The sequence below is a fragment of the Agrobacterium larrymoorei genome, from assembly GCF_013322225.1.
In the GTDB taxonomy this organism is placed as follows: domain Bacteria; phylum Pseudomonadota; class Alphaproteobacteria; order Rhizobiales; family Rhizobiaceae; genus Agrobacterium; species Agrobacterium larrymoorei_A.
In genome coordinates this window covers 1-57,671 of the sequence record NZ_JAAMFB010000016.1, presented here as the reverse complement: position 1 = coordinate 57,671, position 57,671 = coordinate 1, and the positions used below count along the sequence as shown (strand labels likewise).

Here is a 57,671-nt window from a genome sequence, read left to right as displayed (position 1 = left end):
TTACCGGAACAAATCGGCCAGCTGCATGTTTCTGCGACATGAAAAAAACAACACGCAAACCACTCAACCGCATGACCCTTTTCGTCATAACGATCTTTACCCTCGCAGTTATCGTTGCGCTGATTTACTTGGTCGGCTTCACGCCAGGCGAAACAAATCCCTGACGTGACCGCTTAAACGCGTTCCACAAACCCATCAAGCACGCGCTTTTGTCCGGCGCGGTCGAAGTCGATGGTGAGCTTGTTGCCTTCGACCGCCGAGACGTTGCCGTTGCCGAACTTGATGTGGAACACCCTGTCGCCGACGAAGAATTTCGAGGGCGTCTCAGTGGTGGATTTTGCCACCAGCTCGCCATCGATGGTGCGGCCTTTTGGTCCGCTTTCGCCGTAGCCGATACGTTCTACCGCGTGACCGGAGCGGGTGCCCCAGTTGTCGCGGGTAGCGTCCGATTTATTGGCCTGCGCACGTTTCCAGCCCGGTGTGGAGTAATTGTTGGCGAAGGGTTCGGCCTTGTCGAAACGGGATTGGCCGTAGCCGCCGCGCCCGCCATAGCCGCCATAATTGCTTTCGGATGCCGAGACTTCGACGTGGGATGGCGGTAGCTCATCAAGAAACCGTGAGGGCAGGGTGGATTGCCAAAGGCCGTGTATGCGGCGGTTCGAGACGAACCAGATGTGGCAACGGCGCTTTGCTCGAGTAATGCCGACATAGGCAAGCCGACGTTCTTCTTCGAGGCCGGAGCGACCACCCTCATCCAGCGAACGCTGGTGCGGGAATAGGCCTTCTTCCCACCCGGGGAGGAATACGGTTTCGAATTCCAGACCCTTGGCTGAGTGCAGCGTCATGATGGAAACGGCGTCGAGTTCAGCATTCTGTTCGGCGTCCATAACCAGCGCAACATGCTCCAGAAAGGCACGCATGCTCTCATAGACTTCCATGGAGCGAATGAGTTCCTTCAGGTTTTCAAGTCTGCCAGGACCTTCGGCGGATTTATCCGCCTGCCACATGGCTGTATAACCGCTTTCGTCCAAAATCTGCTCGGCCAGAACGGTATGTTCGGTGGTTTCCAGCAGACCCTGCCAGCGACGAAAATCCTGCACAACATCGAACAGCGCCTTGCGCGCCTTCGGCTTCAGCTCATCGGTCTCGATCATATCGGCAGCCGCCGCGAGCATCGGAATATCGCGCGCGCGGGCATAATCATGGAGGTTGCGAACCGTTGTATCACCCAGCCCGCGCTTGGGCGTGTTTATGATGCGCTCAAACGCCAGATCGTCGGCCGGTTGGCAGACGAGACGGAGATAGGCCATGGCATCGCGGATTTCGAGACGCTCATAGAAGCGCGGGCCGCCGATAACGCGGTAGTTCAGGCCGAGTGTGACGAAGCGATCTTCAAACTCACGCATTTGAAAGGACGCACGGACGAGGATAGCGATATTGTTGAGTGGATGATCTTTTCGCTGTAACTGCTCGATCTCTTCTCCAACCGCGCGGGCTTCCTCTTCCGAATCCCAGGCCGCGTGAACAACGACCTTCTCGTCGTTCGGATCGACGCGATCCGTGAAGAGCGTCTTTCCAAGGCGGCCTTCATTATGAGCGATCAGATGACCGGCGGCCCCGAGGATATGTTCGGTGGAGCGATAATTGCGCTCAAGCTTGATGACTTTCGCTCCGGGAAAATCCTTGTCGAAACGCAGGATATTATCCACCTCAGCGCCGCGCCATCCATAGATGGACTGGTCGTCGTCCCCCACACAACAAACGTTCTGAGGCTCGCCTTTGCCGCGCTGTGCGAGAAGTCGAAGCCACATATATTGTGCAGTGTTGGTGTCCTGATACTCGTCGACCAGGATGTAGCGAAACTTCTGATGATACTCTTTCAAGACATCCGGGTTCTTGCGAAAAATGGTGATTGGGTGCAGCAGCAGATCGCCGAAATCGCAAGCGTTCAGCGTTCTCAAACGGGCCTGATAGGCGGCGTAAAGTTCGCGGCCTTTGCCATTGGCAAATGCGCGGCTGTCGCCCTCCGGAATATCGGGCGGCGTCAGACCCTTGTTCTTCCAGTTGTCGATCATGCCCGCAAACTGCTTGGCGGGCCAGCGCTTGTCATCCAGACCCTCGGCCTGAATGAGCTGCTTGATGAGGCGCACTACGTCATCGGTATCGAGGATGGTAAAGTTGGATTTGAGGCCTGCGAGCTCCGCGTGTTTACGCAGGAGCTTCACACCGATGGAGTGAAACGTACCGAGCCATGGCATGCCTTCGACTGCGCCACCGACCAGAACGCCGATGCGTTCTTTCATTTCGCGCGCCGCCTTGTTGGTAAAGGTCACGGCCAGAATCTGGCTGGGGTATGTCCGGCCTGATGCGAGAATGTGGGCGATGCGAGTTGTCAGCACACGCGTTTTGCCGGTTCCTGCGCCCGCAAGAACTAGGACCGGTCCGTCAAGCGTCTCAACGGCTTCGCGCTGCTCGGGGTTAAGGCCGGTAAGATAATCTGGCGCTGCACGGTTTTGATCACGTGCCGCCATGGCGCGCGCGGCAATGCCTAAACCGCCCGCTGCCGGTGCTACAGGCGCCGCACGGCGTGGCTCATTTGGCTCTTCATCGAAGAACGGCATATCATCGAAACTGTTGCTCATGTGGCCCAATGTAGTGATTCGGGATATAAACGCTAGAAGTTCGTTCTTCTTTTATTCCCATATCAATTGGCAAAGCGCCTATTCCAAGGCATTTTTCCTTTCAGGCTCCACGATCCGTATCGAAAGCGGCATCGACCGGAAGCTGGAGTGCTGTTGCGAGCTGGTTGGTCTTTGCCGCAAGCGAAATGACCCGCATCAGATCGGCATGCTGTTCGCTCGTCATCCCTTTTGCCTTTGCGGCGGCTGTGTGAGAATGGGCGCAGTATGAACACCCGTTGGTGACCGACACCGCGATGTAGAGCATTTCTTTCACGAGCGGATCGAGCGCGGATGGCGTGGCCATCACGGCTTTCACTTCTCCCCACGTCTTTTCCAGTAGATCGGGGTCAAATGCGAGATAAAGCCACATGTTGTTGATGGAATCGGATTTCCGCGTACTGCGGATATCGTCGAACACTGCTTTGACGCGTGGATCGGCTTCCGGATTCTGGTGCTTGGAGACGGTGGTCATCGATTTTCCCTCCGATGGACTGTATCATGCTTGAAGACCGTACCGGCCGTAGGCTCACGTCTTTCTTGGCAAGAGGGTCGTTTATCATGATAACGCAACCGGAAATACTTTAAACCGGTCCGATTTCCGTTCACTGCGATACAAAGCAGCCTGAATTACAATTCGTTAAGAAACGGAATCTTGCGTTGCGTTGTTAAGCACGAGCAAAGATACTGCCGCAAATCATCCGGCTGCCTGTGCGAAAGCCGTGGCGTAGGTACGGAAAGATCATACGGAGAATTGCATGCGGGTTTGGAAGCAGGTTGGTGTCAGTCTTGCTGTTGTCGGCGCTGGTTTCTGTCTTTGGGCGTATAACTCGTCCACGGCTAAGGACATGTTGGCCAAAGCAGGTCTCGTCAACGCTGAAAAGCCTGCTCCGCAATCTGCATCTGGCTCTCCAGCGCGTGCTGGTGGACAGGGTGGTGGCCGAAATAATGCGACGCTGGTGATAACTGCACCTGTGAAGACTGGCACCGTGAACGACCGCGTGAGCGCCATCGGCAACGGGGAAGCGATCCAGTCCGTTGTCGTCACCCCACAGGCTTCAGGTCTTATCTCCGAAATTCTCATTTCCTCCGGCCAGAGGGTCAAGAAAGGCGATGTTCTGGCGCGGCTCGATGATGACGAACAGGTTATCGAGCGGGAAAAGGCGCAGGTTGCGCTGAAGAGCGCAATCGACAAATCCAGCTCCTACAAGAACCTGCAATCCGTTGCGCGACTGGATGTTCTGGACGCGCAGATCGCGGAAGAGGCGGCAAAACTGGCGCTCAGAACTTCCGAACTCAATCTTACGCGTCGCAACATCGTTGCTCCCATCAACGGGATCGCGGGTATCGTGGCGGTCAATATCGGGGACAACGCAACAACGCAGTCCAGTATCGTAAGCCTCGATGATCGCTCGAAAATATTGGTCAACTTCTGGGCGCCTGAACGGTTCACCACTGCCATCAAGGTTGGAATGCCGGTGGAAGCGACGTCCATTTCGCGTCCCGGGGAGACTTTCAAGGGTGAGGTTGAAGCGGTCGATAATCGCGTCGATGAGGCAAGCCGGACGATCAGGGTTCGCGCCGTATTCGACAATGCGCAGGATACGCTGCGCGCCGGCATGTCATTTGGCGTCACCATGCGCTTCGAGGGCGAAAATTATCCTTCGGTCGACCCGCTCGCCGTGCAGTGGGATGCCGAGGGCTCCTACGTGTGGCGCGTCACGGATAATAAATCATCTAAAGTCCGCGTACAGGTGGTGCAGCGCAACCCGGATTCCGTGCTTGTAAAGGCCGGGCTGGGTGAGGGGGATCTGCTTGTGACGGAAGGCTTGCAACGCGTACGCGAGGGCGGCACGGTGCGGATTGGTAATGAACCGAAAGCACCGGAGGTCGCACGCCAGTGAGTGGTTCCATCAACGGACAGACGCCTCAAACGGGCCAGGATTCGAAGCTGGCCTTTACCGCGCTTTTCGTGCGCCGTCCCATCCTTGCTGCGGTTTTGAATACGCTGCTCGTCGTTGCCGGTCTTGCCGCACTTGCCGGTGTGGAGGTACGCGAACTGCCGGATGTGGACCGACCTGTCATTTCCGTGCGCACCACCTATGACGGCGCTTCGCCCGAAACCATCGATCAGGAAGTCACCCAAACCATCGAAGGCGCCGTTGCCCGTGTCAGCGGTGTTAAATCCATATCATCCGAATCACAATTCGGTACCAGCCGTGTGACGATGGAATTCGGCGACGATATCGATCTGGCTGTTGCGGCGAACGATGTGCGCGATGCTATCGGTCGCATTACCAACCAGATGCCGGACGATGCCGACGAGCCGCAGATCATCAAGGCGGATTCCGATAGCCAGCCGATCATGCGGCTTGCGGTCACCTCTTCCACGCTCAGCATGGAAGACCTGACGAACCTTGTGGACGACGAAATCATCGACCGTCTCGCCGCCGTGGATGGTGTGGCCGACGTCGAAATGTACGGTGATCAGGAAAAGGTCTTCCGCATCGATCTCGATCAGGCGGCACTGGCCAGTCGGGGCTTGACGGTCACGGATGTTTCGAATGCCTTGTCGACTGCCGCGCTCGATGTGCCAGCGGGTTCACTCAAAAGCTCTACACAGGATATCGTCGTGCGCGCCACGGCAAACCTCACGACGCCTGCGGAATTTGAAAACCTGCTGATCAAGGACCGGGTACGTCTGCGCGATGTGGCTAGTGTTCAATTGGGTGCGGATGACGAAAATACCTCTCTTCGTTCCAATGGCGTACAGGGCGTCGGTCTGGGCGTCATTCGTCAGGCACAGTCCAACACGCTCAACATTTCCAACGGCGTGAAAGCGGCGGTGGAGTCGATGACGCCAAACCTGCCGGAAGGCACGCGGGTCGTCGTGACAAGCGACGATGCGGTGTTTATCGAGGGTGCGTTGCACGAGGTGGAACTGGCGCTTGGCCTTTCCGCTGTGATCGTTCTCGTCGTGCTTTATCTCTTCCTGCGGGATTGGCGCGCCACCCTCATTCCAGCGATCACCATGCCCGTTGCGCTGATCGGTACGCTGGTCGCGATCTATATGGTGGGCTTTTCCATCAACATCCTCACCTTGCTCGCCATCGTTCTGGCAACGGGTCTGGTTGTCGATGACGCCATCGTGGTTTTGGAAAACATATTTCGACGCCGCGCCGAAGGCATGGGGCCGCGTGCGGCTGCCGTACTCGGCACTCAGGAGGTTTTCTTCGCAGTCATCGCCACCACCGCCACTCTTGCCGCCGTTTTCATTCCGCTATCGTTCCTTCCTGGTCAGTTGGGCGGGCTGTTTCGCGAATTTGGCTTCGTGCTGGCATTCGCGGTGGGTCTTTCGTCAATCGTCGCGCTGACGCTTTGCCCCATGCTCGCTTCCCGAATGCTCAAGAACAATGTGGAGGATCAGACCGGGCCGCTCGCATGGTTTGGCAATGTCTTTGCAACGACTTACAAGAACACGCTGTCAGGATGCCTCAACAATCCACTCATCGTTATCGTTGTCTCGCTTGCTTTTGCAGGTGTGTCCTGGGTCGCCTTCGGCATGGTGCAGAACGAACTGACGCCGCGCGAAGACCGCTCCTCACTTTTCATGCGTGTGACGGCACCGCAGGGCGTGAGCCTTGAATATACGCGCGATCAATTGCAGCGGATCGAAGAGAACCTCAAGCCGTTGCGCGATAGTGGCGAAATCCGCAACATCTATTCGATCACCGGCATGAATGGCTCGTCCAACTCCGGCTTCATGGTGCTGACACTTGCGCCCTGGGGAGAACGCGAGCGCACGCAGAACCAGATTGCACAGGACGTCAACGCGGCCGCGCAGAAGGTTCCGGCCCTTCGCGGAACGGCTTCGCAGCCGAACAGCCTGCGTATTCGCGGTGCGGGCAATGGCCTTAGCATGGCGATGGTCGGCAGCAATTATGGAGCACTGAACGAAGCCACTCAGAAGTTGCTTCGCGCAATGGAAGAAAGCGGCCTGTTCGACACACCGCAACTGGATAATGAACCCAACCAGGCACAGCTCTCCGTTTCGATCAATCGTGAACGGGCATCGGACCTGGGCATCGATATCACCGGCCTGTCTCACGCAATGCAGTCGTTGCTGGAAGGGCGCTCGATTGTGGATGTGTTCGTAAATGGCGACGCCGTTCCAGTTCGGCTTTTGTCGTCAACGCGCCCGATCAACGATCCGACCGACCTCGAAAACGTCTTCCTCAAGACAGAAGACGGCAGGATGGTGCCGATGTCCACCATCGCCACGCTGAAGGAGACAGCCGTCGCGCCGGAACTGAACCGTGAGCAGCAGCTTCCATCGGTCGGTTTTTCCGCAAATCTGCGCGATGGCGTCTCGCTGGGCGAGGCGGTCGCGAAGGTCAATGAGATGGCGCAGTCGATATTGCCATCCGGCGCGCGTCTTCTGCCACTCGGTGAGGCGGCAACGCTTGAGGAGAATTCCAGCGGTATGTTGCTGACCTTCGGCTTTGCCATTGCCATCATCTTCCTTGTATTGGCGGCACAGTTTGAAAGTGTATTGAGCTCGATCATCATCATGACGACCGTCCCGCTGGGTCTGGCCTGCGCCGTTATCGCGCTGCTCGTCACCGGTTCCAGCCTCAATGTCTATAGCCAGATCGGCCTTGTGCTTCTGGTCGGTGTGATGGCGAAGAACGGCATTCTGATCGTGGAATTTGCCAACCAGCTGCGGGATCGCGGAGCGAGCGTGCGCGAAGCCATCGAGAAGGCGTGCACCATTCGCCTGCGGCCTGTCATGATGACGATGATCGCAACGATCCTCGGCGGTGTGCCTCTTGTGCTGGCGCAGGGCGCGGGCGCGGAAGCGCGCATCGCGCTCGGCTGGGTCATCGTCGGCGGTCTTGGCCTCGCGACGCTGGTGACGCTCTACATCACGCCGGTGTCCTATCTGTTGCTGGCCCGTTTTGCCAAGCCGCACGCGGACGAGGAAATCCGCCTGCACCGCGAGCTGGAAACGGCCATCCGCCGCCGGGCCATCGAAGAGGACAAGCCGCTTCTCGCTGCCGAGTGAGGTGGCGGCATAGCATCTGGACAAAGCCAGATCAGTGTCTCATACCAAGCCGGACTTGCGGAAAGCGAGTCCGACTTTTGTATTGCAGTGGAGACCCTCATGGCCCTCAAGGATGTCGTATCGGGATTTAGAAACGAAGCGGCTGTTTCTGCCGTTCTCGGTGTTCTGAAACAGCAGCTTGGGGACAAGCTCCAGACCGGGCTGTCCTTTCGTGAACAGCACTCCCATACAACAACCTATCTGACGACACAGTTGCCGGACGGCGTGGTGTTTGCCGAGAGTGCGGACGACGTGAAGGCGGTGGTAAAGGCCTGCGCGGAGCACAAAGTTCCCGTCATTCCCTTTGGGATAGGCTCTTCGCTGGAAGGGCAGGTCAACGCGCCTTCAGGCGGCATTTCTGTAGATTTCAGCCGCATGAACCGTATCATCGAGGTGAACGCCGAAGACCTGGATGTGACGGTGGAGCCGGGCGTCACCCGCGAGCAGCTCAACACCTATCTGCGCGATACGGGCTTGTTTTTTCCAATCGACCCAGGCGCAAACGCTTCCATCGGCGGAATGGCATCCACACGCGCATCCGGCACCAATGCCGTACGCTATGGCACCATGAAGGATAATGTTCTGGCCGTTACCGCCGTGACCGCGAATGGCGAGGAAATCCGCACCGGCAGACGCGCGCGCAAGTCTTCCGCAGGTTACGATCTGACGAGGTTGTTCGTTGGTGCGGAAGGCACGCTCGGCGTGTTGACCTCCGTTACATTGCGCCTACAGGGAATTCCTGAAAAAATTGCTGGTGGGGTTTGTTCGTTCGAAAGCATCAAGGCTGCTTGCGATGCGGTTATCATGACGATCCAGATCGGCATTCCTGTTGCCCGTATCGAGCTTCTGGATGAAGTGCAGATTCGTGCATGCAACGCTTATTCCGGCCTCGGTTACGACGAGAAGCCGACGCTGTTTGTGGAGTTTCACGGCACGGATGAAACAACGGCGCTGCAATCTCAACAATTCGCGGAAATTGCCGCCGAATACGGCAGCACGGATTTCAAGTGGACAGGCGATGCTCAGGAGCGAAACAAGCTCTGGAAGGCGCGCCATGATGCCTATTGGGCATCGCGTGCGCTTGCGCCGCATCTGGACGGCCTTTCGACCGATGTTTGCGTACCGATTTCGCGCCTTGCCGACTGCGTGGTCGAAACGCAGGGGGACATTGCTGAGAACGGGATGTTAGCGCCGATCGTCGGCCACGCGGGTGACGGTAATTTCCATGTTCTGGTGCTGTTCGATGGCAAAGACCCCGAAAGTGTAGCAAAGACGGAAGCCTTCGTCGCCCGCCTCAACCGTCGCGCAATTGCTTTCGACGGCACTTGCACGGGTGAGCACGGCATAGGGCAGGGAAAGATGAGTTTTCTGGAAGAAGAAGCCGGAAATGCGCTCGATATGATGCGTGCCATCAAGCGGTCACTTGATCCCGATAATATTTTCAATCCGGGCAAGCTTTTCCGTCTTTAACGCGGTTAGGCAGGTTCTAATTGACACTTGCCCTCAAGCGAAAAAACGCTAATTTCATCAAGGATTAAAGGAGACGTCGGGTCGTGCTCGGACGCATATTGGTTTTTCTGGGCGGGCTCTTGGTCGTGACGCTGTTTGCGGCGCTCCTGATACCTTACTTTATCGACTGGACCGATTTCCGCCGCAATTTCGAAGATCAGGCAAGTCGTATTCTCGGCAAGAAGGTCGTCGTTCACGGCCCTGTGGAGGCGCGTCTCTTACCTTTTCCTTCAGTCACGCTGCACGACGTGCGCGCCGGAACGGATGCCGATGGCTCGCCGCTTATTCAGGTGGCCCGCTTCTCGATGGATGCTGAACTGGCGCCGTTTCTTTCTGGTGAAGCGCGTATCTTCGATATGCGCATCGAAGAACCAAAGGCAAAAATCCGGTTGTTGAAAGACGGTACGCTGGACTGGATGCGCGGCGGTCGCGCTGAAATCCCAGCCCGCACCGTCGTTCTGGAAAGTGTCAATATCGAAGGCGGACAGATCGAGTTCATCGATGAGCAATCGGGTCGTAATCGCACGATCAGCGGGCTGAATGCGGCAATGTCGGCAAAATCGCTTGCCGGTCCATGGCGTGCCGATGGCAGGGCTGCGATTGATGGTCATGCCGGATCTTTCTCGCTGAGCAGCGGGGAGCCGGACCCGACTGTTGGTCGAATGGGCCTGCGTCTGCGGATGCAGCCGGATGAGTATCCGGTCGAGATCGATCTGGACGGCGGCATTGGTGCTGCTGCCGGTCGCCCGGTTTACAGCGGTTCCTTCGCCTTCAATTTTCGGCAGGACGACAAGCAGAAGCAGCAGAACGACCAGTCCATGTTTTCCGCGCCGCGTACGCGAGGCAGCTTCGAGCTGACGAACGGGCGCGTTCGTATACCAAGCTACCGCATGGAACTCGGCGGCACGGAAAACCCCTACATTGTAACCGGTGAAGCAACACTGGACACGGGTACCGAGCCGGAGTTCCTGCTGACGGCGGATGGCCAGCAGATCGACTTCAATCGCTTTGCGCCAGCCCCCGTACAGGCGGGGAAGACCTCTCGTGTACCGACAGCTTCCGTGCGGCAGCGCATCGAAGCCTTCGCGGGGCTGATCGCGCGTATTCCCGTTCCACAGGTTCCCGGCAAGGCGAGTATCAGCCTTCCGGCGCTGGTTTCCGACGACACGACCATTCGCGATATCCGTCTCGAGGTGCAGCCCGATGGCGCGGGCTGGCAAGTGGTGAATGCAGTGGCTGTCTTGCCCGGCAGAACGCAGCTGGAAGGCAAGGGTTCGCTGACCCTGACGGGTGGTCCCGCTTTCAACGGCGATATGCTGGTGGCGTCCAACCAGCCGTCCGGTCTGGCAAACTGGCTGTCCGGCACGGTCGATCCCGCCATCCGGCAGCTCAACGCAGCGGGTTTTTCCTCTAAGGTTTCACTGACGACACAGGCACAACGCTTCGACGATCTCGAGCTCGCCATCGGTCAGGCTTCTCTCCACGGCAGCCTGGTGCGTCAGTCGATGGAGAAGGGAGCAAGTATCGATGTCGATCTTTCCGGTGACGAGATAGATCTGGACGCCCTAAAGGCATTGGGAGGTCTGGCGCTCGGCGATCAGGTCGGGGGCACGGTTCTCGACCACCGCATCACCGCGAAGTTCAAGGCAGACCGATTCAACATGTCGGGCGTGACTGCCAATAAGGTGGAAACCGCTTTCACGCTGGCCGACGGTGTATTGTCGCTCGACACGATGAATGCAGGCGATATTGCCGGCGCCGAAGTGCGTGCCAAGGGACAGCTACAGGGTTCCTTGCTGGAATATGCAGGCAAGGGAACAGTCAATGTTCACGCTGTCGATATGCAGCCGGTTTTCGATCTCCTTCGGCAAAAACTGCCAAACCATCCTTTGCTGGATCGTCTCGTCAAAAGCGCACCCTGGTATGCAAATTCCGATGTCGCGGTGGATCTTTCGGTCGACAGCAACAATGGCGGCGCGAACGCTGCCGTGTCCGGCACGATCAATGGCAGCCGCGTATCGGCCGTCGCCAAGCTGCCGGACTTTTTGTCCATCACCGACGACACGGCGTTGACGCTAGAGGCGGTTCTCAAAAACCAGTCGACGGCCATTCTGTTCGGGCAGGTGGGACTGGATCCGCTTCCTTTCGATGCGGATGGTGAAGGTCTTCTGTCTGTGAAGCTGAATGGAACATTGGGTTCCTCGGCACAGACGGACGTCCGTTTCTCCACCGAGCGTACGCATTTTTCCGCCAATGGTAGCTTTTCGCTGGCTGCGTCCAATTTCGGTGAAGGTAGCGCCGATTTGGCGCTCGAAAGCGTCGATATCGAGCCTTACCTTATCATGAATGCCATCGGTCTGCCGCAGCTTGGCGGTGGCATGGCAATGAAAGGCAATGCGAAGCTCGCCATCGATAGTTTGAAGGCAACGTTCTCTAATCTCTTGGGGCAAGCGGGCGGTAACAAATTTTCCGGCAACCTGACTGTTGCGAAAGCCTCGCCACACAAGGTTACCGGTGATCTTACGCTGGATAACGTCGATCTCGCCTGGCTGGGCGATACGATGTACGGGCCGGTAATAGATCCTGAATCTGGCGCACTCAACGCCAAACCAGTCGCGCTTCCGGCGTTTCCATGGCTCGATGCGTCACTGTCGGTAAAGGCAGCGAATTTCCAGGCTGGCTCGTTCGGCACTGTAAGCGCGCTTTCCTTCGCCTTGAACCACGCCAACGGCACATTGTCTCTCAACGACGTGACAGGTGACTGGATGGGGGGCAAGGTTTCAGGCCGCGTGGCGATGGCAACTGGCGAAAGCGCCGGTATCTTCCGCACGAAAATCGCAATTTCCGGTGCCAACCCCGACAGCGTGATGTGGAAGAGCGGCAACGCTCCTGTCGCGAGCGGTCGTTTCGCCGTCGATATGACTGTGGAAGCAACCGGCAAAAGCGTCGCCGAGCTTTTGTCTTCGGCTGGTGGTTCCGGCGAAATCCGCACGGGTGGTCTTGTCGCGCGCGGCCTCAACCAAAATGCGTTTCAGCCATGGCTGCAGGAAGCGAACGCGTTGCAGAGCAATATCGATGCTGCCAAGGTGCGCCCGCTGGTGGATGCACAGTTGTGGCAGGGCGAAATTCCGCTCGGTGAAGTCTCAATGCCGTTCACGATCAGCGATGGCAGTCTGCATATGCAGAATGTGTCGGCTGCAACGCAGCAGGTCTCGTTTAATGGGCAACTTGCCCTGAACCTTGCTACCGAGACGCTGAACGGCGGTATCGAAATGAAATTCAATCCCGGGATTGAGGAACTTGCCGGTGCAGAGCCATCGATCCGGCTGAACTATACCGGTCCGCTCGCGCAACCGGCACTGACTACGGATGTCTCCGGCCTCACAGGTTATCTTTCGCTGCGCGCCTTCGAGCGCGAGCGCCGCCGCGTCGAGGCGCTTCAGGCCAGCGTCATGGAAAAGCAGCGGCTTCGGCGTGAGGTTGCGCTATACCGCTTTCAGGCTGCCGAACGTCAGGCCGCGAAAGAACGCGCGGAAGCCGCCGAAAAAGTAAGGCAGGCGGAAGAAGAGCGACTACGCACAATTGCACAGGAACGTCTTCAGGCCAAAAAGGAACAGCAGGAGCGCCTGCAACGCGAACAAAGCCAACCTCAGTCCGGTCCAGCTCTTAGCGTACCGCCGACGGAGGAGGTTATCCGCCAATTCTCCAACCCGCCGAATACGGCAACGCCTTAACGTTTCTCCGCAAAGATTATTTAGCTGATATGGCTACTTATGTGACTTGAGCCAGTTGAGCACGTACACTCGCAGAGATGAAGACAGGTTGCTGTCTTCTGGGCGATTGTCATCTATTTCTGCCAGAAGTGCCGCAAAACTCATTTTGCGCTTTTCAGCAATTGATCGAAGCTCGTCCCAAAACGCATCCTCCAGCGAGATGCTGGTGCGGTGGCCGTGAAGGGTTGTGGAGTGCTTTCGGATCAAAATTGCGGCTTCCCAAACTGGCTCAGGGTTTTGTCAGTCTGATTCATGTTGTGCCTGCAAGTATATGAAATTTATGATTGCTGGCTCTCGATAACGCAGATCGGCGGTGGGAGTTCCGCACTTATCCGGTGCCGGAAAAATTTAAACTCACCAATGGAGCTAAGGCCGGATTTGTTGCCAGCAATCATTCGACCCGCCTGTCCGAAACCGTCGTCACGTTCCGGCCGGCTGGTGATCCAAAACCTACCTAATCCGGCAGGCTGTCTTTCTTCTCCAGCTTGCTTTGATCGAGCTTTTGGCTGGCCTTCTTGTTGATGGTAGATGTCAGGGTCTTTTCGGCTTTGGTTCTGCCGAATGACAGGCGGTTTTGCTCCGCCTGTTTTTCCTTTTCGGTACGAGTTTTCTGCTTGCGGAACTGGCGCAGATTCACGACATCGCCCGTCATGCGGCTCTCTCCGTCTGGTGCAAGGTCAGATGAGCAGGCCAAAGCCCGCAGAGGCATTATTTGTTCTTGCGGAACGCATCCAGCGAAACGACCGATCCAGCCTTCTTTTCGTCGTCTGACTTCTTCTCTTCGGAAGAAACAGGCTTGCCTTCGGCTGGGGCAGGGTAGGCCGTGATTTCAGCCTCAACGACTTCTTCCTCTTCGGAAAGCGGCACGTCGAATTCAAGCTCGAAGTTCACGGATGGATCGTAGAACCCACGGATTGCATTGAACGGAATCACCAGCTTTTCAGGGGTATCCGAGAAAGACAGACCAATTTCGAACTGGGTTTCGGTGACCTTCAAATCCCAGAACTGGTGCTGGATCACGATCGTCATCTGCTCGGCATATTTCGCCTTGAGATGCTGGGAAATACGGACACCGGGAGCGCCGGTGAGAAACGTGATGAAGAAATGGTGTTCGCCGGGCAGGCGGCTGGTCGCCGCAACTTCGCTCAGTACCTTGCGAATAACGCCGCGAAGGGCATCCTGTGCGAGAATGTCGTAACGGATATGATCCTGCCCCATACGGTCCTGTCTTTCCTTATTCGAACGTCTTTTACCTAAGTATACGCAATGTCTTAGAGCGCGGCAACGGAAAAGCCAGCCAACGCACGTGACTCGCATCATATAGCCAATTTTGGCGGAATGGAGAAGGTGGAGGTTTCTGTTGCCAGGTACCTCCGAACCCCGCCTTACGGGGCTAACCGTAAGGACTTAGAGCGGAATTCCCGCACCGCCATTAGGCAGCGAGAGCGTATTCCTTAGCGTTGTTGTCATTTGCAACTACACTTGTGACCCGATAACGGCGGTATCATGCCGAGCGAAAGACCGATCTTTACACCCTTGTCGATCCTATTTCGCCCCCATCAAAAGCCGGCCTTCACGAGAGGCCGCCGGTTTTTGGTGGAGGCGCCGGGTACCGCCCCCGGGTCCAATAGGCTTATTACACCGACAGTTTATCGCCATAGCCGGATTTGCATCCGGCAAGGGTCATATAGGCATTTCTGCTGCCTTAGAAAAGAGGTCTCGTGACATTTCGATGAAAGGTTGCGCGCAATTCTTGACGTCGCAATGAGGTTGGAACATCTTCTTGTTCAACCGGTCGCTAAAATGCGCCGGAAAACTGGAGGATAGGACATGACGGACTACTTCGCAGACGTAAAGAAATATGATGCCGGTGCCGATGAGGCGGTGGTAAACAAAATCGTCAAGCATTTGGGCATCGCGCTCCGAAATCGTGACTCCTCGATGGTTTCGACTTCGGACCCGGACGAGCTTGCCCGTGTCAAGGCGAGTCGGTGTGGGAAGAAACTGGGTGTCGATGGTGCAGACGCTGACAAGGCAGTGAATGCGGCGGCAAAAGCAATGGCAGCGGACCGCACGAAGTCCCGTGTAACATTCTACTATCTGGTGGCAAAAGATCTCGGAAAGCTGGAAACCCTTTGATCCCGTAGAATAATGGGGAGCATTTCTTTCTCCCTGTTGGTTCCGCCGCCTGCGACGCCTATAATAAAGGCCACTTAAGGAATCGGCGGCGGAACTATGAAGCAGTATCTCGACCTTCTTGCGCATGTGATGAAAAACGGCAGTGACCGGGGCGACCGTACCGGCACAGGCACGCGCTCTGTTTTCGGATATCAGATGCGCTTCGATCTCTCCGAAGGCTTTCCGGTGCTGACCACCAAGAAGCTGCACCTTCGCTCGATCATCCATGAGCTGCTGTGGTTCCTGAAGGGTGACACCAATATCGCCTATCTCAAGGAGAACGGCGTCACAATCTGGGACGAGTGGGCAGATGAAAACGGTGATCTCGGTCCGGTCTACGGCGCGCAGTGGCGCTCATGGCCAGCACCGGACGGTCGACATATCGACCAGATCGCGCTTTTGATCGAAAGCCTGAAGACGAATCCGAACTCGCGCCGCCACATTGTTTCGGCCTGGAATCCGGCATTGGTAGACGAGATGGCTTTGCCGCCGTGCCACTGCCTCTTCCAGTTCTATGTCTCTGAAGGCAAGCTTTCCTGCCAGCTTTATCAGCGCTCCGCAGATATTTTCCTCGGCGTACCATTCAATATCGCTTCCTATGCGCTGCTGACGTTGATGGTTGCGCAGGTGGTCGGCCTCAAGCCGGGTGACTTCGTGCATACGCTAGGAGACGCGCATATCTATTCGAACCATTTCGAGCAGGCTGAACTCCAGATGACGCGGCAACCGAAGGCGCTTCCGACGATGCGCATAAATCCGGATGTGCGCGACCTGTTTGCCTTTAAATTCGAAGACTTTACGCTGGAAAACTACGAGGCTGATTCAAGCATCAAGGCACCGATTGCGGTATGAGTGAACCTCTTATTACGCTCATTGCAGCCGTTTCCCGCAACAATGTCATCGGGCGCGAACTCGATATGCCGTGGAAACTGTCGTCGGACCTGAAAAGGTTCAAGGCGCAGACCATGGGCAAGCCGCTGATCATGGGGCGCAAGACGTTTCTGTCCGTCGGCGAGCGCCCATTGCCGGGCAGGCCGCATATCATCGTCAGCCGAAACAGCGATTATAATCCCTCTGGTGTGGATGTCGTCGGGTCGCTGGAAGAGGCGCTCGACCTTGCGAAATCGAAGGCGCGGGAACTTGGCGTCGATGAGGTTTTCGTGGCTGGCGGTGGCGAAATCTACCGTCAGGCGATGCCTCTTGCCGATCAACTTTCCGTCACCCATGTGGAGGCGGAGCTGGAAGGGGACACGTTTTTCCCCGAAATTGACCCGGCCGTTTTCGAGAAGATCGACGAAATTCCCTTGCCAGCCGGGGAAAAGGATAACTACCCGGTGCGTTTTGTCACTTATCGACGGCGTATCGATGCAAAGTGAACTATTTACCCTGATCTGGTATTAAGTTACCGGCCCCGCGTTGAAAGAGACGCGTCCTATTCCTATAACGAGGACGATATTCCCGTCGAATGCTAATGAACGCATTCGAGAGGGAGCGGGAAGGTTTACAGTCAAAGAGGTATTGATGCCCTGGAGCAATCAAAATGGCGGCGGCGGCCCTTGGGGCGGCGGTAACGGCAGCGGCGGCGGTGGTGGAAACAACCAAGGCGGCCCGTGGGGTCAGGGACCGAACCGCCCGCGCGGCGGCGGTGGGGGTGGCGGCAACGGTGGCCCGCCGGATCTGGAAGAGATTATCCGTCGCAGTCAGGATCGTTTCAAGAACGTTCTGCCGGGTGGCTTCAACGGTGGCGTCGTTGCGATCCTCGTTCTGGTCGTTCTGGCATTTGTCGGTATCCAGTCTGTCTACACCGTACAGCCGGATGAGCGCGGCGTAGAACTTCGTTTCGGTAAGCCGAAAGATGAGGTCTCCATGCCCGGCCTGCATTTCCATCTCTGGCCAATCGAAACCGTCGAGATCGTCAAGGTCACGGAGCAGCAGCAAAACATCGGCGGTCGCGCCAACTCCAACTCCGCCCCGAGCGGTGTGATGTTGACCGGCGATCAAAACATCGTCAACGTTCAGTTCTCCGTGCTCTATACCGTATCCGACGCGAAGTCCTATCTGTTCAACGTCGATACGCCAGCCGAAACACTGCAACAGGTCGCGGAAAGCGCCATGCGTGAGATCGTCGGTCGTCGTCCGGCGCAGGATATCTTCCGCGACAATCGTCAGGCGATCTCTGCGGAAGTGCGCACGATCATTCAGACCACCATGGACAGCTATGGTGCCGGGCTTTCGATCAACGCAGTCGCCATCGAAGATGCAGCTCCCCCGCGTGAAGTGGCCGATGCCTTCGATGAGGTTCAGCGTGCCGAGCAGGACGAAGACCGTTTCGTGCAGGAAGCGAACCAGTACGCCAACCAGCGTCTGGGTGCCGCACGCGGTCAGGCTGCGCAGATCGTTGAAGAGGCGAATGCTTACAAAAGTCGAGTTGTGAATGAAGCTCAGGGTGAGGCGCAGCGCTTCGTGTCGATCTACGATCAATACCGAACAGCGCCGGACGTGACCCGTGAACGTATGTTCATCGAAACCATGGAGCAGGTCTTCAAGGGTTCGAACAAGGTCATCATCGATGAAAAGCAGGGAGTGGTGCCATATCTGCCTCTCAATGAAATGATGCGTGGTAATCCGGCTGCGCTCCAGCAGGGAGGCAACTGATATGGGTAATCGTCTAACTGCTATCCTCGTCGGTCTGGCCGTTGTTCTGTTCTTTGCCTACTCTTCGTTCTTCGTCGTCAACGAGCGCCAGCAGGCAATCGTCGTTCGCTTCGGTGAGATCAGGGACGTGAAGACGGAACCGGGTCTTTATTTCAAGCTTCCTTTCGCCTTCATGGATGCCGACCGCGTTCAGTACGTCGAAAATCGCGCCTTGCGTTTCGACCATGACAACATCCGTGTTCAGGTATCTGGCGGCAAGTTCTACGAGGTTGACGCTTTCGTGGTCTACCGCATCACCGATCCACGCCGCTTCCGTCAGACGGTTTCGGGTGATCAGGTTGCTGCGGAATCTCGCCTGCGTACTCGTTTCGACGCGTCGCTGCGTCGCGTTTATGGTCTTCGCGGCTTCGAAGCAGCGCTTTCCGATGCCCGTGCATCGATGATGCAGGAAGTGCGTGACGACCTGCGTCCCGATGCTGAATCGCTGGGACTGAGCATTGTCGATGTTCGTATTCGCCGTACGGACTTGACGCAGGAAGTGTCGCAGCAAACGTTCGAACGCATGAAGTCCGAGCGTCTTGCCGAGGCCGAACTGATCCGCGCACGCGGTAACGAAGAAGGTCAGCGTCGCCGCGCTATCGCCGATCGTCAGGTTGTCGAATTCGAATCCGAAGCACGTCGCCAGTCCGAAGTTTTTCGCGGTGAGGGCGATGCCGAACGTAACCGTATCTTCGGTGACGCATTCCAGCGCGATCCGGACTTCTTCGAGTTCTATCGCTCGATGACCGCCTATGCGAACTCATTGAACGGTACGGGCACGACGCTTGTGCTTTCGCCGGACTCGACGTTCTTCCGTTATTTCAACAATATCAACGGTGCCCAGGCAACGCCGCCAGCACAGCAGCCGACACCAGCGCCCTCTGGGAACTGATTGGTCGATATTGACGAAAGATGAAGCGCCGGTGGAAACATCGGCGCTTTCTTTTTTGGTCGTAATTTTCCTCTGGCAATGCAGGTGCATGATGGCGCATACAGCCAATGGATCATTGCCTTGGAGTTTTAAGTTGCAGATAAATAATATTCCTTTTGGAACGACGGATTGGTCGGAGATCGAACCGACACTTCATGCTGGCGAAACCGGCTCTGCGACATGGCGGACGCGTCAATTTGGGGACATTCGTGTACGGATAGTGGAATACACGCCTGGATATTTGGCAGATCACTGGTGCAGTAAAGGCCATATCCTTTTTTGCCTTGAGGGTGAAATCACCACCGAGTTGGAAGATGGGCGCAGCTTCATCCTGAAGGCTGGCATGAGCTATCAGGTTGCCGACAAGGCGGAACCGCACCGATCCTATACCGCGACCGGTGCCAAATTATTCATCGTTGATTGACAACTGCCTCTTGTCTACCCGAATTTTATTCAGACGTTTGAAGCTGATGCATGTCTTGCGGGCTTGGCACGCGTTCACGAAAAGGTATTTTTACACTTCATCATTCCGCCTTATGCTTGGCTATTAAGCTAGAGGCCATGTTTTGCAGATGCGAGGACGCTGTATGCCTGTGACCACCCTTTCGCCATTCCGCAGCAGCATCGCCGCAGTGGCGGGATTAGCAATCGTTGCCGGTGGTCTCTCCGTTCCGGTCAGCGCCCAGGCGCAAAGCATCGGACCCGCTTCGGTGGCGGATCTCGCAGCTCCCTTGCTGGATGCGGTGGTGAATATTTCGACCTCGCAGAGTGTGAAGGCAGAAGGCAAGGGGCCGACGCCGCCGCGTATTCCGGACGGTTCGCCGTTTCAGGAGTTCTTCAAGGATTATTTCGACAACCAGAAGCCGGACAATGGGGGTAAGGTCAGTTCGCTCGGTTCCGGCTTTGTCATCGATCCGGCCGGTTATGTCGTTACCAATAATCACGTCATCGAGGGTGCGGACGATATCGAGGTCATCTTCCCCAATGGCAACAAGCTGAAGGCGACGCTGGTTGGCACTGACACGAAGACCGATCTTTCGGTGCTCAAGGTGGAACCCAAAGCACCATTGAAAGCGGTTAAGTTTGGCGATTCCCGAACGATGCGCATCGGTGACTGGGTGATGGCTATCGGTAATCCGTTCGGTCTTGGCGGCTCGCTAACCGTTGGCGTGATTTCTGCACGGGGGCGCAACATCAATGCTGGCCCCTATGATAATTTCATCCAGACGGATGCTGCTATCAATAAGGGCAACTCAGGCGGCCCGCTCTTCAATATGAAGGGTGAGGTGATCGGCATCAACACCGCTATCATTTCCCCAAGCGGCGGTTCCATCGGTATCGGCTTTGCGGTTCCCACCGAGCTTGCTCAGAACATTGTCCAGCAACTGATTGAATTCGGTGAGACTCGCCGTGGCTGGCTTGGTGTTCGCGTGCAGCCGGTCACCGACGATATCGCGTCAAGCATCGGTCTGGATAGCCCGCGCGGAGCGTTGATTTCCGGCGTCGTGAAGGGTGGTCCGGTTGAAAACGGCCCGATTCAGGCGGGTGATGTGGTGCTGAACTTCGATGGCAAGCCTATCCAGGAAATGCGTGACCTGCCCCGGGTCGTCGCGGAAAGCCCGGTCGGCAAGGAAGTCGATGTCGTGGTGTTCCGAGATGGCAAGGAGCAGACGGTCAAGGTAAAGCTCGGTCAGTTACAGGACAGCGCGGAAGAGCAGCAGCCCGGTGCCAGCGGGGACGAGGCGACCCCGGAAAACGGCGAAAGTGGTGAAATGGCCACGCCTGAAGAAAACAACGGTGCGGAAAGCGAAGAGCAGCAGGCACCGGACGTTCGCGAAGCGCCGCAAACCGTGCTCGGCATGAATCTTGTCATGCTGACAGATGAACTGCGCACGGAAAAGGGCGTGGCCGAGAGCGTGGAGGGTGTTTACGTCTCCAGTGTAACGCCGGGTTCTGCCGCTGAAGAGAAAGGCGTGAAAGCCGGTGATGTGATCGTTGAAGTCGGTCAGGATTTCATGGAGGTGCCGGGCGACGTGCTGGTCCGCGTTAACGGCCTGAAGTCTGCTGGTCGCAAGAACGCACATGTGATGGTGGCGGATGCTCAGGGTAATCTTCGTTTCGTGGCAATACCGCTGGAATGAGGTGGCACCGAAGCCCTCTGCTATTTATTGTAGTTTCTAAGCGGCGAACCGGGTTCGCCGCTTTTTTCATGTGCGTTAGACTGAGATTATTTTGCGCTGACGACGAATATCGAAATTTTTTTTGCGCGACGTGATCAAGTTAGCAACGTCAATTCTATATTAAAATAATAGACAATGTAGTCTTCTTTTGGCGGCGGGCGCTGCTTTGGAAGAGATGGTGCCTTTACGTTTTTGAGCTGAAATATAATGAATTTCAGCGACTTAAAACAAAGTGAGGAACCATATGTCACGCAAGATCAGACTTGGCGCATTTCTACCGGGTGGCGGGCAGCACGTTGCAGCATGGCGGCATCCCGATCAGCCAGCCGATGGAGCGTTGAGTCTGGAGTTTCACAGACAACTTGCGCAAACTGCGGAACGCGGGCTATTCGACGCTTACTTCCTGGCAGACAATCTGGCCATCGGTTTTGGCGGAGCGCGAGAAGGCGGTAACGCGCGCGTGGCCGGTTTCGAGCCAACCACACTTTTCTCTGCACTTGCACCATTCACGAAGAATCTGGGTTTCATCGCCACCTCTTCGACGACCTACGAGGAGCCGTATTTGACGGCGCGCAAATTCGCGTCTCTCGACCTCATCTCCGGCGGGCGGGCAGGGTGGAACGTGGTTACGACGACCGGTGATCCCACCGCGCAAAACTTCAATCGCGAAACGCAATTGCCACACGCAGACCGCTACAAGCGTGCCGCCGAGCATGTGGATGTGGTGAAGAAGCTATGGGACAGTTTCGAGGATGATGCTTTCGTTCGCGATGTCGAAAGCGGGGTATTCTATGACAGCGCTAAACTGCACGAGGCGAGTCATCGTGGCGAGCATTTTCAAGTACGCGGCCCGCTGAACGTATCTCGCTCACCGCAAGGCCATCCCGTGATCGTTCAGGCAGGGCAGTCAGACGATGGGCGAGGGCTCGCCGCCGCAACGGCAGAAGTGATCTTCACCGCTCATCAACATATCGAAACAGCGCAGGAGTTTTACCGCGACATCAAGGCTCGCGCTCGTGGCTTTGGCCGCAATCCCAATCACGTCCTTGTCATGCCGGGAGTCTCGCCATTCGTCGGGCGCACCCACGCCGAGGCGCAGGAAAAATATGAGCGTCTGACATCACTCATTCTGGAAGAGGATGGCGTTGGACTGTTGAACGGCTTGACGGGTGGCACGCTCGATCTTCGCGGTTATGACCTTGATGGCCCACTGCCTGTCGCCCCTCCAACCGAGGGCATGAAGAGCCGTCAGGCGCTGCTTCGCCAGATCGCCGACGAAAACAATTTCACCATCCGCCAGCTCTACCAGTGGGTTGCTTCGGCGCGTGGCCATTACACTATCGTTGGAACGCCGGAGACGATCGTCGACACATTGCAGGAGTGGTTCGAGAACGAGGCGGCGGATGGATTCAACATCCTGCCGCCATGGTTGCCAACGGCGCTCGACGATTTTGTCGATCTCGTCATTCCTGAACTCCAGCGTCGCGGCTTATTCCGGACGGAATATGAAGGAACGACACTGCGAGAAAATCTGGGCCTCCCTTATCCCGTCAACCGCTGGACCGCTGCACGCTCGGTCGTCCAGGCCGCAGAGTGAGGTATTGAAATGTCTTATGAAGATGCCAAATCTCTTCATCCCAAGCTGCTTGATTATCAGAAAGAGCAGCCCGCCCCGCAGGCTCTACAAGCCGTCAATCGTCTAGTTTTACCTTTTCTCTCCCGCTATGGCCTGGTTTTGAGTTTTCTTGCCGCGTGGCAGATATCGAGCGTGCTAGGCTGGATCAACCCTGCCGTTTTTCCCCGTCTCGATACGATCATTGTGGCTCTCTGGAAGGGAATTTTCAGTGGCGCTTTGATCGATGATATTGCCATCAGCCTGCAACGATCCGGCATCGCGTTTGCCGCAGCGGTCGCCGTCGGCATTCCGCTCGGTTTGTTCATGGGGCAGGTGGCTGCGGTAGAACGTGCGCTCGATCCACTGTTGCAATTCTTCCGCCAGACCTCCGCGCTCGCGCTTTACCCAGTGTTCATCCTGCTTCTGGGGTTGGGTGAGGCATCGAAAGTCTTTGTGATCTTTTGGGCTACGCTATTTCCAATCCTTCTTTCGACCATTGGCGGCGTCATGGAAGTCGACCGCAAGCTGATCGAGATGGCCAGAACCTATGGCGCAGGCCGTATCACCATCTTCCGGCGCGTCGTTCTGCCTGCATCGGTGCCTGCCATCTTCGTCGGCCTCCGCCTGTCCGCAACCACGGCTCTGTTATTGTTGATCGCGGCTGAAATGATTGGCGCGAACAAGGGCGTCGGATTTCAGGTGATGAATGCCCAGTACAATTTCCAGATCCCGCTGATGTTCGCAGCAATTCTGCTTCTGGCTCTCCTCGGTCTCGCCGCCAATGCGGTGCTGGTTATCCTGCAACGAAAGTTGTGCCTCTGGTCAGAGCCTTCTCACTGACATCAGTTTCATTTCACCAGTTTCTCATTTCAAAGGACACGTCATGACCTTTCATTCTCGCAAGCTGTTGTTCTCGGCAGCGATCCTCTTCGGCCTCACAAGCGCTGCCTCGGCGGAAGAGGTAAAACTTCGCTATCTGGCCAGCCAGGGTGGGCTTGCCGCGCACGAACTTGCCGCCCAGCTTGGTTACTTCGATGGAACCGGTATCACGATCGAAAATATTGGTTATGCCCAGGGTGGCCCGGCTTCGCTGTTTGCGCTTGCATCCGGCGACGTTGAGATCGGCAGCGCAGCCACCGCCGCGGTTTTGAACTCCATCGCCGGTGGAAACGACTTCGTTGCTGCTTATCCTTCCAACGGTATCAACGATCAGGTCCAATCCGTCTTCTATGTTCTGGAAGACAGCCCCATCAAGGATATCAAGGACATTGCCGGTAAGACGATTGCCGTGAATACGCTGGGTGCGCATCTCGATTACACGATCCGCGAGGCATTGCATTCGGTCGATCTGCCAACCGATGCGGCGAAGCCGGTGGTGGTGCCGGGGCCGCAACTCGAGCAGGTCCTGCGTTCGAAGCAGGTAGATATCACTGCATTCGGCTATTGGCAGACCACGTTTGAGGGGCTGGCCAAGAAGACCGGCGGCATACGGGCGATTTTCGATGACACCGATGTCCTGGGAGATATCGCTGGCGGCTTCGTGGTTCTGCGTCGAGATTTCATCAAGGAGCATCCTGAAGCGGCGAAGATTTTCGTAGAACAGTCGCAGCGCGCTCTCGACTACGCTCGCGAAAACCCTGAAGAAACCAAGAGGATATTGGCCAAGGCTCTCGAGGAGCGCAGCGAGAACCCCGAGATCGCGCAATATTCTCTCGGATATGGAGTCCGCCCCGGTGGTAGGGCCATCGACCGTGATCTGCAATTCTGGATCGATATCCTGACGCGCGAGGGCAAGGTGAAGGAAGGCCAACTCGTGGCAAAAGACATCCTTTATTCTCCCGAAACAGCCGCAAGCAACTGAGGAAATCACATGAGTGCTTCCCAAGCCGTTCGTGGAGAGGTGGCGATCCGCCATCTCTCCAAATCCTATCACCTGAACGGCAAGCCTTTTCAGGTTTTGAAGGATATAACGCTCAACATACGATCTGGTGAGAGCCTTGCCATCGTTGGCGCAAGCGGTTCGGGCAAGACGACGCTGTTGCGTGTCCTTGCGGGTCTTGAAGAAGCCGATGGTGGGGATGTGCTGATCGACGGTGCGGCTTTTCGCGGTGTAGGCAAGGAGCGGGCCGTCATTTTTCAGGAGCCGCGTCTTCTGCCATGGCTGACCGTGCTGGACAACGTTGCCTTCGGGCTGGAGGCTCAAGGACTGGGCAAAGAGGACGCAAGAACGAGAGTGCGGCGCTACGTTCATCTCGTGGGCCTACAGCAATTCGAGACCGCGTACCCGCGCCAGCTTTCCGGTGGTATGGCGCAGCGGGTGGGAATTGCCCGTGCGCTTGCCGTTCAACCTGAAATCCTTCTACTGGACGAACCGTTAGGTGCGCTGGATGCCATGACCAAGATCGGCATGCAGCAGGAACTGGCGCGGATATGGCGGGAGGAGGACGTGACCACGGTTCTCGTGACACACGATCTGGAAGAGGCGATCTATCTTGCCGACCGCATTCTGATCCTGCCGCGCGAAAAAGGCGCTGCACCTCGGATCATCGATATAGATCTGCCACGGCCGAGGGATCGAAGCTCAGCGGCTTTCGTGCGTCAGCGCGAGGAGTTGTTGCATGTTTTTGGGTTGCATTAACTGCCGTCTACGGCACTTGCCGGTGCATCGCCTTCCACTGGTCTCGGGTCAACGCGTAGGTCACATGGGCCTTTAGATGCGGGTGCGTTTCCGGCACCCTGGGATGGTCGAAATCGCGCGAGGCGTCCCGGACAAGGCCGATGCGCTTCATCACCGCGGTCGAGCGGTGGTTATCGTGAACGGCGAAGGAGACGATCTCGGGTAAGCGCTTCTCGTCGAAGGCCATGGTCAAGAGCGACTTCGCGGCTTCCGTCACATAACCGCTACCCCAGAAGCGGGTCGCAAGGCGCCAGCCGATTTCCATCGTTCCCAATGGAAAAACCTCTTCCATATTCGCGGGCGCAATGCCGCAGAAACCAATGGGTTCAGCAGTTTCGCGTAGCTCCAGAGCATAGAAGCCGTAGCCAGTGGCGCGGATCATATCGTTCACGTTTCCCAGTGCCACATCCGATTCCGCGTGGCTTCGGCGAAACGGGAAAAATTCCATCACCTTGGAATCGGCATTGATTTCGCGAAACAGATCGCAATCCGTGTCCTTCCATTCGCGAAGGATCAACCTTGGCGTCCCGCGAATGATCATGCGGTAACGAAGTCTGCTTTACGATAGCCCTGGATGTACAGGAGCGCTGTCAGGTCGCCGTGGTCAATGCGAATTTGCGCTTCGGCGGCAACGGCTGGCTTTGCGTGAAGTGCGACGCCCGTACCCGCCAGATGCAGCATGCCGAGGTCGTTTGCGCCGTCTCCCACAGCGATTGCGTCAGCAGGCGTAATGCCGAGCTTGTTTGAAATGTCGATCAGGGCATCGACCTTGGCCTGCTTGCCGAGGATGGGCTCCATGACCGTACCGTCAAGATGTCCGTCCTGTTCGCCAAGCGTGTTGGCACGGTTTTCATCGAAACCGAGCATCCCTGCAACGCGGCCGGTGAAAGAGGTAAAGCCGCCTGAAACAAGCGCTGCATAGTGGCCTTTCGCCTTCATGGTCGCAATCAACTCTTTGCCGCCAGGCATCATGGTGATGCGCGTTTCGATCACGTCGTCGATGACCGAAACGGGAAGGCCTTTCAGCAGGCTCACACGTTCGCGTAGTGCAGGCTCGAATGCAATTTCGCCATTCATGGCGCGGGCGGTGATTTCGGAGACCCTGTCCTTCAACCCGACTTCGGCAGCAAGTTCATCGATGCACTCCTGCTGGATCATGGTGGAGTCCATGTCCGCAATCAGCATCTTCTTGCGGCGCGTATCCTGCTGCTGAATAGCGATATCAATCGGTGCATTCGCCAGAACGGCGGCAATCTTCTCACGCGCTTCATCTGGTTTCGTGCCGTCGCGCAAGGCCAGATCGCAAGCTATCCCATCCGCCAGCCAGTATAGGCCGGAGGCATTTACGGCCGCTGCCGCCTTTTCTCCGAGGGCGGGAACGAGAACAGGATTTGACGGATTGGCGATAAGCGTGGCAACGAGAGCCATGATGAAAAACCTTGATGTCGAATTCGATGCGATCCTGATAACCGGCCCGACGGCAAGCGGCAAGTCCGCGCTTGCGCTTCGTTTGGCGCAGGAGAGCAATGGCGTCGTCATCAATGCGGATAGTATGCAGGTTTACGACACGTTGCGCGTATTGACCGCACGTCCTTCGGCGCAGGAGATGGAAGGCGTACCGCATCATCTGTACGGGCATGTGCCAGCAAGCCAGCTTTACTCCACCGGAGAATGGCTGCGGGAGATCACCACACTTCTCGAAAGGCTTCGGGGCGAGGGACGTCTGCCGGTCATCGTCGGCGGAACGGGGCTTTATTTCAAGGCGCTGACGGGCGGGCTTTCCGAAATGCCGACCATACCAGCCGATATCCGCGACCATTACCGGCAGCGGCTATTGAATGGCGGAAGCGCCAGCCTTCATGCGGAGTTGAAGCAACGGGACCCGGATATGGCAAGTGCTTTGAAGCAATCGGACGGACAGCGGATCGTTCGGGCGCTGGAAGTGCTGGAAACGACCGGACAGTCTATCAAAACGTTTCAGAGCACGAGTGGGCCGATGATCATAGATCCCGAGCGGGCGCAAAAAATCGTCGTTCTGCCGGAAAGAAGCGTGCTGCATGACCGCATCAATCGTCGTTTCGAGGGGATGATGCAAAGCGGGGCCGTCGAGGAGGTCGAGGCGCTGCTATCGCTCGGCCTTTCGCCTGATGCTACCGCGATGAAAGCCATCGGCGTATCTCAAATTGCTGAGATGCTGGCTGGACGGATGAGCGAAGCTGACGTCATCGAAAAAGCGGCGGCGGCGACGCGGCAATATGCCAAACGACAGATGACGTGGTTCCGCAACCAGATGGACGAGGACTGGCGGCGTATCGAGCCGTGATCAGTCCTTTTTATAGAGACTGCCCAGCGGTTTCTTCATCAAGGTCTCACGCAAGGATGACCTGTTTTCCTCAGTGAAGAACGAGCGGGTCGCCTGCCGCTGAAATTCGTGCCTGCGAAATTCGTTTTCTGGGTCTAAAGCCGGTGAGGGCGCGCGCTGTATGGAGCCAGCGTGGCCTCTTGGCAGCATATCCGGTCGATAGGGTTCATCGCCGCTTTCAAGGCCCGTGCCGAATTCGCGCTTCCAGTTGTCCAGCTCTTCATCGTCGGTATCTTTCGCCAATTGCGCGTCGTAGCTCTGGCGAAAGCCTGAAATATCCGGGCCAGCGACGGCCCGCATGCGTTTGACGATGGAGCGCAGGTCCACTGTGTCCGGCGTATCGTCGTGGATCGGCGTGACGATGCTGTTGGCTTTGGGCAGGACGTGTTGCGGCACGCGATTGAAGCGCATGCGCATGGGTACCGTGATCGCCTCACCGAACGCTATCGCCTCGCCATTGCCTATGGAGGAGAGGAAGCTGGTGGTGGAAGAAGACGAATTCGGAACCGCGTTGCGGATGATTTCCTGATCGCTTTCGTTGGAAAGCCGCATTGCAAAGACCGTCGAGCATTGCGACAGGATGGTTTGGTCCAGTTCGCCGGGACGCTGGGTGATGATGCCGAGCGACACGCCGTATTTGCGGCCCTCCTTGGCAATGCGGGCGATGGCCTGTCGCGTCGGGAAGAAACCAAGCTCGGGGTCGGCAGGCACATATCGGTGCGCTTCTTCGCAAACGACGAGGGTGTGGATTGCGCCTTGGCTCCAGAGGGCAAGCTCGAAGGCCATACGGCAGAGGACTGATGCGACAGAATTGACGACCTCGGAGGGAATGCCCGCCAGTTGGAAAACGGAAATCGGTCTTCCTTCTCCCGGCACGCGGAAGATATGCGCAACCGTCTCCATGATCGTATCGCTGATCGTGCTGTTGGAGAACATGAAGTGATAGCGCGGATCGTTGACGGCAGACATGATGCGCATTTTCAGATTGCGCAGCACGGGTTTGTCGTTTCGCCCTTCCAGTCTCCCGATCCGCTCATCGATCAGCGCCAGAAGGTCTGCCAGGCGGTAGGGAACAGGCGTATCGGCGGTAAGCGATGATTTTTCCGATGCGCGGCGTAGTGGCGCATTCTCCGTTCCGCGAAAAGCGCGTTTCGCTTCAGGGACGAGATCGCGCAGAATATCCAGCTCTTCGGCATTGGGTCGCCGACCGCGGAATAAAACTTCCGCGAATTCTTCCAGTTTCATCAGCCAGAAGGGCAGGTCCAGCGTGTCTGTATCGATGACGACCGAGGTGGTCGGAAAGGCGGCTGCGAACTCGTTATGCGGATCGAGAATAAGGACGCGCAGCTTCGGGTCTTTTTCGATAGCCTTGTTCAGAAGCAGCGAGACTGCCGTGGATTTGCCGACGCCGGTGGAGCCGAGAACGGCGAAATGCTTGGACAGCATTTCCGGAATACTGATCGTCGCATCGATGCTGTCATCTTGAGTAAGCTTGCCGACGACGCTGGAGCCCCTGTCCGAATTCTCATAAATGCGCATGAGATCGCTGGAGCGGATACGATGCGCTACGGCGCCAAGATAAGGATAGCGGGAGATACCGCTCGAGAAGCGTTCTGCGCCATCTGTGGTGCGATAGATTTCGCCGAGCAATTCCACTTCGATCAGTAACGTGTTGCTATGTTTATCCGACCAGTTTTTCCCTTCCGTCGTCATGGAATTGGTCAGCGCAGCGACACGCGTTTCGCCGAGATCGATAGAGATGAGACGGCCGATGGACCATAACTCGGCAAGCTCCTGATTGCCTGGTTCGGTCGTTGCGGAAATCGTTGCGCGCGAGCCCGTACAGGAAATGACATGGCCAAGACGACGGTTGCCCGCCGTCAGTTCATCGCGGCGATCTTGTTCGCCAGCTTTAGCGGATCTGCGAAGATCGTCGTTGAACACGTTTCGCCCCTGTCATAGGTCTTCACGGCTAGAGTGTCATACAGCCATTTGCATTTTCTGATGGTATGGCGAGATACTAAGCGATCGCATTTAACAACTCGTGTAATTGTCGCGCATATTTGTTTCGGCCGCCAACCGTTTTTCGCAATAAAAGAAATCGACGGCCGTTTTTTCCGCAATTTGCGTTGACGGATGCCTCCTTTATGACTAACACTCCGCCCCATGAAAAATCTTAACGTACTTATCGTGGTGGGAAGGCGCATGGGCAGGGTGGTGTGACCATCCGGCGAAAGCACCCATGCGCTGAACGAGGCTCCTCAAAGGGGCCTTTTTTTATGTCTTCACACAGGCCATAAGGCCCACGATATCCAAAGCCAAATCGGGATGGAACAGGCAATGACGGATAAGGACAATACGGAAAACAGCAATCGCATGACGGGCGCAGAGATCGTTCTGCGCGCCCTCAAGGATAACGGCGTAGAGCATATCTTCGGTTATCCGGGCGGTGCGGTTCTTCCGATCTATGACGAGATTTTCCAGCAGGAAGACATCCAGCATATTCTAGTGCGTCATGAGCAGGGCGCAGGCCATGCCGCAGAAGGTTATGCCCGTTCCACTGGCAAGGTCGGCGTCATGCTTGTTACCTCCGGTCCCGGTGCGACGAATGCCGTTACGCCGTTGCAGGACGCGTTGATGGACAGCATCCCGCTAGTCTGCATTTCCGGCCAGGTTCCAACGTCGCTGATCGGTTCCGATGCATTTCAGGAATGCGATACGGTTGGCATAACGCGCCCCTGCACCAAGCATAACTGGCTGGTAAAGGACGTCAACGAACTGGCGGGCATCATTCATGAGGCTTTCCGCATTGCCCAGACTGGCCGTCCCGGTCCTGTTGTCGTTGACGTTCCCAAGGACATACAGTTTGCGACCGGCACCTATACGCCGCCATCCGCTGCCGTTCAGCAGAAGAGCTACAAGCCGAAGGTTCAGGGTGATCTGAATGCCGTTCAGGCCGCTATCGAACTGATGTCCAAGGCCAAGCGTCCGGTCTTCTATACCGGCGGCGGCGTCATCAATTCCGGACCGGAAGCAACACGTCTGCTGCGTGAACTGGTGGAGCTGACCGGCTTCCCCATCACGTCCACTCTGATGGGGCTGGGTGCCTATCCGGCTTCCGGCGACAAGTGGCTGGGCATGCTGGGTATGCATGGTTCCTACGAAGCCAACATGACCATGCATGATTGCGACGTTCTGGTCTGCGTCGGTGCGCGTTTCGATGACCGAATTACCGGTCGTCTGAATGCGTTTTCGCCGAACTCCAAGAAGATCCACATCGATATCGATCCGTCTTCCATCAACAAGAACGTTCGCGTCGATGTCCCGATCATCGGTGATGTCGGCCATGTTCTGGAAGATATGGTTCGCCTGTGGCGCGCCTTGCCGCACAAGCCTGAAAAGGCGCAGACGGCGGAGTGGCACAGTCAGATCGGGCGCTGGCGCGCGCGCAATTCGTTTGCCTACAAGAACTCCAACGATGTCATCATGCCGCAATATGCGCTTCAGCGTCTGTATGAGGCATCCAAGGGTCGCGATACCTACATCACCACGGAAGTCGGCCAGCATCAGATGTGGGCAGCGCAGTTCTTCGGTTTCGAAGAGCCTAACCACTGGATGACCTCTGGCGGACTCGGCACCATGGGTTACGGCCTGCCGGCGGCTATCGGCGTTCAGGTTGCGCACCCGGATGCGCTTGTCATCGACGTTGCGGGTGATGCCTCGATCCAGATGTGCATTCAGGAAATGTCCTGCGCCATCCAGTATAACCTGCCGGTCAAAATCTTTATTTTGAACAATCAGTATATGGGTATGGTGCGCCAGTGGCAGCAGTTGCTGCACGGCAACCGTCTGTCAAACTCCTACACCGAAGCCATGCCGGATTTCGTGAAGCTGGCGGAAGCTTACGGTGCAGTTGGGATGTATTGCGACGATCCGAAGGAACTGGACGGCAAGATCGCCGAGATGATTGCGGTCAATAAGCCGGTCATCTTCGATTGCCGCGTCGCCAATCTCGCCAACTGCTTCCCGATGATCCCATCGGGCAAGGCACATAACGAGATGTTGCTGCCGGACGAGGCAACTGACGAAGCGGTTGCAAACGCCATCGACGCCAAGGGCCGTCAGCTAGTTTAAGAGGGGGAAGAGGACAGGAATAATGAACGCACACCTACAGCCCACCGGCTCTGCCTATTTCATCCAGAAGGAAACGGAGATGGTGGAGAACCATACGCTTTCCGTTCTGGTCAACAACGAGCCGGGCGTTCTCGCCCGCGTCATCGGCCTGTTTTCCGGTCGTGGCTACAACATCGAAAGCCTGACGGTTTCGGAGACGGAACACGAAGCGCATCTGTCGCGCATCACCATCGTCACACGGGGAACGCCGGGCGTGCTGGAGCAGATCAAGGCGCAGCTGGAACGCATCGTTCCGGTTCACCGCGTGGTTGATCTTACAGTGCGCGCCCGTCAGGCCGGTCAGGAACGCCCCATCGAGCGAGAAGTAGCACTGATAAAGGTTGCCGGGCGCGGGGAAGACCGTGCAGAGACACTGCGTCTGGCCGATGCGTTCCACGCCAAGGTGGTGGATGCGACTCTCGATCACTTCATCTTCGAAATCACCGGCAAGTCTTCCAAGATCGATCAGTTCGTATCGATCATCAAGCCGCTTGGACTAATCGAAATCTGCCGCACCGGTATCGCAGCGATGAACCGCGGCCCACAGGGGATGTAATCTCGCGGGCATCTTTATGTCTTGAAGCCCGTGGCCTTGCCGCGGGCTTTTTCATGCCTGCTTGGGTTGTGAATTTGGATGAAGAGCTTATATTTTCAGGAGAAAATGAGGATCGCGAAAGAGTGAGTGCAAAGGAAGTTTTCGTTCTCTCCGGTGCGGAGCTGCGCTTCTGTTGATCCTGTTTTGGTTGGTGATGTTTTACCGCTTGTCGCGCCGTAAGGATTTTGGCGAACTCTGGGCACGTTCGATTTTTCCCATCCACGAAACTGCGCCACGTGCTGGCGAGAAAGCTGCAATTGCTTTTCATGAGGCCAAATCGCATCTGGCTTCGGTTTTCGGAGCGTGCCATCTCCTCCTCTTTGTGACGTTTGCGGGGATTGCCCTGTTCACAGGTTTCACGCATCAAGAGATTTTTGAGGTGCTGGAATGAAATCCAAGTCCCGCCAGGCAATGGCGCTATACTGCCGAAGCTACCTTTTAACATTTGGTGGTATCATGGTCGCAGGTGTGCTTTTCGTGATCTATGCAGCTACATCCAGCGCGGAAGGACTGTCTTTCGGAGGTTGGGCACTGGTCGCCGTTTTCGGCGTGCTCGGAACCGGGCTTTTCACGACAGGCATCTTCGGCAGCCGCTCGATGGTGGACAGGCTGGCAGACTGGACTTCCGGCCACGAGATCAGCATCGTCCTGATGATTATGGCTTTTCCCCTCTACTGGGTTTTGAAGAAAGCCAACGTCTTTTCAGACTGATCGCCCTTCGATCAGCGGTTAATTTCGGCAGAAGCCAGATCTTTGTATGTGCTCCACTCTACCCAAGATAGTTGTTGGCGGCATGTGATGGCTCTGCTTAACGTTGCGTAAGCTGATGATCTCAGTAATCTTTTTATATCGGTGATTTCTTTTTTGCTTTGGAGTGCATTCACGGCTGCACAATTTTAAATGTTTATAAATTGGTTTTACGGCACAACTGTGGAGTCTCTCGCTCCATGATGGAGCGTCTCACTTAGATCGACAAAGCAATGGCTTCCAACCTAGATCGGGGGACCGGGAGTGGGCACGCTTTTGTCATCTGGCAGATTGCCTTACGCGAGGACCCATGTCGTTTCTTGAGAACGCGAAAATCCGCACGAAAATTCTTTCCCTCATCGTTCCCGTCTCGTTGATCGGCTTGGGTGGCGTTGGCTTCGTATCATCAAATTATAAGAGTGCTGATGACACCTATTCCGATCTGATTACGACTGACGCCATTGCTGCGACCGAACTTTTTCGCGCCAGCACAGCAATCGTCGCCGTAGGCTACGATACGACAGCCGGTCTGATTATGTCCGAGCAATCGGTAAAGCCGACCGAGATTGAAGCGACCTACAAGAGGGATGCTAGCGTTATCTCGCAACGGCTTGAAGATGTCAAAAAACGCGTCCCGGAACTTGCCAGCAGTCTTGACCCGATGAATGATCGCGCAAAGGCGATCGTGGCATCGATGGACAAGGCTTGGGAAGCGATGCGTACAGGCGATTTTCGGGCGAGCCGCAGGTTGTTGCTTGAGGCTGGTCCAGAGATTGAAAAGTGGCGGGCCGACATTCGTGCTATCAGTGAAAGCAGCCTCAAGGGTGTAATGGACAGGTCGGGTGAATTGAGTGCCACGACAGACAAGACGATCCTGACTTCGCTTGCAGCGCTCGGAATACTCTTCGCCCTTGCCGTTATCGCAGCGCTCTTGATTTCTGCACGCGGCATAACCGGCCCCATAGCGCGTCTGAGTACCCGAATGGTCTCGCTCGCCAACGGCGAAACGAAGGCTGAGATCGACGGCCTGAAGCGCAAGGACGAAGTCGGCCAGATGGCTGCGGCTGTTTCCGTTTTCCGCGAGAACGCGCTTGAGCGTATTCGCTTGGAACAGGAAGCCGATGCCAATCGCAGCCTTTCGGAGAAGGAGCGGATCGCCCGCGAAGAGCAGAAGGCAAGGGAAGCGGCAGACACGCAGTTTGCGGTCGATAATCTAGCCGATGCGCTGTCGCGCCTGTCGGAAGGCGATGTGTCCTACCGCATCAGCCAGCCGTTTGCGCAGCATCTCGATCTGGTGCGCAACAACTTCAACGCCTCTGCCGAAAAGCTTCAGTCGGCGCTATCGCGTGTGGCCGACAATGCCCGCGGTATCGATGCGGGTGCCAACGAAATCCGCTCTGCTGCCGACGATCTGGCCAAGCGCACCGAACAGCAGGCAGCCTCGGTCGAAGAGACAGCCGCAGCACTTGAGGAAATCACCACCACGGTGAAGGATTCTACCCGGCGCGCGCAGGAAGCAGGCGAGCTTGTGTCTCGTGCCCGCACCGGTGCGGAACAGTCCGGCAATGTGGTGCGCAAGGCCGTCGTTGCGATGGAGCAGATCGAGAAGTCCTCGTCTGAAATCTCCAACATCATCAGCGTGATCGACGAGATCGCCTTCCAGACCAACCTTCTTGCGCTGAATGCCGGTGTGGAAGCAGCGCGTGCGGGTGAGGCGGGCAAGGGCTTTGCCGTTGTTGCGCAGGAGGTGCGTGAACTGGCGCAGCGCTCCGCAAGTGCCGCCAAGGACATCAAGGCGCTGATCAACACCTCCAATACCCAGGTTCAGGAGGGTGTGGAGCTTGTGGGCGAGACGGGCCGTGCGCTGGAAACCATCGTTGCGGAAGTGCAGGAGATCAACCGGCATGTGATGGCGATCGTTGAATCGGCGCAGGAGCAGTCTTCGGGCTTGCAGCAGATCAATACGGCTGTGAACCAGATGGATCAGGACACGCAGAAGAATGCGGCGATGGTGGAGGAATCCACCGCTGCCAGCCATGGCTTGGCCCGTGAGGTTGCCTCTCTCAACCAGCTTCTGGCGCAGTTCAAGCTTGCAGGCGGCTACGAGGCTCCGGTTCGTGCAGCAACTCCGACAGAACGACCCGCACCATCACCGGCCCGCGCGCTTGGTCGCAAGGTCGCATCCGCCTTCAATGGCAATGCAGCGGTGAAGCAGGACTGGGAAGAGTTTTGATCTTTCCCGCAGCACGTCGCTGAACGAAAAAAACCGGGTGCCGAAAGCGCCCGGTTTTTTGTGTCAGATGTCCAACATCTTCACGCGGGGAATCAATTTGATCTCAGCTTGATTCCGGAAGGCGCCGTAAAGCATTGAATTCCCGTCATAACATTTCAAGTGGAGTCCGCTGTTTCGGTGGTTGGAATGCGGCGTCGAGGGCTGCCCAATCTTCGTCGCTTATCTCAAGGTCCGTCGCGCCACGATTTTCCTCTACGCGTTCCGGTCTTGCACTTTTCGGTATCGCGATTACACCTTCCCGTTCTAGCAGAAAGGCAAGCGCCACTTGTGCAGGTGTGGCCTGATAGGCCTTGGCGATCCGAATGAGTTCGTGATTGTTCAGAATACGACCCTGTTCCATGGGTGAGTACGCCATGACAGCGACGTCATGTTGCTGGCACCAGGGTAGAAGATCGAATTCAGGGCCGCGTCGAGAGACGTTATAGAGGATCTGATTGACAGCGCAGTTTGCGCCATCGGGCATGGAAAAGAGTTCCTCCATATCGTCCGTATCGAAGTTGGAGACTCCCCATGCCGCGATCTTGCCATCACGCTTCAGTCTCTCGAAGGCTGCAACTGTTTCATCCAGCGGGTGTGATCCGCGCCAGTGCAGGAGATAGAGATCAAGCTGATCGACGCCAAGCCGTTTCAGGCTGCGCTCACAGGCCTCGATGGTGCCGGTCGCGCTGGCGTTGAAAGGGTAGATTTTGCTGACGAGAAAGACCTGATCCCGTATATCTCTGATGGCTTTGCCCACGACTTCCTCTGAGCGTCCATCCGCGTACATTTCCGCCGTATCGACAACTTTCATACCAAGCTCGACAGACCTGCGAATGCTGGCAATTTCCTGCGCTTCGCCAGCCTTGGCATCACCCATATTCCACGTGCCGATTCCAAGGGCTGGGACGGTTTTACCAAAGGGCAGGGTAACGGTTGGCAAGTCTTCGAACATGGTCTTCTCCCATTCTGATCTTCCCACCATAAACTACGGCGGTCCAAGGTCGATCCATCAAAACTTGTAGGGAATTCCATTCATGTAGCGGGCTGGTTTTTGGTAACGCCGGCGAATAGATTTCGGTCTCCAAGGGGAAAACCATGACAATCGAGACCTTCATAGCGCTTGTGCTTTTTGCTTTTACCACATCCATCACGCCCGGACCGAATAACATGATGCTCTTTGCCTCCGGCGTAAATTTCGGCTTCCACCGGACCATTCCGCATATGCTGGGTATCGGCGCAGGCTTTCTGTCACTGCTGGTTGGCGTTGGCCTCGGGCTTGGCGCGTTGCTGCACTCGGTTCCGATGCTTTACACGGCGCTGAAGTTTGCAGGCGGTGCGTATCTCATCTGGATCGCCTGGAAAATCGGCACATCCAGGTCGTTGAGTGACGGCAAGACGAGTGAGGAGCCTATGACGTTTCTGGGCGCAGCTGCATTTCAGTGGGTCAATCCGAAGGCGTGGGTGATGGCGGTGACAGCCATGGCGACCTATACGGACGAGAACCAGTATTTTTTCACCGTCCTTATCGTCGGTCTCGCCTTTGCTGCCGTCAATCTTCCCAGCGTTTCGACATGGGCGGGTTTCGGATCGGTCCTTCGCGAATGGCTCTCGGTACCGGTACGGTTGAAATGGTTCAACATTTCCATGGCGATACTGCTTGTCATCAGCCTTTGGCCGATGCTGAAATAAAAACGCCCGCGCTTTTGACGCGGGCGTGGTTTTAAAATTCAAGATAATCCTAGAACTCTTCCCATGACTGAGCCGCCGAAGCTGAGCCGCCGCCGAAAGCGCCCGCGACTTTCTTCATCAACTGGCGGGTCGGCGATGCGACGGGAGTGGAGGCAGGTGAAGCGACCTGGATCGAACGGTGGCCGGTTCCCCCCTCGAGACTGAACTGGGCGATCAGTTTGTTCAGTTCTCCCGCTTCCTTGGCAAGGCTGTGGCTGGCGGCGGTCGATTGTTCCACCATGGCAGCATTCTGCTGCGTGCCCTGATCCATCGTGTTGACCGCGGAATTAATCTCCTGAATGCCAACCGACTGCTCGCGTGCCGATTCCACGATGGCGTTGACGTGATGATTGATCTGCTGAACCTCGGCGACGATGTTTTCCAGCGCACTACCCGTATTGCCCACGAGGTTGACGCCAGCCCTTACCTGTTCTCCAGAGGTGACGATCAGCGTTTTTATCTCCTTGGCCGCATTGGCGGAACGCTGAGCGAGTTCGCGCACTTCCTGGGCGACGACGGCAAAGCCTTTGCCAGCTTCACCGGCGCGCGCCGCTTCAACGCCTGCGTTCAGCGCCAGAAGGTTGGTCTGAAAAGCGATTTCGTCGATAACGCCGATGATGTTGGAAATTTCGCTTGAAGACTTTTCGATCTGCTGCATGGCAATGACGGCATCGCGAACGACCTTGCCGGAATTTTCGGCGCTGATGCGGGTCTTGGTGACCAGACTGCCGACTTCTTCGGCGCGCTTGGCGGAGTCGCGAACGGTTGTCGAAATCTGTTCGAGAGCAGCTGCCGTTTCTTCAACGGATGCGGCCTGCTGTTCGGTGCGCTTGGAAAGATCGTCCGCAGCGGAGCGAATTTCATTAGCGCCAGCATCGATGCCGCGGGCATTCTTGCCGACGGAAATGAGGGCTTCATTCAGCTTTCCGACGGAGTTGTTGAAATCTTTTCTCAGGCGGTCGAGGTGCTCCACGAAAGGCGACGCGATGCGGTGGGCGACATTGCCGTCCGCCAACTGTCCGAGACCTTCTGCCAGAGCATCGACGGCGAACTGAATGTCGGCGGCTTCCTTGGCTTTCTGGGCTTCACGTTCCTGCCGTTCCTTCTCGGTCATCGAGCGATTGGCGTCGGCTTCGCGTTCCATCTGGATCTTGGCGATGGCGTTGTCCTTGAAGACCTGTACGGTTTCGGCCATTTGGCCGATCTCATCCTTGCGTCCCACGCCAGGGATTTCCACCTGCGTTTCGCCGTTTGCCAGACGCTTCATGGCGGATGTCATGGCCAGCAGCGGACGGGAGATTCCGGAGCCGATAAGGAGACCGGCCGCAAGGGCGATGAGAACCGCGCCTGCAAGGCTGCCCCAGATCATGTTGATGGAAGAGGATACTGCGGCGTCATTTGCTGCAGACCGCTTCGTAAGTAATACCTTCTCGTCGTTCTGCAGCTCCAGAATGACGCTTCGCAGGCCGTCGAAATAGGTCTTGCCCTGTGATGCGTCGAGCTGCCGGTTCATGTCGCCGATCGAAGTGGTGTCGGCCAATGTGGCGCGCGCCGTGATCTGCGGTTCGGCAAAGTTCTTTTGCCAGTCGCTTATGGCGGTCCGGATTTTATCGAGACGTGTGACCTGGGTCGGGTTGTCGCTGACCATAGCTTTCAGCTGGTCGATCATCGGATAGATTGCCTGCTCACCTTTACGGTATGGAGCTAGGAAATCCTGCTTTCCCGTTATGATGAAGCCGCGCATGCCGGTTTCCATGTCCACGGCGGCAGCGGTAATATTATCTGATTTGCTCAGCACCTGGTTGGTGTGGTCAACCCAACCGTTGCTCTCTGTCATCGATGAAATGCTGGTAAGTGCGATTGTGCCGATGGCTATTGCCAGCAATACCGGCGCTGACGTTCCAGACACGACTTTTGATTTTGTGGAAAGGTTCTTGAAAGAGAACATTTTTCCCCGCCCCTATGATCGAAGTTATTGCAGCGTGGTGAGCATGGCGTTGCTCCGAACAACTTTGTTTTTCTTGTCGGGGTTTCGTAGGAAAGCCGCGTGTCGTTCTGGTCCGTTTCATGGCGCAGGTGAAACATCCCTAATATTTCACCCGTGCAATTTGATATTATTGACGATCACTTTATTGTTAGTTAAGATTTTAATCGTCATCTATAATAATTATGATTGCCTAAATTAGATTCTTTCGCGTCGCAATTTTCGTGTTTATTCATCTTTCGTTCTTTTTCAGTTGCGCTGGTCGCTCGAATCCTGCGAAGAGAACGCATGCAATTTTCACCGCAACAGGATGAAGCCCTTAAGGCTGTTTCGCGCTGGCTGAAGGAAGGCCGCTCACCGGTTTTCCGGCTGTTCGGCTATGCGGGCACGGGCAAGACCACTCTCGCGAAACATTTCGCAGAGCATGTGGATGGCGAGGTTCTGTTTGCAGCTTTCACCGGCAAAGCGGCGCAGGTTTTGCGGTCTCGCGGCGCTTCCAACGCGCGCACCATCCATTCGCTGATCTATCGACCGCGTGGCGAGGAAGCGGTTGAGGATGAGGAAACAGGCAAGACCTCGATTGCGCCGATGTTTACCATCAACCGCCAGAGCCCGCTTTCAAAGGCTGCGCTTATCATCATCGACGAATGCTCGATGGTGGATGAGCAACTCGGCAAGGACCTGATGAGCTTTGGCACGCCAATCCTGGTGCTTGGCGATCCCGGCCAGCTTCCTCCAGTGACCGGAGGCGGTTTCTTCACCGAGCAGGAGCCGGATTATCTGCTGTCAGAAATTCACCGGCAGGCGAAGGACAATCCGATCATCCAGATTGCCATGGATGTGCGTGAGGGCAAGGAGATCATGCGCGGGGATTACGGAACCGCGCAGGTCATCTCCAAGTCAGATGTAACCCAGGCACTGGTGCTGGATGCAGATCAGGTGCTTGTCGGCACCAACCGCACACGCAAGCGATACAATCAGCGACTGCGGGAACTAAAGGGGTTTACGGCCGACTATCCTCAATCCGGCGACAAGCTGGTGTGTCTACGCAACGACCCTGCCAAGGGGCTGCTGAACGGTTCTCTCTGGCAGGTCATGAGTTCATCGCGTGAAACGGTCAAGCCCGGCATCAATCTGATGATCCGCCCCGAAGACGACGATATGGATCGTGGCGCGGCAAAGATCAAATTGCTGAAAGCGGCATTCGAGGAAAGTGAAACGGAAATACCGTGGTCGACCCGGAAGCGTTACGACGAGTTCGATTATGGCTACGCGTTGACCGTTCACAAGGCGCAGGGTTCGCAGTGGAACAATGTGGTTCTGTTCGATGAAAGCTTTGCTTTCCGGGACTCGCGGGAAAGATGGCTTTATACTGCCATTACGCGCGCTGCAGAAACCTTGACGATCGTTCGCTGACGCGAAGCGCGGTGTCTTTGACGCGCTTCGTTGTTCGCTTTCTGGATGTAACTATTATTTCAGGCGGTGATCACGCCCGCCAATACGGCTTTTGCCACCGCCTGAAAGCGGTTGTTGGCACCGAATTTCGCTATGATACCCGCTTCCAGATTTTGCACGTCTTCCGCGGAAAGACCAAGCGTGCGTGACAGCCGCACCGGCGCGTAGCCTTCGGCCATCAGCTCAAGGCATTTGCGTTCGCCCGGGGTAAGATCGACTTTTGGCCGCGAGGCTTTATGCTCCGGCTCGCCGTCAGCATCGCTAATCGTCAGTTCGTTGATCTGCTGTATCTGCCGGTGAACGGTGGAAATCTCAGTGGCCAGTTCTCTTTTGCGTGTTTCCAGAGCGTCCTGGAAAATCGCGTCGGCCTGGGTTTGCGAGGGCGCCGTTTCCAGTTTCGCCATAACGTCCTGAATGGTTGCGACGGGGACGCCGATCTCCCGCAGCGTATTGATCACGGCCATGCGGTGAACGTCGCGGTGGCAATAGATGCGCATCAGGCCGGAACGGCGCGACGTGATAATTGCCTTTTCCTCGTAAAAATGGAGCGTTCTGTGCGTAACACCGAACATGTTTGCCATATCGGCAATGGCGACGGGCTCAGGCGGTAAAGGGGTTGGCATTGGGACGTAAGGGAGGAAGCCCTTGTGTTCATCGAACTGCACACCGTTTGCGGCATTCAACGGTGCGTCGCTCACTGGTTTTTCCCTCCAAGGCGATTTTCTAGTGCGACCAACGCGGGATAGGATCGCCTGTGAATTTTTCCGCTCTGAAGCTGGATGGTCCAGCCGCTCGATCAGGCCCGTTTCACTATCCATTTCAATGTGCGCATTCGTATATGAAAAATTATGTTTCATTATTTCGCCCCATTATACCGGCGCTGTAACGCGCGACGTTGAGGCTGGTTCCATGCAGAGAAAAATTATTTTTCCTCTTGGCTTGCGGAGGCCCGGATAGTGGAAGAAACAGGGTTTCTGGAACCTTCAAAAATGGGCTGGAACATCATGCCGACCAAACTTTCCGTCAATCTCAACGCTATCGCCATGTTGCGCAACCGACGTGACCTGCCTTGGCCTGATGTCGTTCACTTCGGACGGTTGGCGCTGCAAAACGGGGCCAGTGGACTGACCGTTCACCCACGCCCTGACCAACGGCATATCCGCTTCTCAGACCTGCCGCTCCTTCGCGCACTTATCGATGATGAATTCCCGGAGGCAGAGTTCAACATGGAGGGCTATCCGACTGAGGATTTTCTTCTGTTGTGTGAGGAAAACCAACCTGAGCAGGTTACCTTGGTCCCGGACGATCCGTTGCAGGCAACCTCGGACCATGGGTGGGATTTCTGCAAGCACGGCGAATTTCTCAAGGATGTTGTGGAGCGTCTTAAAGCTGAAGGTATGCGCGTCTCTCACTTTGCCGACGGGGACGGTGACAGGCAGGCAATTGAACTTGCTGCTGCAACCGGTGCCCATCGCATAGAGCTTTATACCGGACCTTATGGTGGGTGCTACGACGATCCAGAGGCTGCCGCCGTCTGGATCGAGAAGCTCGGCCTGACCGCAGATCTCGCGCGTGAACATGGGCTGGGGGTCAATGGCGGGCATGATCTTACGGTAGCGAACCTGCCCGGTCTAGTGAAGCGTATCCCTTATCTGGCTGAGGTTTCGATAGGGCACGGGTTGACAGCCGATGCGCTGGAATACGGAGTGGCCGAGACTATTAGGCGGTTTTGTCGCGCCTGCGGTCAGTCTATTTCATAACTAACGTCAATTTTTTGTCGCTATATAGGAAGCCGCGCACCCGTTGCGCGGTTTTGTTTATTTATTGAAGGGCACTCATATGCAGGATCACAAAGTCGTCGTCGTTGGAGGAGGTTTCGGCGGGCTGCAAGTCGTTCATGACCTGAAGGGCGCTCCGGTTCGGATCACCTTGATAGACCGGCGCAATCATCATCTGTTCCAACCTCTGCTTTATCAGGTGGCAACGACCGCGCTCGCAACCTCGGAGATCGCTTGGCCCATCCGCCGTCTTTACAGGGATCGCAAGGAAGTATCGACGATACTGGCGGAGGTTTCCGGGGTCGACCGCGCATCGCGCAACGTCCACCTCACCAATGGAAGCGTCATTCCTTTCGATACACTGGTTTTGGCAACGGGCGCGCGCCATGCCTATTTCGGCAACGATTCGTGGGAGCCTTTCGCGCCGGGACTGAAGACGCTGGAAGATGCCACCACCATTCGTCGCCGTCTGCTTCTGGCCTTCGAACAGGCAGAGCTTGCGCAAACGGAAGAGGCAAAGAAGGCATTTCTGACATTCGTCATCATAGGTGCAGGGCCAACCGGCGTGGAAATGGCAGGCATGATCGCTGATCTCGCAAATAAGGTGCTTCCGCCTGAGTTTCGCAATATCGACACGCGTATGACCCGCGTGCTTCTTGTTGAGGCCGGGCCTCGGGTCCTGCCTGCTTTTACCGAGGATCTTTCCGAATATAGCCGGAAGGCTTTAGAGCGTCTTGGCGTTCAAGTGATGCTCGGTACACCCGTTTCCGCCTGCACGGAAGAGGGCGTCAAGATCGGCGACGAGTTCATTCCTGCGCGCACTCTCATCTGGGCTGCGGGCGTTCAGGCTTCACCCGCCGCGCACTGGCTCGGCGTCAAGTCGGATCGGGCAGGGCGCGCGGAGGTCAGCCCACAGCTTCACATCCCGGAAGATCCAACCATTTTCATCATTGGAGATACGGCAGCTGTCATGCAGGAAAATGGAAAGCCGGTTCCCGGTGTCGCACCTGCCGCGAAGCAGCAGGGCAGCTACGTGGCCAACGCGATCAAGGCACGGTTGGCGAACCGGCCGCTACCAGCTCCTTTCCGTTATCGCCATCAAGGAAACCTCGCCACCATCGGCAAGCGTGCCGCTGTGATCGACTTTGGCAGGATCAAGCTGAAAGGGGTAATAGCCTGGTGGATATGGGGGCTTGCACACATCTACTTCCTGATCGGCACGCGCTCTCGCCTTGCCGTCGCGTGGAGCTGGCTGTGGATTTACCTCAGCGGCCAGCATAGTGCGCGCCTAATCACGCAAAAGGAAACATTGAAGGACGAGAACTGATCCACCCTTCTCGCCGAGGTTGTCGTGGCGGCGCTTTGCCGCCACGCGTGTTGCGCTGGCAGGAGATTTTCCCGGCAGAGCTGCTTCAACCGAGGAGGCCAGCTTTGTTCGCCTCGAAAAATGCCTTTGCCGACTGCGGCTTCTCGCCCGTCAGCGTTTCATAATCGGCGGTCAGCAGTTCGAAATTGCCCGCAGCGATATTTGCATCTGCCGAGGCCAGCATTGCCGACACGAAGTCCGGAAGGCCCGCACCTTCTATTCCCTTTTGCAAGTCCTCGCGCGAAACCTTGATTGCCGAGAGGGGCTTGCCGGTAGCTTCTGAAATCAGCGCTGCAATCTGGTCGGCATCGAGAAGTTCAGGGCCGGTCAGCGTGTAGGTCTTGTTCTCAGGCGTTGTCTTTGCAAGCGCGGCGGCGGCAGCTCTTGCGCAGTTGTCGCGGGAAATATTCGACACCTTGCCGTCACCCGTTGCGGTATACCACTGGCCCGTTGCCAGATTGTGCGGCATTGCATGCAGATAGTTGTCGAGATACCAGGCGTTTCGAATGATGGTGTAGGGCAGGCCGCTTGTCTTGACCGCTTCCTCGGTGCCGAGATGGTCCGGCGCGAAGGTGACGAGCGACTTGTCGGGGTTCGGCATCGATGTGTAGGCGACATGCTTGACGCCCGCCTTGACGGCCGCAGCAACTGCCGCCTTGTGCTGAGCGAGACGCTGGCCGGGAACCGCAAGCGCATCCGTGGAAATGATGAGCACGGTATCGATACCGGCGAAAGCGTTTTCAAGCGAAGTGGAATCGTCGAAATCCGCTTTGCGCAGCTCCACACCTTTTGCCGCAAGTGACGCAAGCTTCGACGTGTCGCGGCTTGCCGCGACGAGATCGGAGGCCGGCACCTTATAGGTATCCAAAAGGTGATGCAGGGCGGACTGGCCAAGGTGGCCGGACGCGCCGGTTACGAGAATCTTGCTCATGGAAATCAGTTCCTTTCTATTGGTCTCAAAAAGAGAGTAGCTCTAAAATAAGAATTGACTTCGACCTGTAAAGGAGGCATTTCCGCGTCCACTCGTTACCAAAAGGGAACCACCGCAATGACCGCGACAGTTTCGAAGCTCAAGCCAGATGCCGCACCGCTACCGGATTTTGCCAATCTCGACTTCGATAATTGCCCGGTTCGTGATCTGCTGAGCCAGATTGGTGGAAAATGGTCGACCCTGATTTTGCAGGCGCTTGCTGAAAGACCCTATCGCTTTGGAGAGTTGCGCCGCATGGTGCCGGATATTTCCCAGCGGATGCTCACGCAGACGCTCCGCGACCTTCAGCGGGACGGATATATTCACCGCGAGGTCTTTCCGACCAAGCCGCCAAGTGTCGAATACAGCATGACATCGTTAGGTCGCTCGCTCTACTCACCGCTGTCTCAGGTTATAAGCTGGGCGCTGGATAACCACGAGGCGGTCAAGCAAGCACGTTCCCGTTTCGACGCCGAAGCATAGGGCAAATCTGCCAGCTGTACTTTGGCATCTGAGCATATTGCGACGCATCAAATCGCTTCGTCCGCATAAAAATCCGCTTGACCCGGAAAGGCTCTCGGCTTAAATCACTCTCGAACCGTACCGTACGGTACATAATAGAGAGTGGAGTGGACAAGGTGGGGACCGATCCGATCACAGCGCAGGAATTTTCGCCGCGACAGAACGCCGTTCTGGAGCAGGCATTGCGTCTTCTGGTCGAGGGCGGCGAAAAAGCGCTGACGACCTCTGGTCTTGCGCGTGCCGCCAACTGTTCCAAGGAAAGCCTGTATAAATGGTTCGGAGACCGCGACGGTCTGTTGGCTGCGATGATCAGCTTTCAGCAGAGCAAGGTCCGCACCTTTGAAAAGGCGGGCGACCGCGTAACCGCCCCTCAGCTTGTCGATCATCTCGAAGTTTTCTCGCATGATCTGCTCGACGTTCTGGCGGGTGATGTTTCGCTGGCGCTGAACCGTCTTGCCATCGGCCAGGCCAGCCGCGATGGCTCAAAGCTCGGCAATCTGCTTCTGGAGCGCGGGCGTCGCCAGATCGACAAGCGCGCTCGTGGCTTGATCGAGGCGGGGCGTCGCTGCGGCTATCTTCGCTTCGACGATCTGGAAGATGCCTATCGCAGCTTCTACGGCCTCATCGTCTCGGATCTGCATGTTCGCATGCTGCTGGGCGAAGCGCAGGCAAAGGATTTTTCCGCCCGGGCGCGGAAGGCGGTTGCCGCTTTCCTGACGCTGTACGGCACGGAAAAGGTACATTCGGAGACGGGCGGAAAGTCTGCCTGATCTCTGGTCTCAATCATCTGGTTTCGAATAGGGAAGGACCTAGAAATGCGCGTTTATTACGATCGTGATGCCGATCTCAACCTCATCAAGGCGAAGAACGTCGCCATCGTCGGTTACGGCTCTCAGGGCCGCGCCCACGCGCTGAACCTGAAGGACAGCGGCCAGAAGAACATCGTCATCGCTCTGAAGGCCGGTTCTCCGACCATCAAAAAGGCGGAAGCCGATGGCTTCGAAGTCAAGACCGTTGCTGACGCTGCAAAGTGGGCCGACCTTTTGATGATGGCAACGCCTGACGAACTTCAGGCGGACATCTATAAGGCCGATATCGCTGGCAACATTCGTGACGGCGCTGCCATCGCTTTCGCACACGGCCTCAACGTTCACTTCGGCCTCATCGAGCCGAAGGCTACGCTCGACGTCGTCATGATCGCACCGAAGGGCCCTGGCCACACGGTTCGCGGCGAATACCAGAAGGGCGGCGGCGTTCCTTGCCTCGTTGCCGTTCACCAGAACGCTTCCGGCAACGCTCTTGAAGTTGCCCTGTCCTACGCTTGCGGCGTTGGCGGCGGTCGCTCCGGCATCATCGAAACCAACTTCAAGGAAGAGTGCGAAACTGACCTCTTCGGCGAACAGGTCGTTCTGTGCGGCGGTCTCGTCGAACTGATCCGCGCTGGCTTCGAAACGCTGGTCGAAGGCGGTTACGCTCCTGAAATGGCCTACTTCGAGTGCCTGCACGAAGTGAAGCTCATCGTAGACCTGATCTACGAAGGCGGCATCGCCAACATGAACTACTCCATCTCCAACACCGCAGAATGGGGCGAATACGTCACCGGCCCGCGCATCATCACGGCTGAAACCAAGGCTGAAATGAAGCGCGTCCTGCACGACATCCAGACCGGCAAGTTCACCTCGGACTGGATGCAGGAATACCGCTCGGGCGCTGCCCGCTTCAAGGGCATCCGCCGCATGAACGACGTTCACCAGATCGAAGAAGTCGGCGCCAAGCTGCGCGGCATGATGCCTTGGATCGGCAAGAACAAGCTGGTCGACAAGGCTGTCAACTAAGCTTTGTCGCTTGGACGAGAATTGCGAAAGGCCGGGGCGAAAGCTCCGGCCTTTCATATTTCGTAAGCTGATCCCAAGTATATGCCTTCGACGCTATCTGAAACACTTTCGATGTAAGTGTTGATGGCGGTCAGCAAGTCCATCAACGCAAAATATTTTCTTTCAAACTTGTCGGACTTAATCGATATAGCTGCGTCTATCTCTTCTTTTGTATCCAACCATTTGATCAGGTCAATTTGACCGGACGCATAATTAATTGTGCCTAGGTCCTTGAAGACCTTCATCTCATTTCCATGAATGATGTTACCAATTATGTTCCACGCGCTGTCCGATCTGACGCCTCCTTGAGTCAGCGCAACATTATCGGATATGGAAACGTTATGCGATTTTAAGGCAGATACGGTATTTGTTATCTCGGCAAATCTACGTGTAGAAATGCAGAGGATGAGCAAGTCTTTTCGACAAAGATTTTCAGAAATATTGTAATATTCTCCATACCCTAAGTCTTTTAGGCTTCTAGAAGTCGCATAGGAAGCTAGACGACTTATAGATTCAATGGTGTCGGCGTACGCGTGCTTGCAAAGATCTCTGTCTACTTTAGGCACTATTTTTCCGGTCATCTGTCACCTCAAGCCGAAGGCGCAATCACACCCTTGGTCAAAATAAAGCAGCCATAAAACCGCGTCTCACCCGTTGTAATAACGCAGTAAGCTTCCTTGGCCTTCTCATAAAACGCAAAACGCTCGATGCTATACATCGGCGCGGGCTGGCCTTCTGCCGCATTAATTTCTGCCTGCACTTCCTGCTGGACCGTCTCGATCTGATCTGGCGCGCCCATGACTTCCATGCGACCGACGGATGGCTGGAGGGGGGTGTCCAGCGGAAATACGGAGAGTATTGCCTTCATGGCGCGGGCGGCGGAAATGTTTTCCATGCGCAGCACCTGACCGACGCTCGTAAATTGAGAAATGCTGTCCGATGGAAAGTTGGTGTCGGTTACCACAAGAGTATCACCGTGGCCCATGGCGCGAAGCGCGTGCAGAACGTCTGCGTTCAGCGCGGGGTCGATATTCTTCAGCATGTCGTCTCCTCCAGACAGCAAATCATGTGGTCTCAATCGAGCCGGAAAATCCGCTTTCGTCAATCCGCCTTGAAGCAGATTGTGAAGTTGCTGGAGAGATTGTATTGAAGAATCCGTAACTTGGGAGCATGCGCAAAAAATCTGAAAGCGTACCAGAATCCAATAAGTCAGCATTGCTGACCTATCGATATTTCGATACATATTTGCGCAACAAAACGAAATATGAGGAAACCGACCCATGCTTGATTGGGAACAAATCTTCGCCAGCCGCTCTTCGCGGATGAAAGCCTCTGAAATTCGCGAGCTACTGAAGCTCCTGGATCAGCCGGACATCATTTCCTTCGCAGGCGGCATTCCCGATCCCGCGCTGTTTCCTGATGAGGAATTCAAGCAAGCCTATGCCGATATCTTTTCCGGCTCGCAGGTTAATTCGGCTCTGCAATATTCCGTCAGCGAGGGCTACAAGCCGCTGCGCGAATGGATCGTCAAGGATATGGCGAAGATCGGTATCGAATGCTCTGTCGATAACGTGTTCATCACATCCGGCTCGCAGCAGGCGCTCGATTATCTCGGTAAGCTATTCCTGTCGCCGGGCGATACCGCGCTCGTGACATGGCCTACCTATCTGGGCGCGCTTTCGGCTTTCAATGCTTATGAGCCTGTCTATGATCAGCTCAACCCAGGCGGCAATCGCACTCCGGAAACCTATCGCGAAAACGCTGCCAAGGCTGGTGGTTCGGTCAAGTTCGCATATCTCTCGGCAGACTTTTCCAACCCAACCGGCGAGACGGTCGATCTCAATGGCCGCAAGAAGCTTTTGGAACTGGCCGATGAGTTGGATATCGCTGTGCTGGAAGATGCTGCCTATCAGAATCTGCGTTTCGATGGCGAGCCTGTGGCGCCTATCCTGGCGCTGGATATCGCCCGCAATGCCGGCATCGAAAAGACGCGCACCATCTATTCCGGCAGCTTCTCCAAGACGCTGGCACCGGGTTTGCGCGTCGGCTTCGTCGTTGCCTCCATGCCGGTCATCCGCAAGCTGGTGTTGATGAAGCAGGCCGCCGATCTGCATTCTTCCACCATCAACCAGATGGCCATCGAACATGTGGCATCTCGCGGGTTTGACAAGCAGGTTGCCAAAATCAAGGCCGCCTACAGTGCGCGGCGCGATGCGATGCTTGTTGCACTCGACAAGTACATGCCCAAGTCCGCACGCTGGACGAAGCCGGAGGGCGGCATGTTTGTATGGGTGACACTGCCGGAAGGGCTCGATGGCGCAGAACTTCTGGCACAATCCATAGCGACGGAGCGTGTCGCCTTCGTTCCTGGTAAGGCTTTCTTTGCTGACGGTTCCGGTACAAACACCCTGCGCATCAGCTTCTCCTGTGCCAACGAGGAGATGATTGACGAGGGCATGAAGCGTCTCGGCCGATTGATTGCGAATGCGGAAACGACCACCAAGGCGACGATGCCGCTGGTTTGAGTTGAACCGCTTGTTCGCCTCCGTTGTCCTCGGGCGTGTCCCGAGGATCTACTGACGTCGCATCTGTAGAAGCGTGATTGGATCCTTGGGAGAAGCCCGAGGATGATTATTTTTCATGACTTTTCAAAGGATATTGCCATGACCAAAACCTACTCTTTTCAGCAGGTTGATGTCTTCTCCGAGCAGCCGCTCAAGGGCAACCCGCTTGCTGTTGTGTGTGATGCGGATGATTGGTTAGACGAGCATATGGCGGCGTTTGCCAACTGGACGAACCTCAGCGAAACCACGTTTCTGATGAAGCCAACCGTGCCGGGTGCGGATTATCGCGTGAGGATTTTCACCCCCACTGGCGAGTTGCCCTTCGCCGGACATCCAACGCTTGGCACCTGCCACGTATTCCTGTCGCAGTCGGGCGATAACGCGAAAAGCGAGATCGTCCAGCAATGCGCTGCGGGTCTCATCAAGATCAAGATCAGCGATGGCACGCTTGCCTTCGCCGCGCCGCCGCTTCGCAAATCCGGTCCGGTGGATGCCGATGCCATCAATACAGTCGCTGCTGCTTTCGGACTGTCACGGGATGTCGTGCTGGACGCGAACTGGACGGATAACGGTCCCGGCTGGCTTTCGCTGTTGCTGAAATCTCGGGCGGATGTTCTCAGGATTCAGCCTGACTATGCTGCTCTCGGTGATTTCAAGGTGGGCGTTGTCGCTCCTTGCAGCGCGGCGGATGGCGTCGATGCCGATTTCGAAGTGCGCGCTTTCTTTGAATATGTCGAGGACCCTGTTACCGGCAGCCTCAACGCTGGTATCGCGCAATGGCTCATCGGGACTGGTCTTGCGCCGGGAAGCTATGTCGCAAGCCAAGGCACGGCGTTAGGCCGGGCAGGGCGCGTTAAAGTCGACAGGATCGGCGACGATATCTGGATCGGCGGTAAGGTGACGACGCTCATCAAGGGCAACGTCACGCTGTAATACATGCAGCAGACCGTTCTTCGACGCTTGCTTAAACGGAATGATAAGTCTGCTGCATGGGGTGCTACTCATGCAGCACTACAAAGCATAGTTCCAGAACGACCACAAATGCGTTCAGATAACTCGGAACGTTTGGGCGCACTGTAAGTCTAAGGGATTGATTTTACTGGTGCCCCCGACAAGGTTCGAACTCGTGACCCCCTGATTACAAATCAGGTGCTCTACCAACTGAGCTACAAGGGCAATCCAGTGACGCCGGAGATACCAGATTCTTTTTCTATGTAAAGCGAAAATTGCGCTTCACCGCGTAAAATGAAGCTGAGGCGCCGCTTTATCCCGTGAGATAATAGAGTTTGTGGACAATCGTCCAATTGCGCTCACGTTCAAGCAGCGAAAGGTACTCCGAAAAATCCACACCAGCAAAGCGGGTGGTTAGTTTGACGGAGGCAGAATCGCCGGATTTGTCGATGCCCAGTATTTCGAATGATGGTTCTGGATGAGGGAAACCCTGATCCGTCGACCTGATCTGGTCGATGAAGTCTTCCAGTGACAACCATTCGGTTGCGCCTTCATAGTTGCCTACGATCGAGGCGCGGGGATCGAAGATGTCGCGCAACAGGCTCGCATCGGCATATGTCATTGCGTGTACGTAATCGGCAACGGTCTGTGTTATCGTCTCCGGCATTGTTCTGACCCTCCCTCCAGAAGCCTTTGCTAAAACTACACCTGTTTAAACAGATGCGCCATAACCCATTGAAAGCAGGATGAAACCGAGACCAGAGCCCTTTCGGGCGACCTTTGCGCGCGGGCGCTTTCCACAATTTTGTTGCACCATGCGTCTTCATGGTCATGTGGTAGACAAATTTGCAAGCGATGGCGTTGCCGGATTTACGCGTGCTGCCCGGTTCCATGTTTTGCGTTCAAAACCGCAGGTCAGGGGTGCCTTGAGGCTTGAAAAATGCGTATGATCCCTTTGGTCGTCGCATTCGTCATTACGAACCGGCGTCTTTTTTGAGAATGCGAGTGCAGGTGTTTCGGTGATCGATCCTTATGTTTTGCTGGGTGTTGAGCGCAATGCCGACGAGGCTGCGATCAAAGCTGCCTATCGCAAGGCGGCAAAGAATGCCCATCCAGACAGTGGCGGCGACGCCGACCAGTTTGCCAGACTGCAACTGGCTTATGAGTTGCTGAAAGACCCGGTGCGACGCAAAGTTTTCGACGATACCGGCTACGACCCGCAACTGGCGGACCCAAAAGACCTCAAGGGGCTGCTGATGCTGGAAACGCTGGTGAACGAGTTTATTCTGGATGAGCGTGAACCCGGAAGTTTCGATCCTGTGGCTGCCATGCGCCGCAAGCTGACTGACGACATTCTCAAAAGTCGTTTTCACATTCTGGAGCTTGAGCGCCACCGCACGCGTGTGCGCAAGCATATGGACAGGCTGGGTAAAAAGCCTGAAACGGACGTCCTCGGCTCCATGCTGCGGGCGCGCAGCCAGTCCATTGCCGAAGCCATTCGCAATGCGGAAAACCAGATCGAGGCCATCGAGCAGGCCTATACGATGCTTGAAGGATATTCCTACGAACTGGAAATGGCTGTGCTGACTGAGGCTGTGGTGCTAAAGGGCGAGGCTGCGGAGTAGGGCGCTCGCTACGTATTACGGGCCGTTCACCAGCGCCAGAATGAGTTGGTGCACCGCACCGCCATTCGATAGCTCTTCACGGTCGAAATCGCGACCGCGCTGACGGTGCTCATCGGAGAGTTCGCCTAGCCGTTTTTGCAGAACTTCTCGCACCTTCTGGCATTTCGGATCGTTTTCAGCTCTGAGGCCGACGCTATAAGCTTCGATTTTTTTCACCAGGTCGAGAATATGTTCACCATGGATGCGTTCGTGTTTTTCCACGCCTGATATGAAACGTTGCCAGCTTGCGGCGACATCTGGCGAAAGCTTCGCCGGTGCCCTGGGGATGGTGTAGATAATCGTAAGGTTTGGTCTTGCCGTGGCGAGAATACAAGAACCGTCCTGTTGCGGGCGGTAGTCCCGGCGCCAGGTAAGCTTGAAAGTGGTGTGTGCGACGGCTTGAACGCCTGCCTGCGGACCGCTCTCTCCTATGGATCGGTAGAGTTCAATGCCAGAATTGCCAGAGATCGCGTAGGTTTTAGTTTGCTCTGTGGGAGACCAGCCAGTGGTTTGGGCCATTGCGGTAGTGGTAAGAACGGCTGCGAGCAGTAGGGCTGATTTTACGACGAAACGCACTGTCGGCTTTCCTTGGGTTACGCGAGACTGTCCGTGTGCCGTGACATCTTACTCGCAGTTCCAACAGTTAGCCAAAGGCCAAGTGTTGGATTTGCTAGTAGAAGGCTCTGCCAGACGGGTAAGTTGGTCGGCTCACAAAATCAAACGGAACTTTGCAAACCCTTCCGCACCGTCTCCGGCTTCCTCGATCTTTGCCCCCTTCACATCCTTTGCATACCGTCTTCCCTTAGGGCCTGTTTCGAAGATAGCCGTCGTGTCCGCTACCGGGGCAAACGACCAGTTGTCGTCTGCGGAAGGGTTTATGGTGCCCTGATCGATGATGTATCGGACGATGACGTCGCGATTTGTATCGGGGGCGACGAAGATGATCTTGTCGGAGCCGATGGCGGGGAATTTGCCGCCGCCGCTGGCGCGGTAGTTATTGGTCGCGACCACGAATTTCTGTTCTGGATCGATCGGCTTGTTCTGGAACTGAAGGTTCACGATGCGGTTGCTGTTTGGGTTGACGGCCTTGCCGTCCTTGTCGAACTTGGCCGGTTGCGACACGTCGATCTGGTAGCTCACGCCGTCGATGACGTCGAAATTATAGGACGGAAAATCGTTGTTGAGCAGGGGCGCGTCCTTTGAACCCGCCTTTACCGTATTGAACATGCCCGCCGACATTTCCAGCCAGTCCTTGACCTGTGCACCGGTGATGAGAACGGCCTGAACTGTGTTTGGATACAGATAGAGGTCTGCGACATTTTTGATGGCGATGTCACCGGCGGCGACATCCGTGTAGTAATCAGAGCCGCCGCGTCCGCCGGACTTGAAAGGTGCTGCTGCCGATAGCACAGGAAGGTCCTTGTACTGGCCGTCCTTCAGCATGTCCTTGATGTACCAGGTCTGGGCATTGGATACGATTTGGACGGAAGGATCATCTGCCACAAGCGCGAAATAGGAGTAAAGCGGTGCGGACGTCTTGCCGACGGGGCGGCGGACATACGCAAGTGCTGCCTCGTGGTCCGCTTTTGCCGCTTCGACGACTTCCGGTTTGTCTTTCACATCAGCCACGATTTTCCGATTGTCGTCGCGGTGGTAGATCGGCCGGGCCTCCGTGGTGAAGTCTACGATCTTCCAGCTGTTGCCGTCTTTTTCGAGCAACAGATCGATAAGCCCCATATGCGAGCCCCAGAAGCCGGCCATGACGGCGGGTTTGCCCATCAGTGTGCCCTTGACGGGATCGGCGCCCGCTATGCCATCCCAGGTTTTCGGGCCGGGGAAGACGAGGTGCTGGTGACCAGTGAAGACGGCGTCGATGCCTTCGACGCCTGCCAGATAAAGCGAGGCGTTCTCCATGCGCTCGCTCTGGCCCTTGCCGTCGATGCCGGAGTGGGACAGCGCGATGATGATGTCCGCGCCCTGTTCCTTGATGACCGGCACCCAGGCCTTGGCGGCATCGACGATATCGCGGGTCTGTGCCTTGCTCTCAAGGTTTTTTGCATCCCACATCATGATCTGCGGTGGCACGAAGCCGATGATGCCGACCTTGATCGGGCTGGTTGCGCCTGAGCCATCCTTGATCTGCTTGTCGAGGGTCACGTAGGGCTTGAAGAAGAGGTCGTCTTTCTTCGGATCGGAAGCGAGTTCGCCCTTAGTGAGATTGGCGCAGACGTAAGGGAAGTTCGCGCCGCCCAGCGTGTTGAACATGAAATCGAGCCCGTAATTGAACTCGTGATTGCCAAGCGTGCCGCAATCGTAGCCCAGCACGTTCATGGCATTGATGACGGGGTGCTTGTCGCCCGCCTTCATACCGCGCTCATAGGCGATGTAATCTCCAAGCGGGTTGCCCTGAAGGAAATCGCCGTTGTCCACCAGCATGGAGTTTCCGGCTTCTGCACGGATGCTGTCGATGATGGAAGCGGTGCGGGCAAGGCCCAGAGTGTCATTAGGCTTGTCGGCGTAATAATCGTAAGGGAGGACGTGAACGTGGATATCCGTGGTTTCCATAATGCGCAGATGCGCCTGATTACCCGCGGCACGCGCAGCAAATGGATGCAGCATAACCAGCGCGGAGGTGGCTGCGAAGCCACCAAGAAGAGAACGACGCGTGATTGGGTGAAGGCCGATAAGCGAAGACATGGAAACTCCCCGAAAGATTTCAACTGCCCTTGAAGACGCCGGGCAGCGTAGAATGAATTGCAGAGGAGTCCATCACCAAAATGACAGGCGTGTGACTTGTACCGCTTTTTTGAACCGGATGATAAATATCAGCCAGCAAGCGTTGGCTTTATCTCTTCATGAAAGAAGCGGAAGTAGGAGGAAAGCTGAGCCAGCGTTTTGGTGGAAAGCTGTAGTCGAAGGCCTAATCTGCTGCCCTGCTGCCATTGGACGACACCCTCTATGTATCCAAGGTCGTCACTCCTTACTTTAACATGGCTGCCTTTGACGGCGGCAAACGGTCCGTCCAAGTCCAGCGCCATGCCGGTAGAGGACAGATCGACGACGCGACCTTCGACCGACTGGTTGAAATACTGGACTGTCCCGTAGATGCGTGTCTTGCTGCGATCTGCGCTTCGGCTCCGTATCGCCGTGGTTTTTGTCATGGAAGCCCCCGTTTGTTTGAAGGCATCATGACATCTGCAAGTTGAAGGCCACTTAGGATATTTCATAAAATTCTAGCAAGCTGTTTCAGATCGGTTCAGTTGATGTGCGGTGATGGTACATATGCGGGCGATCTCAAGCGCTGCCTTATTTGCGTTGCTTCTTTGCCGCTATGGCGGCCAAACGCATATCTTTCCCCGCGTTTCTTCTGTGGCGAGGCAACCAGCCCATTGCTTGTGCCGTTTACTTTAGCGATCAATCTTGCGTCTCGTTCTGGAAAGTTGACGTTAAATGCTGCGCAGGTTTTGGACCGTTTTACCGGTCGCCGTTCTGTCTCTCGTTTCACCTGCTGCGCATGCGCAAGTTGCCCCGGCGCTAGACGATCTGTCCGACGAGCAACTGCAGCAGACGGTGAATTTCGTCATCGGCAACGCGATTTTCGGCGTTTATCACGAAGCTGCGCAGATGCTGATCTCCGACTTTTCGTTGCCCGCGGTTGACGGCGTCAAGGATTCGGCGGACGAGCTTGCGGCGACCATGATGCTGGAAGCGAATGAGGAGTGGCTGGACACGGCAATCGTCAACGCCACGGACAGCTGGTATCTGGCTCGTAGTGCGGAGCAGTTGCCGGAACATAATGCCCCAAATCATTCGGTGCTCGTTCCGGACCAAACGCGCGACAAGCAGATAGCCTGCCTGATGGTTGGCAAAGATGCCGAAGGGTATGGCGATCTGGCGGAAATGATGGGGCTACCCAAGGCCGAGTGGACACCTTGCGAGGCCACGTACCCACAAACGGTTGCGCGTTGGAACACGCTACTGAAACCTTATGTCAAAACGCCTGGAACTACGAAATTCACGACGTCCTATGAGCCGGTGAGAGATCCGTTTCTCGACATCTATGCGACGATGGTGAAGGAATCGAAGGTTTTGGATCTCATCGCACGCGGCTTCGGCGCCTATGGCCTGAAGGGCGAGGTGAAGCTGACGGCGAGGGCTTGCGGAAGGCCGGATGTCTATTGGTCTGCGGAAAGGCGCGAGATCACCTATTGCTACGAGCTTGCAAGATTTCATGGTGAGCTGATCGCCGCGCATCTTCTTGCTGGTGGTGGCGAAAAAGAAAGTGCGCCCGCCAAGGAAATTCCGACAGCCGTCAATCTCGGTCAGGAATTGTAGGCGGCAAGAGCATTTCCAGCAGAAGTGCGAAGCGGTTTTGCGTCCGGACAATGCGCAAAATTGAAAAATTAGAACATTTTTGCGTTCGAAAAGAACACGCAAATGTTATAATCCTGGTAGCCTTGCCTCAAGAGGATGAGGAGGCTTTCATGTCACGGCTCGTTGTTCGCAGTTTCTCGATTTCACTGGATGGATATGGTGCTGGCCCGGACCAGAGCCTGGAAAACCCGCTCGGCGTGAACGGTAAGACGCTGCACCAGTGGGCGTTCGAGACGCGCACTTTTCGCAAGATGTTTGGTCAGGACGGCGGATCGACTGGTGTGGACGAAAGTTTCGCCGCCGGTGGTTTCGAGAATCTGGGTGCATGGATTCTCGGACGAAACATGTTCGGTCCGGTCCGCGGGGCTTGGCCGGATGAGGAGTGGATAGGCTGGTGGGGCGACGAGCCGCCGTACCACGTTCCCGTTTTCGTGCTGACCAACCACCCGCGCGCCTCCTTCGACATGAAGGGCGGAACGACGTTCCACTTCATCACCGGTGGTATCGAGGAAGCGCTGGACGCGGCAAAGGCCGTGGCAGGGGACAGGGATGTGCGGCTGGGCGGCGGCGTCTCGGTGATCCGGCAGTATTTGCAGGCGCAACTGATCGACGAGCTGCATCTGGCGCAGAGCCCGGTGTTGTTGGGCAAGGGTGAGAACTTGTTCGATGGGCTGGATTTTCCGGAGCTTGGGTATCGGTGTCGGGAGACGGTGCGTGGGGAGAATGCGGTGCATTTGGTGATTGGGAAAGAGTAGTTTCCCATCGGGCGTGCGGGACCGTGCCTGACCCCTCACTTGCAATTTCTAACACTTAGCCTTTGGCTAAGGTGTTGAAATTGCTTTCTCTCCCACAAGGGGACCATTGCAAAACCCGACGAATATGATTCACTTTGTTTGTGAGCGATCGAAGGGGCGGTGGCATGGCGATGAAGAGCGGTTCTCAGTTCAGCTTTG

The 57,671-nt window shown here is 56.2% G+C and carries 51 protein-coding genes, 1 tRNA gene and 1 other RNA gene; 33 read left to right on the top strand and 20 right to left on the bottom strand.

Annotated features, from left to right (window positions below; all coding sequences use genetic code 11):
• Window positions 1-173: 173 nt before the first annotated feature.
• Both G6L28_RS09125 and G6L28_RS09120 read right to left on the bottom strand, forming a co-directional pair.
• Window positions 174-2,642: an ATP-dependent helicase gene (locus G6L28_RS09125; RefSeq protein WP_174063450.1), complete on the bottom strand. Its 2,469-nt coding sequence runs from the start codon at window positions 2,640-2,642 to the stop codon at window positions 174-176.
• A gap of 100 nt (window positions 2,643-2,742) precedes the next feature.
• Window positions 2,743-3,153, bottom strand: a complete 411-nt coding sequence (locus G6L28_RS09120) for a carboxymuconolactone decarboxylase family protein (protein ID WP_174063449.1) — start codon at window positions 3,151-3,153, stop codon at window positions 2,743-2,745.
• A gap of 283 nt (window positions 3,154-3,436) precedes the next feature.
• Here G6L28_RS09120 and G6L28_RS09115 point away from each other — a divergent pair, with 283 nt between their 5' ends.
• From G6L28_RS09115 to G6L28_RS09100, 4 genes are all read left to right on the top strand, one after another.
• Complete coding sequence (locus G6L28_RS09115; protein ID WP_174063448.1) at window positions 3,437-4,582, top strand: efflux RND transporter periplasmic adaptor subunit; 1,146 nt, start codon at window positions 3,437-3,439, stop codon at window positions 4,580-4,582.
• On the top strand, window positions 4,579-7,743 hold the full coding sequence (locus G6L28_RS09110; protein ID WP_425292666.1) for an efflux RND transporter permease subunit: 3,165 nt from the start codon (window positions 4,579-4,581) through the stop codon (window positions 7,741-7,743). The genes G6L28_RS09115 and G6L28_RS09110 overlap by 4 nt, the downstream gene beginning before the upstream one ends.
• Before the next feature lie 99 nt (window positions 7,744-7,842).
• Window positions 7,843-9,252, top strand: a complete 1,410-nt coding sequence (locus G6L28_RS09105) for an FAD-binding oxidoreductase (protein ID WP_174063447.1) — start codon at window positions 7,843-7,845, stop codon at window positions 9,250-9,252.
• An 83-nt stretch (window positions 9,253-9,335) separates the two neighbouring features.
• Complete coding sequence (locus G6L28_RS09100) at window positions 9,336-13,025, top strand: AsmA family protein (RefSeq protein ID WP_174063446.1); 3,690 nt, start codon at window positions 9,336-9,338, stop codon at window positions 13,023-13,025.
• Window positions 13,026-13,058: 33 nt separating this feature from the next.
• Here the strand turns inward: G6L28_RS09100 and G6L28_RS09095 are convergent, their stop codons facing one another.
• From G6L28_RS09095 to ssrA, 4 genes are all read right to left on the bottom strand, one after another.
• Window positions 13,059-13,271, bottom strand: a complete 213-nt coding sequence (locus tag G6L28_RS09095; protein ID WP_174063445.1) for a ribbon-helix-helix domain-containing protein — start codon at window positions 13,269-13,271, stop codon at window positions 13,059-13,061.
• A 247-nt stretch (window positions 13,272-13,518) separates the two neighbouring features.
• Complete coding sequence (locus tag G6L28_RS09090; RefSeq protein ID WP_174063444.1) at window positions 13,519-13,716, bottom strand: DUF4169 family protein; 198 nt, start codon at window positions 13,714-13,716, stop codon at window positions 13,519-13,521.
• 56 nt (window positions 13,717-13,772) lie between these two features.
• A complete protein-coding gene (locus G6L28_RS09085) occupies window positions 13,773-14,282 on the bottom strand; it encodes an SspB family protein (RefSeq protein ID WP_174063443.1) in 510 nt (169 codons plus the stop codon).
• Between the two features lie 128 nt (window positions 14,283-14,410).
• Window positions 14,411-14,781, bottom strand: a transfer-messenger RNA (tmRNA) gene (gene ssrA, locus G6L28_RS09080).
• Window positions 14,782-14,894: 113 nt separating this feature from the next.
• On the opposite strand from ssrA, the gene G6L28_RS09075 reads away from it, so the two are divergent.
• The 11 genes from G6L28_RS09075 (at window position 14,895) to G6L28_RS09025 (ending at window position 25,300) form a co-directional block, all read left to right on the top strand.
• On the top strand, window positions 14,895-15,203 hold the full coding sequence (locus G6L28_RS09075; protein ID WP_174063442.1) for a DUF2853 family protein: 309 nt from the start codon (window positions 14,895-14,897) through the stop codon (window positions 15,201-15,203).
• Between the two features lie 96 nt (window positions 15,204-15,299).
• Complete coding sequence (locus G6L28_RS09070; RefSeq protein WP_174063441.1) at window positions 15,300-16,094, top strand: thymidylate synthase; 795 nt, start codon at window positions 15,300-15,302, stop codon at window positions 16,092-16,094.
• Window positions 16,091-16,618, top strand: coding sequence for a dihydrofolate reductase (locus tag G6L28_RS09065; RefSeq protein ID WP_174063440.1), 528 nt, complete (start codon window positions 16,091-16,093; stop codon window positions 16,616-16,618). The genes G6L28_RS09070 and G6L28_RS09065 overlap by 4 nt, the downstream gene beginning before the upstream one ends.
• A gap of 145 nt (window positions 16,619-16,763) precedes the next feature.
• The gene (hflK, locus tag G6L28_RS09060; RefSeq protein WP_174063439.1) at window positions 16,764-17,897 is read left to right on the top strand and encodes an FtsH protease activity modulator HflK; all 1,134 of its coding nucleotides are present in this window, start codon (window positions 16,764-16,766) and stop codon (window positions 17,895-17,897) included.
• 1 nt (window position 17,898) lies between these two features.
• Window positions 17,899-18,828, top strand: coding sequence for a protease modulator HflC (gene hflC / locus G6L28_RS09055; protein ID WP_174063438.1), 930 nt, complete (start codon window positions 17,899-17,901; stop codon window positions 18,826-18,828).
• 133 nt (window positions 18,829-18,961) lie between these two features.
• Window positions 18,962-19,291, top strand: a complete 330-nt coding sequence (locus tag G6L28_RS09050; protein WP_174063699.1) for a DHCW motif cupin fold protein — start codon at window positions 18,962-18,964, stop codon at window positions 19,289-19,291.
• 163 nt (window positions 19,292-19,454) lie between these two features.
• On the top strand, window positions 19,455-21,008 hold the full coding sequence (locus tag G6L28_RS09045; RefSeq protein WP_174063437.1) for a Do family serine endopeptidase: 1,554 nt from the start codon (window positions 19,455-19,457) through the stop codon (window positions 21,006-21,008).
• Between the two features lie 283 nt (window positions 21,009-21,291).
• A complete protein-coding gene (locus G6L28_RS09040) occupies window positions 21,292-22,644 on the top strand; it encodes an LLM class flavin-dependent oxidoreductase (protein ID WP_174063436.1) in 1,353 nt (450 codons plus the stop codon).
• 9 nt (window positions 22,645-22,653) lie between these two features.
• Window positions 22,654-23,502: an ABC transporter permease gene (locus G6L28_RS09035; protein WP_174063435.1), complete on the top strand. Its 849-nt coding sequence runs from the start codon at window positions 22,654-22,656 to the stop codon at window positions 23,500-23,502.
• 43 nt (window positions 23,503-23,545) lie between these two features.
• On the top strand, window positions 23,546-24,523 hold the full coding sequence (locus G6L28_RS09030) for an ABC transporter substrate-binding protein (protein ID WP_174063434.1): 978 nt from the start codon (window positions 23,546-23,548) through the stop codon (window positions 24,521-24,523).
• A 9-nt stretch (window positions 24,524-24,532) separates the two neighbouring features.
• On the top strand, window positions 24,533-25,300 hold the full coding sequence (locus G6L28_RS09025; protein WP_174063433.1) for an ABC transporter ATP-binding protein: 768 nt from the start codon (window positions 24,533-24,535) through the stop codon (window positions 25,298-25,300).
• 7 nt (window positions 25,301-25,307) lie between these two features.
• On the opposite strand, the gene G6L28_RS09020 is transcribed toward G6L28_RS09025, so the two are convergent.
• Together G6L28_RS09020 and serB are read right to left on the bottom strand one after the other, a co-directional pair.
• Window positions 25,308-25,880 carry a GNAT family N-acetyltransferase gene (locus tag G6L28_RS09020; RefSeq protein WP_174063432.1) on the bottom strand — a complete coding sequence of 191 codons (573 nt, stop codon included), beginning with the start codon at window positions 25,878-25,880 and terminating at the stop codon, window positions 25,308-25,310.
• Window positions 25,877-26,767 (bottom strand): phosphoserine phosphatase SerB, encoded by an 891-nt coding sequence (serB, locus tag G6L28_RS09015; protein ID WP_174063431.1) that lies wholly within the window; start codon window positions 26,765-26,767, stop codon window positions 25,877-25,879. Before serB ends, G6L28_RS09020 begins: the two co-directional genes overlap by 4 nt.
• On the opposite strand from serB, the gene miaA reads away from it, so the two are divergent.
• A complete protein-coding gene (miaA, locus tag G6L28_RS09010; protein WP_174063430.1) occupies window positions 26,766-27,662 on the top strand; it encodes a tRNA (adenosine(37)-N6)-dimethylallyltransferase MiaA in 897 nt (298 codons plus the stop codon). The two genes, serB and miaA, sit on opposite strands and share 2 nt — an antisense overlap.
• Here the strand turns inward: miaA and G6L28_RS09005 are convergent, their stop codons facing one another.
• The gene (locus tag G6L28_RS09005) at window positions 27,663-29,645 is read right to left on the bottom strand and encodes a helicase HerA domain-containing protein (protein WP_174063429.1); all 1,983 of its coding nucleotides are present in this window, start codon (window positions 29,643-29,645) and stop codon (window positions 27,663-27,665) included. It lies immediately after the preceding gene.
• Between the two features lie 396 nt (window positions 29,646-30,041).
• Here G6L28_RS09005 and G6L28_RS09000 point away from each other — a divergent pair, with 396 nt between their 5' ends.
• The 5 genes from G6L28_RS09000 to G6L28_RS08980 all read left to right on the top strand — a co-directional run bounded on the left by G6L28_RS09000 (window position 30,042) and on the right by G6L28_RS08980 (window position 35,449).
• Window positions 30,042-31,835: an acetolactate synthase 3 large subunit gene (locus tag G6L28_RS09000; RefSeq protein ID WP_174063428.1), complete on the top strand. Its 1,794-nt coding sequence runs from the start codon at window positions 30,042-30,044 to the stop codon at window positions 31,833-31,835.
• A 22-nt stretch (window positions 31,836-31,857) separates the two neighbouring features.
• Window positions 31,858-32,430: an acetolactate synthase small subunit gene (gene ilvN, locus G6L28_RS08995; RefSeq protein ID WP_174063427.1), complete on the top strand. Its 573-nt coding sequence runs from the start codon at window positions 31,858-31,860 to the stop codon at window positions 32,428-32,430.
• A 172-nt stretch (window positions 32,431-32,602) separates the two neighbouring features.
• On the top strand, window positions 32,603-32,860 hold the full coding sequence (locus tag G6L28_RS08990; RefSeq protein WP_174063426.1) for a hypothetical protein: 258 nt from the start codon (window positions 32,603-32,605) through the stop codon (window positions 32,858-32,860).
• On the top strand, window positions 32,857-33,180 hold the full coding sequence (locus G6L28_RS08985; protein ID WP_174063425.1) for a hypothetical protein: 324 nt from the start codon (window positions 32,857-32,859) through the stop codon (window positions 33,178-33,180). Before G6L28_RS08990 ends, G6L28_RS08985 begins: the two co-directional genes overlap by 4 nt.
• A gap of 346 nt (window positions 33,181-33,526) precedes the next feature.
• Window positions 33,527-35,449: a methyl-accepting chemotaxis protein gene (locus G6L28_RS08980; RefSeq protein WP_174063424.1), complete on the top strand. Its 1,923-nt coding sequence runs from the start codon at window positions 33,527-33,529 to the stop codon at window positions 35,447-35,449.
• A 145-nt stretch (window positions 35,450-35,594) separates the two neighbouring features.
• On the opposite strand, the gene G6L28_RS08975 is transcribed toward G6L28_RS08980, so the two are convergent.
• Window positions 35,595-36,440 (bottom strand): aldo/keto reductase, encoded by an 846-nt coding sequence (locus G6L28_RS08975; protein WP_174063423.1) that lies wholly within the window; start codon window positions 36,438-36,440, stop codon window positions 35,595-35,597.
• 143 nt (window positions 36,441-36,583) lie between these two features.
• Between G6L28_RS08975 and G6L28_RS08970 the strand changes: the two genes are divergently transcribed.
• Window positions 36,584-37,177, top strand: coding sequence for a LysE family translocator (locus G6L28_RS08970; protein WP_174063422.1), 594 nt, complete (start codon window positions 36,584-36,586; stop codon window positions 37,175-37,177).
• Between the two features lie 49 nt (window positions 37,178-37,226).
• Here the strand turns inward: G6L28_RS08970 and G6L28_RS08965 are convergent, their stop codons facing one another.
• Window positions 37,227-39,164, bottom strand: a complete 1,938-nt coding sequence (locus tag G6L28_RS08965; protein WP_174063421.1) for a methyl-accepting chemotaxis protein — start codon at window positions 39,162-39,164, stop codon at window positions 37,227-37,229.
• 324 nt (window positions 39,165-39,488) lie between these two features.
• Between G6L28_RS08965 and G6L28_RS08960 the strand changes: the two genes are divergently transcribed.
• Entirely contained in the window at window positions 39,489-40,616 is a 1,128-nt protein-coding gene (locus G6L28_RS08960; protein WP_174063420.1) for an ATP-dependent DNA helicase, read from the top strand.
• A 59-nt stretch (window positions 40,617-40,675) separates the two neighbouring features.
• On the opposite strand, the gene G6L28_RS08955 is transcribed toward G6L28_RS08960, so the two are convergent.
• Window positions 40,676-41,353: a MerR family transcriptional regulator gene (locus tag G6L28_RS08955; protein ID WP_337795755.1), complete on the bottom strand. Its 678-nt coding sequence runs from the start codon at window positions 41,351-41,353 to the stop codon at window positions 40,676-40,678.
• 306 nt (window positions 41,354-41,659) lie between these two features.
• Between G6L28_RS08955 and G6L28_RS08950 the strand changes: the two genes are divergently transcribed.
• Together G6L28_RS08950 and G6L28_RS08945 are read left to right on the top strand one after the other, a co-directional pair.
• The gene (locus tag G6L28_RS08950) at window positions 41,660-42,415 is read left to right on the top strand and encodes a pyridoxine 5'-phosphate synthase (protein WP_174063697.1); all 756 of its coding nucleotides are present in this window, start codon (window positions 41,660-41,662) and stop codon (window positions 42,413-42,415) included.
• 79 nt (window positions 42,416-42,494) lie between these two features.
• The gene (locus G6L28_RS08945) at window positions 42,495-43,760 is read left to right on the top strand and encodes an NAD(P)/FAD-dependent oxidoreductase (RefSeq protein ID WP_174063419.1); all 1,266 of its coding nucleotides are present in this window, start codon (window positions 42,495-42,497) and stop codon (window positions 43,758-43,760) included.
• An 85-nt stretch (window positions 43,761-43,845) separates the two neighbouring features.
• Here the strand turns inward: G6L28_RS08945 and G6L28_RS08940 are convergent, their stop codons facing one another.
• Window positions 43,846-44,730, bottom strand: a complete 885-nt coding sequence (locus G6L28_RS08940; protein ID WP_174063418.1) for an SDR family oxidoreductase — start codon at window positions 44,728-44,730, stop codon at window positions 43,846-43,848.
• Between the two features lie 117 nt (window positions 44,731-44,847).
• On the opposite strand from G6L28_RS08940, the gene G6L28_RS08935 reads away from it, so the two are divergent.
• The 3 genes from G6L28_RS08935 (at window position 44,848) to ilvC (ending at window position 47,126) form a co-directional block, all read left to right on the top strand.
• Window positions 44,848-45,252 (top strand): winged helix-turn-helix transcriptional regulator, encoded by a 405-nt coding sequence (locus tag G6L28_RS08935; RefSeq protein ID WP_174063417.1) that lies wholly within the window; start codon window positions 44,848-44,850, stop codon window positions 45,250-45,252.
• Between the two features lie 155 nt (window positions 45,253-45,407).
• Window positions 45,408-46,061, top strand: coding sequence for a TetR/AcrR family transcriptional regulator C-terminal domain-containing protein (locus G6L28_RS08930; RefSeq protein WP_174063696.1), 654 nt, complete (start codon window positions 45,408-45,410; stop codon window positions 46,059-46,061).
• Window positions 46,062-46,106: 45 nt separating this feature from the next.
• Window positions 46,107-47,126 (top strand): ketol-acid reductoisomerase, encoded by a 1,020-nt coding sequence (ilvC, locus tag G6L28_RS08925; RefSeq protein ID WP_027676054.1) that lies wholly within the window; start codon window positions 46,107-46,109, stop codon window positions 47,124-47,126.
• Between the two features lie 53 nt (window positions 47,127-47,179).
• Here ilvC and G6L28_RS08920 read toward each other — a convergent pair whose 3' ends face one another.
• Window positions 47,180-47,746 carry a hypothetical protein gene (locus G6L28_RS08920; protein WP_174063416.1) on the bottom strand — a complete coding sequence of 189 codons (567 nt, stop codon included), beginning with the start codon at window positions 47,744-47,746 and terminating at the stop codon, window positions 47,180-47,182.
• A gap of 8 nt (window positions 47,747-47,754) precedes the next feature.
• Window positions 47,755-48,207: an RbsD/FucU family protein gene (locus G6L28_RS08915; RefSeq protein WP_174063415.1), complete on the bottom strand. Its 453-nt coding sequence runs from the start codon at window positions 48,205-48,207 to the stop codon at window positions 47,755-47,757.
• 238 nt (window positions 48,208-48,445) lie between these two features.
• Here G6L28_RS08915 and G6L28_RS08910 point away from each other — a divergent pair, with 238 nt between their 5' ends.
• Entirely contained in the window at window positions 48,446-49,690 is a 1,245-nt protein-coding gene (locus G6L28_RS08910) for a PLP-dependent aminotransferase family protein (protein WP_174063414.1), read from the top strand.
• 138 nt (window positions 49,691-49,828) lie between these two features.
• Window positions 49,829-50,662, top strand: a complete 834-nt coding sequence (locus G6L28_RS08905; RefSeq protein ID WP_174063413.1) for a PhzF family phenazine biosynthesis protein — start codon at window positions 49,829-49,831, stop codon at window positions 50,660-50,662.
• 167 nt (window positions 50,663-50,829) lie between these two features.
• Here G6L28_RS08905 and G6L28_RS08900 read toward each other — a convergent pair.
• Window positions 50,830-50,905, bottom strand: a tRNA-Thr gene (locus G6L28_RS08900).
• An 88-nt stretch (window positions 50,906-50,993) separates the two neighbouring features.
• Window positions 50,994-51,347, bottom strand: a complete 354-nt coding sequence (locus G6L28_RS08895; RefSeq protein ID WP_174063412.1) for a nuclear transport factor 2 family protein — start codon at window positions 51,345-51,347, stop codon at window positions 50,994-50,996.
• A gap of 352 nt (window positions 51,348-51,699) precedes the next feature.
• On the opposite strand from G6L28_RS08895, the gene G6L28_RS08890 reads away from it, so the two are divergent.
• Entirely contained in the window at window positions 51,700-52,305 is a 606-nt protein-coding gene (locus G6L28_RS08890; RefSeq protein ID WP_174063411.1) for a DnaJ domain-containing protein, read from the top strand.
• Window positions 52,306-52,320: 15 nt separating this feature from the next.
• Here G6L28_RS08890 and G6L28_RS08885 read toward each other — a convergent pair whose 3' ends face one another.
• The 3 genes from G6L28_RS08885 to G6L28_RS08875 all read right to left on the bottom strand — a co-directional run bounded on the left by G6L28_RS08885 (window position 52,321) and on the right by G6L28_RS08875 (window position 55,505).
• Complete coding sequence (locus G6L28_RS08885) at window positions 52,321-52,863, bottom strand: DUF922 domain-containing Zn-dependent protease (protein WP_174063695.1); 543 nt, start codon at window positions 52,861-52,863, stop codon at window positions 52,321-52,323.
• Between the two features lie 189 nt (window positions 52,864-53,052).
• On the bottom strand, window positions 53,053-55,041 hold the full coding sequence (locus G6L28_RS08880) for a bifunctional 2',3'-cyclic-nucleotide 2'-phosphodiesterase/3'-nucleotidase (protein WP_174063410.1): 1,989 nt from the start codon (window positions 55,039-55,041) through the stop codon (window positions 53,053-53,055).
• 128 nt (window positions 55,042-55,169) lie between these two features.
• Window positions 55,170-55,505: a PilZ domain-containing protein gene (locus G6L28_RS08875; RefSeq protein ID WP_174063409.1), complete on the bottom strand. Its 336-nt coding sequence runs from the start codon at window positions 55,503-55,505 to the stop codon at window positions 55,170-55,172.
• 289 nt (window positions 55,506-55,794) lie between these two features.
• On the opposite strand from G6L28_RS08875, the gene G6L28_RS08870 reads away from it, so the two are divergent.
• On the top strand, window positions 55,795-56,679 hold the full coding sequence (locus G6L28_RS08870) for a DUF4344 domain-containing metallopeptidase (protein ID WP_174063408.1): 885 nt from the start codon (window positions 55,795-55,797) through the stop codon (window positions 56,677-56,679).
• A 149-nt stretch (window positions 56,680-56,828) separates the two neighbouring features.
• A complete protein-coding gene (locus tag G6L28_RS08865; protein ID WP_174063407.1) occupies window positions 56,829-57,473 on the top strand; it encodes a dihydrofolate reductase family protein in 645 nt (214 codons plus the stop codon).
• Window positions 57,474-57,671: the final 198 nt, after the last annotated feature.

Coding starts and splice junctions, on each gene's coding strand:
- G6L28_RS09125 (WP_174063450.1), bottom strand. CDS start 2,642: ATGAGCAACAGTTTCGATGATATGCCGTTCTTCGATGAAGAGCCAAAT.
- G6L28_RS09120 (WP_174063449.1), bottom strand. CDS start 3,153: ATGACCACCGTCTCCAAGCACCAGAATCCGGAAGCCGATCCACGCGTC.
- G6L28_RS09115 (WP_174063448.1), top strand. CDS start 3,437: ATGCGGGTTTGGAAGCAGGTTGGTGTCAGTCTTGCTGTTGTCGGCGCT.
- G6L28_RS09105 (WP_174063447.1), top strand. CDS start 7,843: ATGGCCCTCAAGGATGTCGTATCGGGATTTAGAAACGAAGCGGCTGTT.
- G6L28_RS09090 (WP_174063444.1), bottom strand. CDS start 13,716: ATGACGGGCGATGTCGTGAATCTGCGCCAGTTCCGCAAGCAGAAAACT.
- G6L28_RS09085 (WP_174063443.1), bottom strand. CDS start 14,282: ATGGGGCAGGATCATATCCGTTACGACATTCTCGCACAGGATGCCCTT.
- G6L28_RS09075 (WP_174063442.1), top strand. CDS start 14,895: ATGACGGACTACTTCGCAGACGTAAAGAAATATGATGCCGGTGCCGAT.
- G6L28_RS09070 (WP_174063441.1), top strand. CDS start 15,300: ATGAAGCAGTATCTCGACCTTCTTGCGCATGTGATGAAAAACGGCAGT.
- G6L28_RS09065 (WP_174063440.1), top strand. CDS start 16,091: ATGAGTGAACCTCTTATTACGCTCATTGCAGCCGTTTCCCGCAACAAT.
- hflK (WP_174063439.1), top strand. CDS start 16,764: ATGCCCTGGAGCAATCAAAATGGCGGCGGCGGCCCTTGGGGCGGCGGT.
- hflC (WP_174063438.1), top strand. CDS start 17,899: ATGGGTAATCGTCTAACTGCTATCCTCGTCGGTCTGGCCGTTGTTCTG.
- G6L28_RS09045 (WP_174063437.1), top strand. CDS start 19,455: ATGCCTGTGACCACCCTTTCGCCATTCCGCAGCAGCATCGCCGCAGTG.
- G6L28_RS09040 (WP_174063436.1), top strand. CDS start 21,292: ATGTCACGCAAGATCAGACTTGGCGCATTTCTACCGGGTGGCGGGCAG.
- G6L28_RS09035 (WP_174063435.1), top strand. CDS start 22,654: ATGTCTTATGAAGATGCCAAATCTCTTCATCCCAAGCTGCTTGATTAT.
- G6L28_RS09030 (WP_174063434.1), top strand. CDS start 23,546: ATGACCTTTCATTCTCGCAAGCTGTTGTTCTCGGCAGCGATCCTCTTC.
- G6L28_RS09025 (WP_174063433.1), top strand. CDS start 24,533: ATGAGTGCTTCCCAAGCCGTTCGTGGAGAGGTGGCGATCCGCCATCTC.
- G6L28_RS09020 (WP_174063432.1), bottom strand. CDS start 25,880: ATGATCATTCGCGGGACGCCAAGGTTGATCCTTCGCGAATGGAAGGAC.
- miaA (WP_174063430.1), top strand. CDS start 26,766: ATGATGAAAAACCTTGATGTCGAATTCGATGCGATCCTGATAACCGGC.
- serB (WP_174063431.1), bottom strand. CDS start 26,767: ATGGCTCTCGTTGCCACGCTTATCGCCAATCCGTCAAATCCTGTTCTC.
- G6L28_RS09000 (WP_174063428.1), top strand. CDS start 30,042: ATGACGGATAAGGACAATACGGAAAACAGCAATCGCATGACGGGCGCA.
- ilvN (WP_174063427.1), top strand. CDS start 31,858: ATGAACGCACACCTACAGCCCACCGGCTCTGCCTATTTCATCCAGAAG.
- G6L28_RS08985 (WP_174063425.1), top strand. CDS start 32,857: ATGAAATCCAAGTCCCGCCAGGCAATGGCGCTATACTGCCGAAGCTAC.
- G6L28_RS08980 (WP_174063424.1), top strand. CDS start 33,527: ATGTCGTTTCTTGAGAACGCGAAAATCCGCACGAAAATTCTTTCCCTC.
- G6L28_RS08975 (WP_174063423.1), bottom strand. CDS start 36,440: ATGTTCGAAGACTTGCCAACCGTTACCCTGCCCTTTGGTAAAACCGTC.
- G6L28_RS08970 (WP_174063422.1), top strand. CDS start 36,584: ATGACAATCGAGACCTTCATAGCGCTTGTGCTTTTTGCTTTTACCACA.
- G6L28_RS08965 (WP_174063421.1), bottom strand. CDS start 39,164: ATGTTCTCTTTCAAGAACCTTTCCACAAAATCAAAAGTCGTGTCTGGA.
- G6L28_RS08960 (WP_174063420.1), top strand. CDS start 39,489: ATGCAATTTTCACCGCAACAGGATGAAGCCCTTAAGGCTGTTTCGCGC.
- G6L28_RS08950 (WP_174063697.1), top strand. CDS start 41,660: ATGCCGACCAAACTTTCCGTCAATCTCAACGCTATCGCCATGTTGCGC.
- G6L28_RS08945 (WP_174063419.1), top strand. CDS start 42,495: ATGCAGGATCACAAAGTCGTCGTCGTTGGAGGAGGTTTCGGCGGGCTG.
- G6L28_RS08940 (WP_174063418.1), bottom strand. CDS start 44,730: ATGAGCAAGATTCTCGTAACCGGCGCGTCCGGCCACCTTGGCCAGTCC.
- G6L28_RS08935 (WP_174063417.1), top strand. CDS start 44,848: ATGACCGCGACAGTTTCGAAGCTCAAGCCAGATGCCGCACCGCTACCG.
- ilvC (WP_027676054.1), top strand. CDS start 46,107: ATGCGCGTTTATTACGATCGTGATGCCGATCTCAACCTCATCAAGGCG.
- G6L28_RS08920 (WP_174063416.1), bottom strand. CDS start 47,746: ATGACCGGAAAAATAGTGCCTAAAGTAGACAGAGATCTTTGCAAGCAC.
- G6L28_RS08915 (WP_174063415.1), bottom strand. CDS start 48,207: ATGCTGAAGAATATCGACCCCGCGCTGAACGCAGACGTTCTGCACGCG.
- G6L28_RS08910 (WP_174063414.1), top strand. CDS start 48,446: ATGCTTGATTGGGAACAAATCTTCGCCAGCCGCTCTTCGCGGATGAAA.
- G6L28_RS08905 (WP_174063413.1), top strand. CDS start 49,829: ATGACCAAAACCTACTCTTTTCAGCAGGTTGATGTCTTCTCCGAGCAG.
- G6L28_RS08895 (WP_174063412.1), bottom strand. CDS start 51,347: ATGCCGGAGACGATAACACAGACCGTTGCCGATTACGTACACGCAATG.
- G6L28_RS08885 (WP_174063695.1), bottom strand. CDS start 52,863: ATGGCCCAAACCACTGGCTGGTCTCCCACAGAGCAAACTAAAACCTAC.
- G6L28_RS08880 (WP_174063410.1), bottom strand. CDS start 55,041: ATGTCTTCGCTTATCGGCCTTCACCCAATCACGCGTCGTTCTCTTCTT.
- G6L28_RS08875 (WP_174063409.1), bottom strand. CDS start 55,505: ATGACAAAAACCACGGCGATACGGAGCCGAAGCGCAGATCGCAGCAAG.
- G6L28_RS08870 (WP_174063408.1), top strand. CDS start 55,795: ATGCTGCGCAGGTTTTGGACCGTTTTACCGGTCGCCGTTCTGTCTCTC.
- G6L28_RS08865 (WP_174063407.1), top strand. CDS start 56,829: ATGTCACGGCTCGTTGTTCGCAGTTTCTCGATTTCACTGGATGGATAT.